Origin of the sequence: Aquiflexum sp. TKW24L, assembly GCF_023502205.1 — a bacterium.
Lineage (GTDB): Bacteria > Bacteroidota > Bacteroidia > Cytophagales > Cyclobacteriaceae > Cognataquiflexum.
In genome coordinates, this window is the sequence record NZ_JAMFLG010000031.1 from 1 (window position 1) to 53,441 (window position 53,441).

The window sequence follows — 53,441 nt, forward strand, 5'->3', positions numbered from 1 at the left end:
GTCTTCCAAAATCAGTGAGCTATTGATTAAATTCAATCATGCATTTTTAATTTTTAAAGACATTTTTTGGCATCACGAGGTTAAATCTTGAATGATTTCTCATTCTACAATTTTCAAAGTATATCTAAAAGCTACCCAAGCCAACCGCAAAAAGTATACTAACAACCTGAATTTGTATTACCTGTCGGAAAGCATATAGCGGCAACTTTGTCCTGTAATTTAAACTTTACGCAACATGACAAAAACAATTTTAATAACAGGGGCGAGCAGCGGAATCGGTAAAGAAACTGCCAGATTATTTCAGGCCAAAGGTTGGAACGTAATCGCTACCATGCGAAATCCGGACAGCGAAAGCGAATTAAGCACATTGGAAAATGTTTGGGTTACCAAGCTTGATGTATTGGATCTGGATTCTATCACAAAAGCCGTCAATGATGGCATTCAAAAATTTGGGGGAATTGATGTCTTACTCAACAATGCAGGCTACGGCGCTTACGGACCCTTGGAATCATTTTCCAGAGACAAAATTTTACGTCAGTTCAATACCAATGTGATCGGGCTTTTGGACGTAACCAAAGCTGTTCTTCCGCATTTCCGACAAAACAAAAAAGGATTGATCATCAACATTTCTTCCATAGGTGGCAAAATAACCTTCCCCTTAGGTGCATTGTATCACGGGACAAAATTTGCCGTGGAAGGCATCTCAGAATCGCTGCATTATGAAGTCGAACAGTTTGGCGGGCAGGTAAAAATTGTGGAACCGGGGATGATCGCGACAGAATTTTCGGGAAGGTCATTTGACTTCAGCAACGATGACTCGATGGTCGAATACCAAAAAATCGTGGGTGCATTGATGGGTGCAATGCCGGCAATGGCACAAAATGCTTCTCCCTCAAGCGTGGTGGCAGAGGTGATCTTTGAAGCCGCCACCGATGGCAAAAATCAATTGCGGTATACAGCGGGCGAAGACGCCAAAATGTTGATTGCCAACCGTCAACAATATGATGATGCTACATTTATCGGTGGAATCAAGGCACAGTTTGGGCTCTAAAATCACACCTCTATGAATCCGATTATCAAGTATTTCAATGGAGAAAAAGCTGAAAGCTATATCTTCAGCCTTGTCGGAGTCATTGCTTTGGCAATGGCACTCTATTTCGTTTTTGGTTTAAAAACATCCTTTTGGAAAGGGGTTGCCATTCCTTTTGTGGTGGTGGCGATCCTGGAAGTTATCGTGGGTTTTACGATTGTAACCCGCAGTGAAAATGACATGATCAGGGCAGAAAAGTTTGTCCAAAACGAGCCTGAAAAAATCAAAACAGATGAAATCCCGAGAATGGAAACGGTCCTGCGTAATTTTGTGATTTACAGGTATGTGGAGATTGCATTGATTATATTTGGCATCGTATTGATGTATACCACACCAATCGATACCTTCTGGCAAGGCATTGGTTTGGGCTTCTTTATCAAAGCGGGTATTGTATTGGGATTGGATTTTTTTGCAGAAAGAAGAGGTCAATTCTATCTGGAATATTTAAACAGTTTAATTGATAAAATATGAAGCCGATCATCCACCTGTCCACCATCTCAGACCTCTACAGATTATTTGGTTTGGGACCAAATCACCATCCTTTGGTGGCTGTGTTGGATTTTAGTAAAGTAAGTGAGCATGTAGAAAAGCATACCAGGATCAGCACTGATTTTTATTTGATCATGTTTAAGAATTACTGCAAAAACACGATCAAATATGGCCGGAAAAACATCGATTTTCACGACGGAAGTCTGATTTGCATTGCCCCCAACCAAATGATCGAAATGGACGACGAAGTGGAATCCACGGAGAATATGATGGGTTGGGGTTTATTTTTTCAGCCCGATTTGATCCGGGCCACGTCTTTGAATGAGAAAATGAAGGACTACAGTTTTTTCTCCTACGAAATCTCCGAATCTCTTCATCTCTCTGACAAGGAAAAAAATATCCTGTATGAATGCGTGCAGCAGATTCGGACAGAACTGCAAGAAAACATTGATGTCCACAGCCAAAATATCATCGTCTCTACGATCGAATTGCTGTTGAACTTTTGCTCTAGGTTTTATGGCAGACAAATGATCACAAGGAGTAACACCAACAAAACCATCGTGTCCCAAGTCGAAGGGATCCTCCACCAACTCTTTACATCCGACGAGATCAGCGAAAAGGGATTCCCAACAGTCAAATACCTGGCTGAAAAAGTCAATCTATCGGCAAGCTATTTAAGCGACCTGCTCAAAAAGGAAACAGGAAAAAATGCACAAGAGCATATTCATTATTTCTTGATCGAAGCTGCGAAGAACATTTTGATCAACTCTGACAAAACCGTCAATGAAATCGCCTATAATCTGGGTTTTGAATATCCCCAATATTTCAACAAACTCTTCAAGCAAAAAACCGGACAGACACCGTTGGAATTCAGGAATTTGAGTTGAAAAGAATCTGTTGATTTTGCTGATAGACGCCTTGCAGAGGAGTTATGAAATTTCACAAGAAATTGGCTCATTCGCAGTAGTAGTTGACCCGATTGACGAAGATGCAGAGAAGTTTTATGAGAAATATGATTTTATAAAATCGCCCGACAGCGGAAAAAAGTTTATTTCATTGAAGACTTTGAACCAGAAAAAACTTTTTCTCACAACCTCTCCACCATCAATCCCCCATCAATCGTCACCACCTGCCCAGTGGCATAAGGAATATCTCCCCGAACGAGGGCAACGACGACCTTTCCGACATCGGAAGGAAGACCAATCCGCGGTTCAAGCGTCAGTCCGGCTTTGATTTTTTCCTGATACACAGCCTTCACTTTCTCCGTCATATCCGTCTCAATCACTCCCGGACGAACTTCATATACGGGAATCCCAAACTCCGCCATCCTGACTGCCATGACTTTGGACAACATGGACAAACCTGCTTTGGACATGCAGTAAGCGACCCTGTTTACCGAGGCCAGCACCGCCGAGATGGACGTAATGTTCACTATCGAAATGGCAGCTTGTGAATCTGTTTTCTTGATCTCCACCATCCAATTGGCAATGGCCTGCGTCAAAAAGAAAGTGCCTTTCATATTGATCCCCATCAGCTCGTCAAAATCTGCTTCACTGACTTCTAATACATCTGCCCTTGTACGCGGTGCCACTCCGGCATTGTTCACAAGGACTTGGACTGTCCCGAAAACCATTTTCAATTCATTAACTATTTTTTCCCTGTCAGTCACTTTGCTGATGTCACCTTGAATATAATGGACTGTGGCACCCAATGCAGCCAAGCCCTCCAAAACAGCCTTCACTTCCTCTTCCTTTCTAACTCCATTGATGGCAAGGTCATAGCCATTCTCAGCCAATTTGATGGCGATGCCTAAGCCGATTCCCCGGCTTCCTCCTGTGATCAATGCGACGGGTTTCATATTTCTTTGAGGGATTTAAGTTGACTATGTTCGGGCATATTTTTGTAAAACGGATCCAAAGGAAAGCATCCTGACACGATGCCATTCCTCGGGGCAGTGGTACAATCCGAGAAAGTACGACAGATCTTCTGCCGCTTCAGGCCATTGCCTGCGAGGATATCTACGGGCATTTCCGGGTAACTCAATACCATCCTTCCCAATCCGATGGAGTCAGCTTTTCCTGTTTGAAGAACTTCCTGAGCGACATTGGGAAGCCATTCCTGCAGATAGGAATAAGCCGAGCCCACCACATAAAATTCCGGAAAAGCAGCTTTCACCTCCCCTGTCACCCTGATCTGTCGGGCCACACCATGGAGCGGATCTTCGGGCGGTAGGTAGCCATCCGAAGGAGGAAACAAGGCAGGGCGCTGAATATGCGGATTGTAATATGGACTGCCTGCAGTGGTGCACAGCAGTTCAATGCCGAGTTTTTTGAGTTCTTCAAGAAATTCAAAAGATTCGGAAAGGTTTTCATTGGTCCCTGATTCATCACCACCAAAAGCAAATGGATAATGTCCATTGGCTGAAGGCACACCCTTTTCTTCTGGTCCTTTCTGAAATGGCACCCAATCGAAGACGCTCAACCGAACGCCTATTTCCAATCCAGGTGCTTCGGTGTTAATTCCAGCTGTAATTTCCCTGAGGAAGCGGCTGCGGTTTTCCATGGACTTTCCATATTTCCCTTCCCGCTCATACGCACTCAAAAACTCATGTCCAAGGTAGCCATGGCAATGTTTGATATCTAAAAATTGGAATCCTGCTTTTTGTGCCAAAACTGCTGCTTTCACATAGTCTTCCACCAATTCATCGATCTCAGCATCGGTAAAAAGCGGATAGTCTTCCTTCAACCCAAACTTTTTGTCCAAAATAGGATGGTGGTAAAGAATCTTGGGTTCCATTTGGTTTTTGCTGTTGGGCTTACAAAACCGTCCCGAATGTGTCAACTGCAACCCAGTGAGTAAGTCGTCTGTTTTGCCAAATTCGGTTCGGTGTTCCTCTTGAATCAGCTGAAAAAGAGATGCGAAATCTGACAGGTTGGCTTCATTCATCAGCAACTGATTGGGATTTGCCCGGCCATCATGTCGGACAGCTACCGCCTCACAACCCCAAAGCAGTTTGGCTCCACTCCGTGCAAAATTTCCCCATCTTCTTTTCGTCAGCTCAGTAGGCTTTCCATCTGTTGTTCCATCCCAACCTTCCATCGGCAAAATGCAAAAAGCATTTCCAATCCGATTTCCTGAGCGGAGAAGATGGCCTTTGGCAAAGGGTGATTCCAAACCTGCGATCAGGTTTTCGGCAAATGGCAAATCAATTCCCTCTTCGGACAGGTGATGTTGAAACTGCTCAGCCGTCTTCAGTTGGGCGACTCGGGGAAAGGAAGGTTTGTATTTTCCGCTACTCATTTTTCGATACAATTGATAAAACTGTAATATTTCTCTCCGTTTTGGATTCTTTGTAGGAGCAAGGCAAGTTCCCGAGCATGGTAATCTCCCCACATGCTGGATTCACCATGTGGTACTTGTCCCGGATTTGGCCGATAATCCCAACCATTTGGATGGTGGTAAATCGAGTGCAAAACCAATCCCTGATGCTCCTCATCGGTGGAAAGATAAGGTTCGGAAAAAAGTGTCTTGGCGAGTTGGTAACCTACTTGGAAGTAGCGGTTGGACTTTTCGGGATCACTTGTTTTGAGCCAATTCCCAATCCTGATAAATCCCTGTGCCGCAATCGCAGCAGCGGAGGAATCCACAGGTTCATAAGCATTGTATGGATCAGCGGGTCGGTTGAAGTAATCCCCCATCATGAACAAACCCGGTGCTCCGGTGTCCCAATAGGGAATCCCATCAGTAGGAGTATTTGCCAAGTAAAATTCAGCAGTAGCTGTGGCAGCCTTGGATAGTGCAAACCTCAGGTTTTCTTGTGAGATGATTCCTGCATAATCTGCCTCAGGCAAATCCTCCAAAACTTCCAAAATCTCGCCCAAGCCACATATCGCCCAAGCCAATCCCCTTGTCCAGGTACTGAATCCGGTATAACCCTGTTGGGAATTTGGACAGCGGTAGTTACCGTCATTGGTATTGAAAATGATCTCATGGGCTGTCCGCCCAGAGATGTCATATTGGTCGCGACCTTCCCCAAAGAAAATGGAATAACGCACCGTACTGAGTAAATGCTGAATGGCCCGACCAAGGAGATTTATCATTTTGTCATTTTCTCCCTGCAAAACATGGCCGAGTTGATGGGAAAGGATCACCGCCCTGCAAGTCCGGATCGTATCCACAAAAAGAGAATGCGGTCCATTGAAGGAATACATGTACCCTCCCGACGGGATGCTTGTCCAGCGTAATGCCTGTACCGCACCGCTGACTTTGATGGCCAGGCGGTAATATTCTTTTTCCCAAAAAGTAGCTTCCAATTTCCCCTCCACGATCATCCGGAGGAGATTGCCATACGTGCTGACATTGTTGAATCCATGGTCATGAACACCCGTATGTGTCAGGTGAGGTGCCATTTTCTTCAGTGTATTTTCCTTTCCCAAATGGAGAAATATTTCCTCGCCCGTAGCATCATATTGGAAAAGGGCAGAACCAAATTGAAAACCTTGGGTCCATTCCGTCCATCCTCGGGTGACATATTTTCCCTTTTCGGTAAAAACAGGAGCACCCTTGGAGGTATCAAAAGTCTTTTCGATCGAAAGGATTTTCTTCCCCGAAAGGTCCCAAAACTTTGTTAAGGAACTTTCTATCTGCTTTTTTTCAAAATTTAAATCAAGCTTCATGGCTATTTTTTTGGATAAAATGGTGACGCACCATGATGGCAGGCACCACCACAATCAATATACAATACATCAGAAAATCCAGCGGGAAATTTTCAAATCCATTTGGTACGACACCAAGGATGGAAAGGATAAAATATCCCAAAAACGCACCTGAAATCCAAAGTAGTTCTCGGGGCGGATTTTTGAAAATCACTGCGCCTAATATCACCGGTGCCACCATCGAGGTGCCGGTAAAACTCACCCTTGCCAGCAAGACAAGTTCGTCGCTCATGTATGTCGAAAACACCAAAACGATCAAGGAAAACACCATGATGGAGATTTTGGTCCTCCTCATGATTGCTTTGTCCGAACCGGAAAGCAAAGATCTCAATTCGGATCCCAAAGCGAAAATTTGGGCATTAGTAGTAGAAAGACAAGCTGCGAATAATCCGACAACCGCCAAAGCCGCCACCGGCACCGCTTGGTCAAACAACAAAGCTTTCGCAAGAAAATCCGAAGTGCTTGCATCAGGGTATTTGACTGCGCCATACAATCCGATGAAGGCAGTAGGCAGGATTACCAAAATGGCGAATATCCCCACTGCGTACGCCATTTTGTGTACAGATTTCAAGTCCTTCATGACTATCAATCTGGTGGTAAATTGGGGTTGGGAAACAGGGATCATGACTATTGCAATGGTAGATGCAATCAGAAATTGGTGGCTGAAAAGGCCTTTTGGCCCGGGAAGGGACTGAAGTCCAGGATTTGTTTCATTGACCTGCGCCATGGCGGCTTGGAATCCCCCACTCATCTGAAGGCAAGTGACCCCTATAATCCAGATAACCACCAACAAGATCACACCCTGTATCGCATCTGAATACATGATGGCTTTGAGCCCTCCGATCTCTGCATAAGCTAGCATAATCAACACCAGGATGGCAGACCATGACCAATAGGGCAGCAAATCGGGAAATGCTGCATTGAGGAAAATGGAAATTCCACGGATTTGGATTGCCACATACGGGATCAGAAATAGGAAAGCGCTTGCAAAGACAAGGTAGCCTGCATACTTGTTTTTGTAGCAGGAAATCATCAATCCCGCAACGCCTTTATAACCTTGTAATGAAGCCCTTTTGCGAAGCTTATACCCAAACCAGATCAGAAAGAAAACCATAAAGGCGTCCGACAATCCCAGAAAAACCCAAGCCCCTACTCCATGAACGCGAAAGAAATCCGGCATACCCATAAAGGTGAAAGCACTGAATAAAGCTGCTGAGAAAGTCAGGAAACCAAGTATCGCGCCGATGTTGGATCCTGCAAGGATGAATTCATCCGAGGAGCGGTCTTTCCGGTAAGACTTGTAGGAGGCATAGCCCAACGAAGCTAGAAAGACGAAGAAGAAAAATCCCAGCCAACCGATCATTTGATTCCTTTTTCTTCATATGGAAAAAACCGGGAGGCGAGGAAAGTCAACACCACCACCAGAACCGTTACCAAAAATCCCGACCAAAATATAAATGGTATGCCCCAGAGTGTGGGATCGGGTTTGTTTTCCTGAAAAAGAAAGAAGAAAGAAATCACGGCCAAAAGCAGTACGCTGAGGACGATGAGGTTCCAAATTTTGGATTTCATAATTTTGGGTTTAGGGTTAGAGAGTTATCCGGATAGTTATGGGGCTATTTTGGTAGCTACAAGCTAATAAATATCTAGAAGAAATGCCTCGTGCGGTGGGATGAAATATGGAAAATGAATAGAATTTAAAAGGTTTTGTTTTGTTGAAATTCCAAACATTGAAGCTGAATTTTTGACGTTTATTTCTAATGTCACTTTTTGTCTTGACACAAAAAGTAACCAAAAAAGTCAAGAAATTTTAATCCTATCCGCACACATTGCCACCGCCGGCCCGGAAAAATTTCTTCCTCCCCACGGTTGTTTCAGTTCAAAATTTGTTTAAAGTTTACGATTCTGGCTAATTTCTCCTGCCATTTCAAAATTTAATGATTCAATAAGAACCTTTGCCCATGCTATTCGATATTCAGCCCACTTCGGGGCTAGTACCTATAGAAAAACCCAACTTTTTACAGATGGCTAGAAATCAATCTTTATCTTTTTTACATTTATAAAAAAGCATCCAACCAGCAACCATGAAACAAAACCCAGCATCCCTCCTATTGCTATTCGGAATATTTTATATTTTCAGCTGCAAGACAGCACCTGAAGAAACCGAAGTAAAGCGGCCAAACATCATCTTCATCATGTCGGATGACCACGCCTACCAGGCGATTTCGGCATATGATACTAGGTTGATCCAAACGCCAAACATCGACAGAATCGCAAAAATGGGCATGCTCTTCACCAATGCCTGCGTGACCAACTCAATCTGTGCCCCTTCCCGCGCTACGATCCTGACAGGAAAGCATTCCCACGTCAACGGCAAAATCGACAACCACTTTCCTTTCGACACGACCAACATCACTTTTCCCCAACTTCTCCAAAGCTCCGGTTACCAGACTGCGATGTTTGGCAAACTCCATTTTGGCAACAGCCCAAAAGGTTTTGACCAATTCAAAATCCTTCCCGGTCAGGGCTCCTATTATAACCCGGATTTTATCACCAAAAATGAGGGAAATATCAAAGTCGATGGCTACGTAACCGATATCGTGACGGATATGACTTTGGATTGGCTGCAAAATGAGCGCAAATCTGATCAGCCATTTATGTTGATGTACCTCCACAAAGCACCGCACCGCGAATGGTTGATGGCGGAGCGGCATATGGAGGAATTTACCAACAAAACATTCCCTGAACCGACAACCCTTTTTGACGATTATTCAGGCCGTGGATCCGCTGCTAGGGAGGCCGAAATGAACCTTTTGAAGCACATGAACTGGTCAGGCGACTCCAAATTGTACCCGGAAACTATGGGTGAAATGGGGATTCCGGATGAATCAGGATGGGATAAAGGTGCATTTGAAAGGGAAGTTGGCCGACTCAGCCCCGAACAAAGAGCAAACTGGGACAAGGCTTACATGAAAGTGAATGATGTTTTCAAAAAGGCATTTCCGACCATGACCGAAAAGGAAAAAATGCAATGGAGGTACCAACGCTACATGCAGGATTACCTTGGCACGATCGCTTCAGTGGATGAAAATGTCGGGCGCGTTCTTGATTACCTTGAGGCCAATGGACTGATGGAAAATACGATCATCGTCTATACTTCCGATCAGGGATTTTATTTGGGAGAGCACGGTTGGTTTGACAAGCGGTTTATCTACAATGAATCCTTCAAGACACCACTTTTGGTTTCTTGGCCTGGAAAAATCAAAGCCGGAACCAAATCAGATGAGATGGTCCAAAATCTTGATTTTGCTCAGACCTTTTTGGAAGCTGCCGGAATACCTGCACCCGCTGACATGCAGGGTGAAAGCCTCATTCCGATCCTGACAGGAAATGATGAAAAATGGACCCGAGATGCCGTCTATTACCATTATTACGAATATCCATCTGTACACATGGTCAAGCGGCATTATGCGATCGTCACCAAGGAATACAAGCTGGTCCACTACTACTTTGATGTGGATGAATGGGAACTCATCGACCGTCTCAATGATCCCAATGAAATGAAAAATGCTTATGACGATCCTGCTTATACTGATATCAAAAAAGAACTGCATGCCCAATTGGAAGAACTTAGGAAAAAATATGGTGACAGTTCAGAACTGAGTCAAAGCTATATAGACAGGTATTTGGAGGACATTTCCAAACGCCGGGCTTTCGGTGCCAACCAGCAAACCGTCAAAACCATTTTCGAAAAAAAGGGGATAAAGGCTGCGTATGAGTTTGATTGAATTTTCACTATTGATAGGATATAAATGGGAAAAGAAAAACGGCGAAGCATTTATTCCCTGATGGTCGTTCATTTTGGCCATACGGTTAGGCATCTGAGACAGATTCACCGGGTCAAAGCGTCAGAAGGGGTTCTTTATTTCATGCTCAAAATTTCGATCTGGTCTGATGTCAGCCCCTCAGCTTTTGCTTCCAGATTAATTTTCCCTGATTTTCCATTAGGCCGAATGATTACCAATCCCTTGCCATGAAAAACCTTCTTTTCAGGCAGTTGGAAGCTCGAAACATCGGCAGGATTCCCATTGCCCACACCGGCAATTTCTCCCTCACCTTCTACTTGAAAAGTAATCATTTGGTCGTCTACATAAGGCACTACGTTTCCATTGGCGTCAACCACCTCTACTTGGACAAAAGATAAATCCCGTCTGTCTGCTTTGATCGAACTTCTATCTGCAATCAGCCTGATAGCCACCGGTTCTCCGACCGTTTGTAAGGTATCAGCCCCTGTTTGCTGATCATTGAGATAGCTTTTGGCTACCAAAATTCCCGGAGAATATGGCACTTCAAAAATTGCAGTAATGTTGTTGGGTTTGAGTTTTTGCTCAGCAATTGCCTTCCCGTTCAGTTCAATCGTTACTTTTTCAGCTCTGGAATAAACAAATACCTGCATCGTTTTCCCCTCCTCGCCGGGAAAGCTCCAACTCTTCAATTGGTCAGGAAAGTTGTAATAGAAATTAGCTTCTTCATATCCTTCCGGAATGGGTTTATGCACCAAAACTTCCACTTCACTTTGTCTCCACACCACATCTAGATAGTATGAGTTTACCTTTTTATTTCCGATCAGGTCAAGTTCCCCTGTGTATGCATTGAAAATAGGCCAAGCAGGACTTAAAAACATTTCATATCCTGAACCTCCGAGAAGCCCTTCACTTTTTTCTTTGTCAGGATCTTGTTTGACCAACCTTGGTGCACCCAAACCTGCCTCACCAAGATAATCCATCGCTGTCCAGCTAAATGCTCCGATCACATAAGGTAGTTTCTCAACTTTCAGCCAATTTTCAATTCCTTGGGTTGGGAAATATTCGGATGCATACATGATCCTATCCGGATGCTTTTTGTGATCACTTTCATACTTCAGGTAGGAATAATTGTAACCCGCTACCTCCACATTTTCAAAAGCAGGCGCAGTATCGTCCCAGGTTTTTGTCTTGTCCAAAAGAATCAAATGAAGTGGGATTGCCTGAGTCACAGGCCGTGTTGAGTCTAATTGTCGGACTGTGTCTGCAAGTCGCTTTCCAATCTCATAACCCGTAGAATCAGCACCTTCAGGGATTTCGTTCCCGATGCTCCACATGATAATGCTTGGATGGTTACGGTCACGGAGTACCATGGATTGGAGGTCTCTCTCCCCCCAATCGTTGAAATAGAGATGGTAATCAGCCGGAGATTTCATCCGTTCCCACATATCAAATGCCTCATTGATCACCAGCATCCCAAGGCGGTCACAGGCATCGAGCAATTCCGAAGAAGGAGGATTATGGCTGATGCGGACTGCGTTGTATCCTTCCTTTTTCAGCAATTCTATCTTTCGCTCCTCCGCCCGGTCAATGGCGACTGCACCGAGAGGTCCGTTGTCATGGTGGATACATCCACCTTTGAGTTTCATGGATATCCCATTCAGGCTAAACCCTGTTTGTGCATCAAAATGTATCGAGCGAATACCAAAGGGTGTATCCGTCTCATCGAGGACCTTTCCATTCTGGGAAATTGTAACCTTGACTTTGTATAACTGTGGCTCATCCACCGACCATAATTTTGGATTGGTAACAGTAATATTTTGAGTTGCAGTTTGTTTTTCTTCCGAAACAGGAGATAGCATTTGTTGCGTTTTTCCAACCATTTCACCGGAGGGTTCATAGACTTCAGTAAGTAGAGTAAGAGGTGAGGTGCTTGATTTGCCATGCAACTTGGTCTCAACAGTAACAGTCGCTGACGCTTCAGAAACTGTTGGAGTTGTAATATAGGTGCCCCAAATATCAATGTGTAATGGATTGACAATCGTCAACCAAACATGCCTATAAATGCCAGAGCCCGAATACCAACGGCTATTGTGACCTTCGTTCTTCACCTGAACAGCGATCACATTGTCCTGACCTGTGGGCATAAGGTAGGGAGTCAAATCATAATAAAAGGAAGTATATCCATTGGGATAGTTTCCCAGATGATGGCCATTGATCCACACATCGGAATTCATATACACCCCATCAAACTGGATTATTACTTTTTTGCCATTTGAGGCTTTGTCAAGCTTAAAATGCTTTCTGTACCAAGCCGTACCTCCCACCAAAAATCCTCCGTCGCGGTGTGAGATGGCTCCTTTTGAGAATGGACCGACAATGCTGTCCTCAATCTGATTGGGTAAATCCTCAATGCTCCAGTCGTGCGGAAGGTCTAATTTCCGCCACTTCTTGTCATCATATTTTTCGCTAGAAGCGCCGGGATTATTGTCCTTGCTAAAAAGCCAGTTATCATTAAATAATACAGTTCTGTCGGACACAGATTGATTCTTAGGATTTGATTGGGCAAGTGCGGGGATATAAACCAACAGAAAGAGAATAAGCAAGTTTCTTTTCATTGTATTGCTAAACTTGGTGATGGAAATGATGCTTAAGCAAATTTTCTTAAAAATTTATGTGTCTTGCCTCAAGCGAAAATAGGCGGATTGCAATCATGCAATCCGCATTATTGATTATTGTTTAGGTGCAATAATACGTTCTCCTTCTGCTTCAAACATCCCTAATAAGTTTCCAGTCACATGGTCTTCGTCAGCTTTGGTCAATTCTAAAGTGACATCGTAACCTTCTGCATTGAAATAAAAAGTAGCAGTGTCTTCGCCTAACTCTGCCTTATCGATTTTGGTGATTTCATTTCCTGACTCATCCTGCACAACTCCGGTCAATGAATCTTCCTTCTTTTCAAGCACTAAAATCATGTTAGCATCTCCGTTAGGAGTTCCTTTAATAACCACCTTCCACTTACCAACAAAATAATCAGCAGGAGACTGCGCATATACATTTGCATTGAGTGAAAGAAGTGAGATTAATAATCCGCCGATAATAAGGCTTAGATTTTTCATAATTTTAATGGTTTTGGTTAGAAATTGTCTTAATGTAAGTTTTAGGAAATAAAGATATGACATTGTTATTTCTATTCTGTAATATTTACGCAATTATTTTTTAGCTTTGTATATGAACTCACAAGAAGAAGTAATAGACTTTGTAATCAATGGTCATAAAGATTACCTTCCTCATGTATCAATTGACAGTGTCATATTTGGATATCACCACCAACAACTCAAAATTTTACTGTTAAAATGGATAGGACATATTGGATGGGGATTGCCGGGTGGATTTATCAAACGCCGGGAGCCACTGACGGATGCTGCCTACAGGATTTTGAAAGAAAGAACCCGGCTAAGCGACTTGTTCTTGCAGCAGTTTCATGTATTTGGAGATTCGCCATATAGGGCGCAGGAAAGAAGCCCGGCCGAATTCCGTGAAAAATATGGTGCGGTAACTTCGGAAGACAATTGGTTATTTCAACGAACCTTATCAATAGGGTATTTCGCTTTAGTCGATTATTCAAAAGTGGATATTACCACAGATTTTTTTACAAATGATTTTTATTGGTGTGATGTGAATGAAGTCCCATTCCTTTTGTTTGATCAAAATGAAGTAGTAGAAATGGCTTTGAAAATGCTAAGGCTTGCGATTTATCACCAACCGATTGGTTATAACCTATTGCCTGAAAAATTTACCATTCCCGAAATCCATTCACTTTACCAAACCATTTTAGGAAAAGAATTGGATCAAAGAAACTTTTCCAAAAAGCTTTTGACACTCGGACTTATCAAAAAACTGGATGAAAGAAGAAGCATTGGACCACACCGTTCGCCTTACCTATACCAGTTTGATAAAGCAAATTATGAAGAAGCCTTAAAGGAAGGTATTGTACATACCTATTGAAAAAAGGTAAGTCCTCCGCAATGTAGATTGTATGTCGAATTGGAGTTCAGGTTGGGAATCGTAATCAAATTAATCCAATTCTAATTCCATTCCTTCCCTTGCAGGACCGAAGTCAGGCTTTGGTAAGTAACATTCAATTCCCTGTATCATTTCTCCCCTTTTCCAAATAAATCGAAGTAATCGGATATACGATACGGATATCATTTTCTGCCCGGAACCTGTCGATGATTGCTTCGGTGATCTGATGTTCAAAAACCCTTCTCTTCCTTGGTTTGCACAGGTACCGGAGAGAAAGTTGGATGCCCCGTTCCTGGATTTTGGTATAAACGGTCGGCGTATATTGGCTGAATGAAATGAAATGTTCTTTTTGGGCTCTTCTCAATTCGTATTCAATGCTTTTAAAATCGGGAGAAAGAAGTTCTGTCATGATTTCTCGCAGCAAAAGGGTGGCTTTTTTATAATCAGATTCAAGCCCGATAAAAATATTTTGCTCGTTCCAGATATAGTCGAAGCCCTGACTGTAATTGGCTTGCGGATCTGTAAATACCTTCCCATTGGGCACATGGACTATCCTTCCGGTGCTTTGCTCACCATCTACCCAGTTACCGACTTCCAGCAAGCTGAACTGGAACAGTCTTAAATCCACGACATCTCCTTTGAATTCCCCAATCTGAATCCTGTCGCCAACATCAAAAGGCTTCCGCCAATAGATAAACATCCATCCTGCGATATTGACAAAGATATCCTTGAGGGCGATGGCAATACCCGCTGACAACAAACCCAAAAAGGTGGTGATGGATTGGAAATTGGTGATCCAGATATTGCCTACAAGCAGCAAGCCAATAAAAACAAGAATGTATTCGATGGTTTTGCGGGTATGGAATTGTTTTTTGATTTCAATATCCTTTCCCCGAGAAATAATTTTGAACGATCCTTTTTTGATCAGCCACAATATCAAAATGATTAGGATGGTCTTGTAGATGCTCCACCTGATATCATAAGCAATGATGTCGTCTAAGTATTCTATGTAATTCTCCATAAGAAACAGATATTCCAAACTAAGATTGAAATAATGAATATAAACATTTATTTAACCTATTGATAGCAAGCACTTCATATCACTCTATTTAAATAATCCGCAACAATACATGGATAATGGTGGTTCTACAATATTATATCCTACTAATTAAAGCAGGCTGACGGAAAGGATTTGCAAGGTCTTTCTGTTTTGTGCTGCCCCTGTTCATGTCCAAACTTTCCAAAGAGGAGAAATTCCTCGATTTCTCAGATTACGGCAGGCCTTTGGCCAAAGTATTTGCCAATCAACTCAAAAACACCAGCATTACTCCTGTTCAGGTCACTTTCCTTTTTGGAATCAGTGGATTATTGGCAATTTACTGCATTCTGAATGGCTTTTTCATCGTGGCGGGATTTTTCCTTCTCCTAAAATCCGTCATCGATGCCGCAGACGGTGAATTGTCAAGAATCAAAAACACCCCCTCTTACACAGGTCGGTACCTTGATTCTATCTTTGACAATATCCTGAACCTGCTATTCCTGCTCAGTATCTGCTCGGTTTCAGATTCAAGTATTTGGACTACTATGGTTGCATTTCTTTGTTTACAGTTTCAGGGTACTTTGTATAATTATTACTATGTGATCCTGCGCCACAATTCTGACGGCGGGGATGTTACCAGCAGTATCTTCGAAAATGAAATCCCTATTGCTTTCCCGGGGGAAAACCAAAAAACAGTAAACCTATTATTTAGGATCTTCAATGTTTTGTATCTGCCATTTGATAAAGCAATACATGAATTGGACAAAGAGGCAGTCGAAATCATCACGTATCCCAAATGGTTTATGAGTATGGTCTCATTGTATGGCCTTGGGTTCCAGCTTTTGGTCATGGCAATGATGCTTTCCATTGGTCTAGTCAATTATATCGTTCCTTTCTTTATCGCCTATTCCCTTTTGATTTTTGTTTTTATAGCGATTCGACGAACATTCCTTACCGAAAAAATAAGCAACCAATCCTGTTGAAATAATGCCTCTGGATTGACTCAATGGCATTTTGGTTAAAATCAAAAAACCCGACAAAATGCCGGGATTCAGTTTTTATGTATCGGTGGAATTACAATTTGAACCCCAACCTGTAGTTGACCATGAGATAGTATGGCCAATATCCGTCAAAAGAGGACATACTCACCCCGATCGTATTTCTCCTGTTTGGATTTGCAGGTTTCCAATCAAATGTCACCTGGGATACATACCCCAATCTTCTGTGGCTTTCAACCATAAATCCTGAACTTTCCTGTACCCTTGGTTCCTCAGGGCTCAACTGATAACCGCGGTGTATGGCTTCGCCCCCAAATTGAAATGATGGTCCAAAAGCCAAACCTACCCTGAAATCCTTTTTGGTTCGTATGATGTCATATTGAAATCTTACATCTGTAAAAATACCTGAGACGAACTGTTCCCGATCTTCAGGGAAAGTATAGTTAAAATCTGCATTAATGATGGAATGATAAAAGGTCAAACTGGGGTTAATCGAAAATCTATCAAGGACTTTAAAGCTCAGTTCATTGATGACATTAAAACCATACATACCTACATTCCCTTCTACCAGCACCCCTGTGCCTATCCTGTATGTCATGTTGCTGCTCTTTTCTTCTAATTGCTGCGCAAATGAAGTGGCCGAAATCAAAAGCAAAATGAAAATTGTTGAGGTGATGTTTTTCATGATGATGTTCTTTGTGAGAGACAAAAATATAACTAAATAGCTGTTTGACAACTTAAGTTTTCCTTTTTATTCCTCCAAAAACTCTTTTCAGAAATAATCCCTTTTTAGCATGATTTCCCGCTTTCTGTTTTTTCATTGACAATTTCCCACACAAGCTTGACAGCCCTTGATTATTTTGTTTACATTATAAACACATAAATGTTTATTAAATAAACATTTTAAAAAATTCCTAGCCTTGACGCACTGAGGCAAAGACGCTAAAAAAATAGAAAAATGGGTGGTTGCTAAAGCCTATATCGCCAAAGGCATATATCCATTTTATATCGCTTTAGCATATATCCATTTATTTCGCCAAAGGCACATTTCTATCTATTTCATAAAGTATATTTCAATGTTTATCAACTGCCATTCCTTTTACAGCTTCAAATACGGGACGATGTCCGTGGAAGCACTGATCGCTGAAGCGAAGGGCAAAAAACTCGACTCTCTCGCCCTCACCGACATCAATTCCACCGCCGGCGTGTTTCCCTTTATCCGTGAAGCACAGAAAAAAGGCATCCATCCCGTCATCGGCATCGACTTCCGAAACGGTGTGAAGCAACAATACATCGGCCTTGCCAAAAACCAAGAGGGCTTCTTCGAACTCAACAAACACCTCTCCCACCACCGCATCAAGGGCATTCCCTTTGAAGCAAAGGCTCCGGCTTTTGCGCATAGCTTTATAGTATATCCCCTACCCGCAAAGTTTTTTGCCCTGCGGGAAAATGAGTTTGTCGGAATCCATCCCTACCAACTCAACAAGATCGTGAAGTCGCCATGGTTTAGGTACAAGGACAAACTCATCCTGCTACAGCCGGCGACATTCAGCTCCAAGCTGGAATTCAACGCCCACCGCCTCCTCCGGGCGATCGATGGCAATACCTTGCTCAGCAAACTGGAAACCGAAGAACAGGGCGAAATCTGCGACATGCTCTACAGCTATGCCGACATGGTCGCCCGCTGTGAAGGGCACAGCTACCTGCTGTATAATGCCCAGAAACTGCTGGAAGCCTGTCAGTTTTCCTTTTACTTCCAAGCTGTCAAAAACAGAAGGGATATCCTCGGTTCAGACTGGGAAGATTACGACTACCTCAGGCAGGAAACCTTCAAAGGTGCCCTCATGCGCTATGCAGACCTCACTGCCGAGATCAGCAAGCGGATCGAAAAAGAACTCGAACTCATCCAGCAAAAGGGATTTGTCTCCTACTTTCTGATCAATTATGACATCGTCAACTTTGCCCACAGCAAAGGCTATTACCATGTCGGACGGGGCAGCGGCGCCAACAGCATCGTCGCTTACTGTCTCTACATCACCGATGTGGACCCGATCGAGTTGGACCTGTACTTCGAGAGGTTCATCAACCTGTACCGTGAAAACCCGCCGGATTTTGACATCGACTTCAGTTGGACAGACCGGGACGAGGTGACCGCGTATATTTTTGAGAAATACAACCAAGGAAATCAAGAGCATGTCGCCTTGCTGGGTTCGTACAGTACATTCCAGTCCAACTCCATGCTGCGCGAACTCGGAAAAGTCTTTGGCCTGCCCAAAACAGAAATCGAATCGCTGATCTATTATGCCGGTAAGCCCGACTATGTCCCTGACCAATATGGGAAGCTGATTATCAAATACAGTCAGGTCCTCCACGGCATGCCTTCTCACCTGACGATCCATGCCTGCGGAATCTTGATTTCCCACAAACCGATACATTATTACACCGCGACAGAAATGCCGCCAAAGGGATTTCCCTTAGCACATATTGACATGCATGTGGCTGAAGACATCGGACTGTATAAATTTGACATCCTGAGTCAGCGGGGTCTCGGCCATATCAAAAGCGCCATCCAGATCATCGAACAAAATCAGGGCGTCAAGGTCGATATCCGTCAGGTAGAAAAATTCAAGAAAGATCCCAAGATCAAGGAACACCTCCGGGATGGGCATACCATCGGGGCATTTTATGTCGAGTCACCCGCCATGCGCATGCTACTCGCCAAGATGAAAGCCGACGAATATCTTGAGCTCGTGGCAGCCAGTTCCATCATCCGTCCGGGGGTGGCACGGTCGGGTATGATGCGGGAATATATCCTGCGGCATGTGGACCCCGAGCGCCGCAAAACCGCTCATCCGGTAATGATGGAGATCATGCCCGAAACTTACGGCATCATGGTCTATCAGGAAGATGTGATCAAGGTGGCACACTACTTTGCGGAGCTTTCTCTCTCAGAGGCAGATGTGCTGCGTCGCGGCATGAGTGGCAAATCCCGTTCGAAGGAAGAATTCAAGCGGGTACAAGACCAGTTCTTTATCAACTGCGAAAAGCTTGGCCGTGACCCCAAAATCACCGCAGAGGTTTGGTATCAGATCGAGAGTTTTGCCGGATATTCTTTTGCCAAAGGACACTCGGCATCCTTTGCAGTGGAAAGCTATCAGAGCCTGTACCTCAAGGCCTACTTTCCGCTGGAGTTTATGGTCGGGGTGATCAACAACTTCGGGGGATTTTACCATACGGAGTTTTATGTCCACGAGCTCCGCATGAGCGGCGCCGACATACAGGCACCGCACATCAACGAGAGCGACTACCTGACCAATATCAAAGGCAAGACTGTCTACTTGGGATTTATCCACCTGAAGTTTCTCGAAAAGACATCTGTCGAAAAAATCCTACGGGAAAGAGCCGTCAACGGACCCTATCTGGGATTATCTGATTTTATTGCGAGGGTAGAAATCAGCCTGGAGCAGGCGCTGATCCTGATCCGTATTGCCTGCTTCAGGTTTACAGGCAAGAGCAAACAGGAACTGCTCTGGGAGGCGCATTTTATCCTGAACAAAAGAAAAACCGTAGCCGTCGGCAACGAACTGTTCAAAAAATCAGGTTTCCGTGAACTGCAGGTTCCCGAGCTTGAGGCTGCCGACATCCGGCAAGAGATCGTCGATCAGATAGAAATCCTGGAATTTCCGCTGGATTCTCCCTTCCTGCTAGTCAAAGACCAGTCTGTGGCGAGCGTCAGGGCAAAGGATATGAAACTGCATCTGGGCAAAACGGTGCAAGTCATCAGCTACCTCGTCACGATCAAATACACAAGGACGGTCAAGGGAGAGGTGATGAACTTTGGCACCTTTGTCGATCGGGAAGGAGATTGGATTGACACGGTTCATTTTCCTCCTGTGGTCAAAAAATATCCCTTCAAAGGCCGCGGCATCTACCTAGTCAAAGGCAAAGTCACGCAGGAATTTGACTTCTACAGCATCGAAGTCAGCAGCTGTGAGCGGATGGAATATTGGAATGCGGGGGATTGAGGGACTGGTTCAAGTCTCCAGACTTGGACCATCAAAACACAGTCTTCAGACTGACTACATCCTTACCATCCTTGGTTCAAGTCTCCAGACTTGGATCATCAAATTGCAGTCTTCAGACTACCTCAACTTTACTCAATCAATATCATCTCAATCAAAGTCTCATTCGATCCCGCCTAATTGGCTGCGCTGCTATACAAATAATCTTCTTGGGAAAGGACAATTCCCGCTTCTACAGGATTTTGGTGGATATAGAGAAGGCTTCGGCTGACTTTTTCATTTGTGTTCATCTCGATTGGATGACTGTGCTGTCGCCAGACTTGAAAGTGTGTATTATTTGGGTTTGCCCTTCCTGCCTTTCCAAAATATCAAAGCAAAAACTCTTTTCTGCTTTCTAACGAACTTGCTTTTATAGCCTCAAGGATCTTTACAGAAGTAAACTTTTTAATGTCCCTCATTAATCCTTCAAGTGGTTGCTCTCCATTTCTGCCGAGAATCATGTGGACCTGACTTAACATTATTCAATAGGCACATAGATCAAGGCCCTTGAATTCCTGACAATACCTAAGTGAATCCAAAAAGATATCTCGGTACTCCCTGCGGGTAAATAAATCAATCCACTCAATCACCGTGAAGGTTACAAAATAAAGTTTGTCTTGGTCTCTGATTTTAAATTTTCTACTCATAGAAAAAAGATTACTAACTGCAGTAATTTAGTTGATTTTTTTTGAATAATCAGTCTGAAGACTGTTATGTTTCGGTCCAAGTCTGAAGACTTGAACCATTGGTTCAGCCAAATAGAAGGAGGCCTGAATTGATTCAGGCCTTCTCGGTATTGGAGCTTCTGCTAGAATAATATCAATTTTTGAAGTTAATGTAATAGGTACACATACCCATACTTATCAAGACGCTCAATAAAACCAATTCCTTTTTTGTCTTATACCGGTAAATGATAAAAAGTACAGCAAAAAACACAAGGAATCCAATATTTACAATTTCGTACCTGAATGTTTTGAGAAACAGTACTGCTCCTTGAATAGAAAGCTGCAGCATGATGCCCCAATAGATAAGAAGATCAACCTTACGTGTTTCTTGTTCAGAAAAGAATCCGGAAATAGCTTTCCAAGCAAAAATCATGATGAAAACTGTAATCCCCATTGAAATTGGCATCCTCGAAATTTTACCAATATCAAGTAAAAAAGCTCCTACTAGTAAAAATACTAAATAGTTCAATGTCAGCCACTTTGAATATTTTAAGCTCATAATGATGTTTGACTGGAATATTGTCAGGCTAAATCTATCCAATAATTACCTCTAATTCCAAACCTAGTAACATCACTTTTAGATTGGTCCCAATATATTGGGTTTCTTTTATCCCGACCCCTGTTTTGATTTCTCGGAAAAAAGGAAATCTAAACCAAGCAATTAGACAATCGGTACATTATGATGCGAAAATCCAAGCCTGCCCATGATGGATACTGAGACTTTAACCGGTCAAATCCTGAAATCGTATTTACAACTTTCCCTAAATCGGGTATTTATTGTAATCATACTAACAACAAAATCATAAAAAGTAAATTGTTGTAACCATACTTACAACTTTTACACTATCAATTCTCCTCCATAAAATCTTCGATCCATTTGTAAACCTTGCTTGGGGTGTAGATAAACTGCACGATCATGGGTTTGTGTTTTTTGCCTTTCTGTAGATGAAAATTGGGTTCAGGGTTTATCTTTTTGTATTCTTCCAAAAATCTTTCTGTAGTCTTTTCTATTCCCGGCAAGGTCTTTCCTCCCATCATGATCAGCATAGGGGGATCTTTTTCGTCCAAATAATAAATCGGTGAGGTATCTTTCCAAACCCGTGGGTTGTCAGTAAATGCCCGAAGATATTGAGTCCCCGGAGCATAATTCATTTCTTTCAAAAACCAATACATATCCAATCCCGCCGCATCTATCAGAATTGTTCCCTTGATCGGATTCTCCACTCCCAAGGTGTCAAAATACTCATCGCGGACAGAAATCAGACTCGCCAAGTGTCCCCCCGCAGAATGTCCTGAGACGTAAATCTTGTCCGGACTTCCTCCATAGGTTTTGATATTCTGCGCTGTCCATTTGACTGCCTGTGCAGCGGCTTTGGCCATGTCATGCACCTGATAATCCGGGCTGAGTGGGTAATCAATGATGACTGCCACTATTCCTTTCCTTGCCAATCTTGCGCCAAGAAAGTTATAAAGCTCTTTATTACCCGAGTCCCAACTTCCTCCATAGATGAAAAGCATTACGGCATTGCTCCCTTCGGCATTTTTCGGGGCAAATACATTCAATTGTTTTTCGGGAAGATTTCCTAGAAATCCTTTTTCCATATAAGTGATTTCCTTACTCCTCTGCACGGCCTTGAAAGAACAAGAAAAAGATATAGTTACAAAAAAGGTAAAAAGAAGGTAGCGGTTATAAAATTGCATAAAGTACGTTTAAGATTTATCCCCAACGATAACTCGCTAAGGATTGCGCGGGTTTAAAATTATAAAATCTAAACTTCCAAAAGGCTTAATTATAGGGAAAAAACCGAATCTTTTCCTAAGCTTAAACCCATGTAAATGACATTTTTGGAGCAAATTTTTCTCATTAAAATGAGCCTTTCACCAAAAACTGAAAAATTTTTTTGCCCTCAAAAAGCCCTTCTCATTTTGTTAATTGGCAGTCGTGATTACTAATTTGCATTTCATTTTTTTACTGAAATTTATTCAAAAAAATAATTTTGAGTTAGAAACCTAATTATCTATATTTCAATCCCTTCCGATCCCATCAAAGCATTTAACCAGAAGGAAATCACTTTCAAATCATCCAACAATTGGCTTTTTCACCCAAAAGTCAAGCAACTTTAAAAGATATGAAAATAGGAATTTTAGGAGGAACTAAACTTGCTTCCACCCTTGGCAACAAAATGCTCGCCATGAACCAAACGGTGGTTTTTGGAGTGCGCGAAGATTTCGTGACAAAGGAGATCGAATGGAAAATTCTCAACATGTATCTCGACAAAATATTCAGCTACGAGACAGCTATTGAGATGTCTGACGTGCTATTGATCTGCTGTGAAAACGAGCACCTACCGAAAGTCTGCAACAGCCTTGCCGTTTCTGACTTAAAAAACAAAATTATCATCGACTGTACAAACGGCGCTTATACCGCGGAATTTTCCTGCAATACAACGCTGATCAACAAAAGCATCGGTCAAAACAAACTCTTCAAAGCTTTTAACAATTTGGGAATTGATTACCCCAAATCCGATCCTATGGGTCTTGTCAAAGAAACCTACTATTGTGGGCCTGATTCCGCTGAAAAGCTAAGTGTCAAAAAAATCATCGAATGGGTAGGATTCAAACCTGTAGATGCAGGAGAAATCGAGAATGCAATGCTACTCGAAGCCTTCTACCATCTGAGAAAGACCATTTCCTTTCAAAGACATGAGAAGATGGATTGCCACTTTAAACTGATAGCGGTATAGGACACACTTCTACGCTCAATCCATTTTATTCGCATTCACTAACCATTGTGATTATCACAAGAGGTTGATATTGCCTTTTTTTAACTATTTTTAGGTTTGCCAAATTTTTCAAAACCAATCTGTTTGTTCAGTGGAAATCAATGAAACAACAAATTCCGAGGATACTTCGGAGGAATTATCATGGCTTAAAAATCTTCAGAGAAATAGCTGGGAACCGGATGTAATCATTCCTGGGCAAGTCTATGATTTCGCTGTAAGGCTGACACAGGATTAGGTTTTCATTGGTCACACCAATTGGAAAGACATTAACTTAACCCAACAGTCTGCCCAAGTAAAATGCTTTGGGTTTTCAGACCCCCAAATTAAGCATCGGGAGAATTGGGCAAAATTTACTTTTATCAAAGTCACATCTTGATGCCTCTTGCCTCCATGATCCGAAAAAACAGGATATGCGCCATGTTTCTCGCATGTTCTTTGGCATAATCGGCGTGCTTTCCTTCAAAGTAAGTATCCAAGGTCGTAAACCAAAGTTCTAGCCAATTGCCAAAATGTGCCTGTGTGATGGTATTTCCGGTTTTTACATCTACTTCTTTGTGAACAGGAACCGGGCTGAACTTACCTGCACCGGGCCCGGACTGCAGCAAAATCATCTCCCAAAAATCCGTCAATCTCTCGAGATGCGGTTCCCAATCCTGTACAACTTCGTTGAAAATTGGGCCAAGGGTATCGTGCTTTCTGATCCGCGCATAAAAACTCCTGACCAAAAGCGACACGTCTTCTCTGTTCTCAATTTCCTTCATTTTTTCCTTTCAAAACAGGTTCTAACACCTCCAATTTTCCATCAATTCCTGCAGGAATGGGCAATCCCAAAATCGTCGCCAAAATAGGGTAAACGTGGATATTTTCGAATGAAGGGATCAAAAGTCCATCCTTTACCATGGGTCCATTGGCATAAAATATCCCATGCATGTCCTTATACTCTGGACTGAATCCATGCTCTCCATATACTTCTGTTTTGAACATTGCTGCCCTATTTTGGTACGAAATCATTCCTTTTGAAGTAGTCAGGTAATGCCCCAAGTCGGGGATAATGATCAGGTCACCAAAGCGGTTTCTATACTTGTCAATATTCTTATAATACTCTTTGTCAGCCACGCGGACTACTTTGTAATGACTTGCCTTATCCGTCAATTCTGTGTAAACTTTTTCAAGTTCTTCTGTATTCTCTAAATGAAGATGTGCCAAAGCGCCGTTATTGACAACCCTTCCATCAATACCCTCAGTGATTTGATCCAGATTGAGCAGATTCCCTTTGGGAATATTGGTCATCCCATGATCAGACACGATAAATAGGTTGATGTCAAGGTCAAAACTCTTCAATCCTTCAAATAAGGCTCCAAGTTCCCGGTCTAATTTTTCCAGTCTTCCGCTGATTTCCTTGTCATTATCAGGACCATATCGATGCCCGATATCATCCATATCCGAAAAATAAAGCGTTATCATCCGCGGTCTTTCATCCTCAGGAAGCTGCAACCACTCAAAAACCTTGGAAATCCTGGTAAGATTAGAGACTCCTCCATCATAGCTATAGTAATAGCTTGGTCGTATTCCCTGTACCGGTGCTTCCGAACCAACGAAAAAGTAGCTTGCGGCCTTCATGCCGTTTTGCTCGGCCAATACCCATATCGGTGTTCCGCCATACCAATAGCCATCTTCTATCACATCCCTATTCCCCATGGTATACACAATATCCTTTTCTGGTTCATAGAAGGAGTTGTCCACCAATCCGTGATTTTCGGGTTTCAGTCCGGTAGCAATTGTATAGTGGTTTGGAAAAGTTTTGCTGGGAAATGATGGAATCAGTGCCTCAGCAGCTGTTCCATTTTCTATAAATTTTGAAAGATTTTCAGGTTTGAACCTTTGGACATAATCGTGTCTGAAACCGTCAAGGGAAATCATAATCACATATTGATCCTTTTCTTGCGAAAAAACGGGACTGTTAAGTAGAATTAGAAAAACAAATAGTACCAAAATGGATTTCATCGGTTTCATTTATTCAAGGTTTGATTTGACAGTAAAAGTAGCAGAAGAAAGTTTGGTAGCCAATTTGTTTCCAAACTTATGGAAATAAAAACCCACCTCGGTTAGATTCCTACACCCCGTTAAAATACAAGCTCGGCCACTTCCTCAACTAGTAGTTTTTTCATACTTTTAGGTTAATGAAAATCACTGAACCAAAATCCGAAGCTTTAAACAAGGTAGAAGAACCTCATACGGAATATGGGGTATATTCCTATGCAGACTATCTGACCTGGGAGTTGGATGAAATGGTGGAGCTTATCAAAGGGAAAATCTTCAAATCTGCTGCTGCCGCTCCCCGCAGAATCCATCAAAAAATTTCAGGAAATATTTTTTTCAGATTATATAAACATTTAGAAAATCATCCTTGTGATGTTTTTTCCGCTCCATTTGATGTCCGGCTACCTGTCAAGTCAAAAAGAAATGAAGATATATTCACTGTTGTACAGCCTGATATTTCAGTGATTTGTGACAAATCCAAATTGGATGACCTGGGATGTATCGGTGCCCCTGACCTGATTGTGGAGATTCTATCTTTGGGAAACAATTCAAAAGAACTCAGAGACAAATATGAAGTCTATGAAGAAAGTGGCGTAAAAGAATATTGGGTTGTTTTACCCTACGAATGGACGCTTTTGATTTATACTTTGATCGATGGAAAATATGTCCCATCTAAACTTTTTACTGTTGGCGATATTGTGGAATCAAAATGTATATCCGGCTTCAAACTTGACTTGAATGAAGTTTTCAACGATTTGGAATAGAGTTATCAATCAAAAAAAATCCCAAGTTGCTGACTCTTGGGATTTTTTGTTGGTTTGTATTTGACTTTATATCAAAGGTTCTTGCTGACTGAGGCAATGGAATGAGCCCAAACCCCAGATCAGATCCAAGGAATTGACTCCAATGACTTTCCTTTCCGGAAAACAGGAAGTCAGAATCTCCAAGGCTTTCTCATCATTCTTGTCCTGAAAAGTTGGGACAATCACTGCGTGGTTGGCAATATAGAAATTGGCATAAGAAGCCGGTAGCCTTTGATCTTCATAGTATTTTGCAGAAGGCATGGGAAGCTCAATGATATTCAGCTGCTTGCCATCTTCCAATCTTAGTTCATGAAGCAATTCCAGATTTTCTTTCAAAGGCGCGTAATTCTCATCTGATTTATTTTGCTCGACGACTGTCACGACAGTGTCTTCATTGACAAAACGGGTCAGGTCATCGATGTGTCCATCGGTATCATCTCCGATTATGCCATCTTTCAACCATAAGATATTTTCTACGCCATAATATCCTCTGAGATATTCTTCAATCTGCTTTTTGGATAAGCTCGGATTTCTGTTTGGGTTCAGCAAACAAGCTTCTGAAGTCAGCAAAGTGCCTTTTCCGTTAAACTCGACAGATCCGCCTTCCATGACAATGCCTGGTTGGAAGCAGGGAACATTCCTAAATTCAGCGATTTTGATCGGAATCTGATTGTCTAAGTCATAGGGAGGGTATTTATCTCCCCAAGCATTGTAATTCCATTTGACCAAGATCTTCTTTTGATCTGCCTCAGGGTTGATCAAAAAAGCAGGACCATGATCTCTGCACCAAGCATCGTTGGTAGGGAAAAAGTGGAAGAAAACCTTGCCAAGATCCACACCTGCAACCTGCAAATGTCCCAAAGCAAATGCCCTCATCGCCTCATCTTTGACATTGATATGGACTTCTTCCCCCAAAGCCAAATATTTGATAAACTCCGCATAGGCTGGGAAAATGGTATGAATTTTTCCTGGCCACGATTCTTCTTTATGCGGCCAACTCAGCCAAGTCGCCTGATGCGGCGCAAATTCAGCAGGGAAATAATACCCCAGTTCAGCTGGAGTCATTTTCCCGGATTGTGCCATTTCCAAAATATTTTTAGAACTGTAATTAGTCTTCATCAATAAATCTCTTAAGGATCGGGGAATAAGAATCTATGCGTCTGTCTCTCAAAAAAGGCCAATGGGTTCGGTAGCGATCGGAATTTTCCATGTCGAGTTCCTGAACATGGATTTCTTCAGCTACATGATCAGCTTGGTACAAAACCCTTCCAAAAGCATTGGTCGCAAAAGATCCTCCCCAAAATTGCTGATTCCCTTCTGTTCCTACCCTATTGACAGAGACTACCGGAACCCCATTTGCTACGGCATGGGAGCGCTGTATGGTCTGCCAAGCTTGGTATTGTTCGTCGTTGGTTTCTTTTGTCGCCTCCCTGTGCCAACCGATCGCAGTTGGATAAAACAGGATTTCTGCTCCCATCAGGGAAGTGATTCTTGCTGCCTCAGGATACCATTGGTCCCAACAGATCAATACACCTATCGTTCCGACTTTGGTTTTGAAGACTTTGTATCCCATATCTCCTGGAGTGAAATAGAACTTCTCATAATATCCCGGATCGTCAGGAATGTGCATTTTGCGGTATTTTCCCAAATAAGACCCATCGGAATCCAATACCGCGGTTGTATTGTGGTACAATCCCTCTGCTCGTTTTTCAAAAAGGGAAGCCACGATGACTACTCCGAGTTCTTTGGCCAATGCAGAAAAAGTTGTTGTAGCGGGGCCGGGAATCGACTCAGCCAATTTGAAATTGTCATGGTCCTCCACATCGCAGAAATACAGGGAACCGAAAAGCTCCTGCAAGCAAACGATCTGCGCACCTTTGGCGGCAGCTTCACGGATTCCCGCAATGGCTTTGGCCATATTGTCTGAGAGGTCACTGGAACAAGATGTTTGCACCATGCCTACTTTGATGGTTCTTTTTGACACTTTATATAATTTACGATTGACTATTCCTTTTGAATTTTCAAAATTAGACTATTATTCAAAAATAGTAAACCCATTTAAAAGAGATATTGGTTCCAAGACAAATTGTTATTCCACCTTTTCAAAAGGTTAGACTGAAAAAATCTACCTAAGGAGACGCTTGCGCCACTAACCTTTTAAATGATATTTCAGCCAATTGCAAAAAAAATTCCATTTATAAAATGAGGTAAACTTTAAGTAAATCAATGAAGTAATAAAACTAGTTAGTCGATTGACTGATCACTTTTGCGCAAAGGTTTATGTTAAACAAAATCATTGAAATCTTTAAAAAATTAATTTTAGGAACAGGAGCAATCGTTCTAAGCCTTGGGTTCCTAGCACCCTTGAAATCAAGTGCCCAAGCATCGGTAGACCCGGATAAACCAAAGTATTACAAAATGTCACAAATAGGTCCTAATACCTTTTGTTGTGTAGAAAGTACGAACTACTTGGACTCATGTACAGGAATACCTTGTTAGAAATCTAGAACTTATCAAAATTAACAAAGAGGGGGAAACCCCTCTTTAGATTACTCTCTCTATGAAAAAATGTCTCTATATTTTACTGGTTATTATAGTCTCTTTTTTATTTGTTAATTGTTCTTCGCCCGACAAAAAAGATACAATCGAACCAAAATCTATATTATTGAATCTTGAAGATGCAAATCCCGAAAGATTTGAATCGATCTTTACAATAGAGGAAATGATCTCTATTGTAGAATCGGAAAATATTTCAATAAAACAAATCAAAAGAATCCTATCTAGAGAAAACAATTATTGGTTGCTTTCTTCAAATAAAATTTTTCTTCTTGATGCGAGTGGTAAAATGTTAGATTCGATTTCTAGATTGGGAGATGGTCCCGGAGAATTTCAGTCTGTTGATGACATTCGATGGAATGACGAATCCAATTTTATAGAGGTGTTAGATAAAAACAGTGGCAAATTATTGAGATTCAATTCTAAAGGAGAATTTCAAAATGAATGGAAAAATCCTTATCTGTACTTAGCCACTTCGTTTATACCCAAAGGAGATGATTATTTTATTTATGGTGGAGTTTTTTTTAATGGAGATGGAGATCGCACGGTTTTGGTCTCTGGAAAAACTGGTGAAAAAAAGAGAGGGTTCAGCAAAATTGGAAATGAAAGAAGTTTTTTAAGTGTACTAAACAATGACACTTTTTATGCTAATGATGGAGAAATTGAGTTTTTTTATTCCGATAATGATACACTTTACACACTTAGCGAACAGGGATTAAATGTAAAATACATTATTGATTTCGGAAAGTTTCAAACTCCTAGTGAGTTCTTTGATCGTTCATTTGAAAACATAATGGATTTTAGAAATCAAGCAGCTGCCAATGATTATGCTTCAGTTTTTTCAATACAACCAACTGATAACCATTTTTTCCTTTTCGTTATTCAGGGTTCTAAGTTCTATACTGCAATTGTAGACAGAAATACAAATGAGGTGAGGATAGCAAAAGGTTGGTCGACCGAATTTGGAAGCGATTTTTCAGGTTTGAGTTCCTATCTAGCCTATACTCCGATTGGAAGTGATAGCCAATTCTTATATTTCTCCATAGACCCTTATTCAATTAAATCGGAAATTGATAAACTGAATGGAAATCCATCACTCTCCGAATTCTTAAAAATCAATCAATATATTAATCGCATATATCAAGATTTTGATAAGTATGAAAACCCTTACATATTAAAAATCCGAATCAATGATTTTTAATGAAATAGTCATTATCATCGATAACCTCTGACTAAACCACCATTTTAACTCCATTGAAAATATTTTGGTTGAAAAATGAAAGTTTAAATCTAAAATCACTAACCGCAAAAGCTGAATAAGGCTACTTTGGACAGACGAAAGTCAACAGTAGTCTATCCCCATTCGCCCCTCCTCATTTTTTCCATATATTTGCAGGCAAACCCAAATGTATGTTCCTATGAAAAAAACAATTATTGCAATTGCAGCCTCCGGAGCTTTGCTCTATGCCTGCGGTGCCAAAGAAGAAAAATCAGAAAATATGAATCCATTCTTTGAAGCGTATGACACGCCTTTTGAAGTTCCTCCTTTTGACAAAATCGAAAACGAGCATTTTTCACCGGCTATTTTGGAAGGAATCAAGCAGCAGCAGGCAGAAATAGATGCCATCGTCAATAATCCTGAGGACCCGACTTTTGCCAATACAATCGAAGCAATGGAAAAGTCCGGAGAATTGCTAGCCAAAGTCTCTACGGTATTCTCCAATTTCAATTCGGCACACACCAACGATACGCTTCAGGCAACAGCCAAAGAATTGGCTCCTGAAACTTCAAAACATTCTGACAACATCAGCCTTAATGAAAAACTCTTCGCAAGGGTTAACAGCATTTGGGAAAAGAAAGACAATCTGGATTTGACTGCAGAGCAACAAAAACTGCTGGAAAAAACCTACAAATCCTTTGTCCGAAACGGTGCCAATCTCAATGAAGCCGACAAGGAGAAACTGAGAAATATCAATTCCAAACTCTCTGTATGGAGTTTGACTTTCGGCCAAAACCTTTTGGCAGAAACAAATGCCTTCAAAATGTATATCGATACTGAAGCCGACCTTGCAGGACTCCCTCAGGGATTGAAAGATGCAGCATTCCAAGATGCTGAAGCTGCGGGCGAAGAAGATAAATACCTCTTTACCCTTCAGAATCCAAGCATCATGCCTTTCCTTCAATATGCCGATAATAGGGAATTGAGGAAGCAGATCTGGGAAGCTTACCAAAGCCGCGCCAACCATGACAATGACAAAGACAACAAAGCTATCGTAGTGGAAATGGCTAACCTGAGAAGAGAAAAAGCTCAGTTGCTCGGTTATAAAAGCCATGCTGATTATGTCTTGGAAGAATCGATGGCCAAAACTTCAGAACAGGTTTACAACCTATTGAACCAACTTTGGACTCCCGCTTTGGCAAAAGCCAATCAAGAAAAAGATGAAATGCAGACGATCGTTGTAGCAGATGGAAAAGATTTCAACATTGAGCCTTGGGACTGGAGATATTACGAAGAGAAACTCCGTCAGCAGAAATTCAACCTTGACGAACAGGAAGTAAAACCATATTTCGCTTTGGACAAGGTGCAGGCAGGTGTCTTTATGGTTGTCAAAAACCTGTTTGGATTGACATTTGAAGAAATCAAAGACATCCCAACCTACCATTCTGATGCCAAAGCCTATGAAGTAAAAGAAGCAGACGGCACCCACGTGGGTGTTTTATACATGGATTTCCATCCAAGAGCTTCCAAAAGAGGCGGTGCTTGGATGACATCATACCGTCCTCAGCAAACCATCGATGGCGTCAGAAAAGCGCCGGTCATTTCGATTGTCTGCAATTTCTCCAAGCCAACCGGAGACGCTCCGGCATTGTTGACCTTCAATGAGGTGACAACATTCTTCCATGAGTTTGGCCATGCACTCCATGGTTTGCTATCCAATGTGCAGTACAGAAGCCTTGCAGGAACTTCCGTCCCTAGAGATTTCGTCGAGCTGCCTTCACAGATTATGGAAAACTGGGCAACCGAACCAACAGTCCTGAAGCAATATGCCATCCACTACAAAACAGGCGAACCCATCCCTGATGAACTGATCGAAAAACTCAAAAACTCAGGTACTTTCGGACAAGGATTTGCCACAACGGAATATTTGGCTGCCTCGCTTTTGGATTTGGACTACCATACACAAGAAAAGGAAATTGTAGGAAGTGCCAATGATTTTGAAAAAGCATCTTTGGAAAAAATCGGCCTGATGGGTGAAATCATCCCAAGATATCGAAGCACCTACTTCCAGCATATTTTTGCAGGAGGTTATTCTTCAGGCTATTACAGCTATATCTGGTCGGGCGTACTGGATACAGATGCTTTCCAGGCATTCAAGGAAACAGAACTCTTCAACCCCGAAAAAGCATTAGCCTTCAGAAAAGAAATCCTTGAAAGAGGCGGAACAGACGAACCGATGAAAATGTATGTCAACTTCCGTGGTGCTGAACCAAAGATCGATGCACTTTTGAAGAAAAGAGGTTTGGATCAGGTGAGTGTTGAAAGGAATAAATAAAATAATGACCGATGACCGATGTAGGATGTTATAGATCACATTAAGTTGTACTAAGCTTATTCGGATTTTCTACTTTTTCATTATTTCGGAATAACACAATAAAAACCATCCCTGCCTGGAGCGGGATGGTTTTTTTGTTTTGTTAATTCCATTTGAACCAAGAAAAAAACATTTGAAAGAGCGACACATCGGTCATCGGTCATCTGACAAATTCTTTGACAAAACTAAAGCACGAATCAGCAACCCATCTACTTCACTCCTTCTTATACCTCAGCTTAAAATTCAAATTCTCCAGGTAATCCCCATCTGCCAGGGCCTTGATCTCAAACTCCAAGATTCCAGGTTCGGAGGTGACTTTTCATGCATTTATGTCTGATACTCTAATGTAATCCACCCACGGGTTGGCCCATAAGGTCATAAATAAGAATTTCTGTTTAGTAAGGCTCAGGTAAGAAAAATCCGATTTTGGCCGAGTCTCTGAATGGATTTGGACATGATGGAAATAGCTTCGGAAAATCCGGTAGGTATTCAATTTTGTCGTCCTCAAATGCACCACCGATATCTTAAAAGTTCTGCTAGGGGATTTAGAGTTGATTTTCGCATTTGTTTATCCAGTTTTAAAGGGTGATTGAAATATTATTGCTTTTGGCAATTCAAATTCACTGGAGTACAACCTGGCTTTTTTTGCAGGGAGTTCGGGGGCTTGAAAATCGAACGAATAGGCTGTTTGCTCCCTAATGTTGATGGCTTTTTAATTCAGATGATCCATCAGAACATCTATGGATGCTGCCAAATGCAGGGGTATGACCATCTCTTGCTCCCCGATCAATGGAAGGTTGTTGATAACCAAAGGAATTCCGGTACGGATAGACCCATAGGTATAGAGGAAAAGCCAATCGTTACCCAAGGATTCCAATTGGAAAGCATCTTTTGGGTCAATGGATTCTTTTCCATCTCTGCCAAAGCTGATAAATGATTCGGCCTGCATTTCTTCACCCGTTACCCCGAGTTGGATAGCAAATGGCTTTTCTTCTAATTTTCTACCGAAGAAACCCTTGGTGATGTCGGTTTTTACGCCATTGTCCGTCAACTGAAGGCTGGGGTTTTCGTTGTTGGTTTTTACCCAAAATGCCTGATAAGCAGCCAAACGGCCATTTTCCAAAGTACCTAGCATCCCATTGTGCGTCAGAAATGAATTGGTCGCCGGATCCCATACATAGATCGTATTGTCGATATTCGTTTTAACCCAACCTGTCGGGGAAAAGAAATCGATCATACTCGCAGTCGGATTAGCAATCAAATTAAAACCCGCGTCTGCTATATTGACTTCAGTGAGTTCGCCTGCATCTGCCACCAGATTGGTATCCCTCGCTGTGAAAGTGACACCAAAATCAAATATTCCGTTGGCAAGGTTCGGTTCAGTTCCGGTGGCAGCCATCGTAAGTGGCAATACATCGGAGTAGTTTCCACCGCCGGATGGTTTTTCGGCGCCATTGAATACATACAGGTAATGTCCTCTTCCCGAAGGCACTGCGTCAGAAATCTGAGCAGGCTTTCTCCAGGATTGGAGACTTGTACCTTTGTCCGTCTCATCAGACCACAATATGTTGGGTTGAAAAGCGGGGTTATTGGATCCGGGGAATCCCTGACTTTCCACATTGGTAAGGATATCCTCATAGGTGGTACCGACCGGAGAACCCATCATTCTCCAACCTTTGTTGCCAGTCAATTCCTGCTGAACTTCTAAAGTTGGGTTTGCCGAACTGAAGTTCAGGTAAACCGCAGCAGGATTTAGTGCAATTCTTGACCCATTTAAAGCATGGTGATATTCCGAATTGGGCCCAAAGACAATTTTGGGCTGCCGCGGGACTAGTAAAACTTCCTCCTGTATTGGTAATTTTGACGTTGATAGTGACCAAAGTTCCTGCATTGGCCGTTCTAATCATTCCGTTGGTTCCAAAAAGCAATTCTCCATCAATCGAATCGGCGAAATCAGCTTTTTGATAGAGGGTAAATGGGGTTCTAGAGAATTTGCCTCGCTCAAATCAAGGCAAAAATCCCCTTTTATAAAGTCATTTTATTTACAAAAAATATCAACAAGGTACCAATTGACAGACAAGGCAGTAGCTTGAGATAAAATTATTTATAATGAATATACTTCTTGTTGATTCCGACTCATCCATAAGAAATGAGTTATCCAAATTTTTTACAGAAAGTGGCCATACTGTCATAGAGGCAGAAAATGGACGGGATGGGATTTTGAAGTATTACACAATTGGCTCAACCTATTTTGATATTATAGTTACAGAAACCGACCTGCCGGGAATATCAGGCAGAGACATGGCAAAAAGAATCAAAGATAGCTATCTGGGAAGTAAAGTTCCTATTTTAGCCATTTCCTCTGATTTTGAGAAGGACTACAGTGCTAAAGCTGATTCCATTTTCAGCCTCGTACTTCCCAAGGACATCAGCAATGCCAAAGTGCTTGACTTTTGCTTGTTAGTGGCAAGGTGGTCGAAAACACCTACGCTTTGTAGGGTAGCTTGACGGTAAATTCTGATCCTTCACTGAGCTCACTTTTGAAGTTCATTTTACCACCCAACTTTTTGACAAATTCATTGACTATACTCAGGCCAAGGCCCGTCCCTTTGATGTTGGCAACGTTTTTGGATCTGAAAAAGGAATCGAAAATATACTTTTGATCCTCTTTGGGAATTCCAACACCATAATCTCTGACGGTAATCTCAAAGCTTTTGGGCCTATATATCAGGGTAAGTTCAGGCGCTTGATTCTCCGGAAAGGAATATTTTAGGGCATTTTCGATAATGTTCTTGAAAACATGGGTAAGCCAAACAGGATCGGAATAAATCAATTTTTCCTTTTCCGGAAAGTGTAGCTTTATCTTGTTTGCTTGGGTTTTTTGGTCGTTGAATTCCGAAATCAAAGAAGAAATAAATCCAATGATGTACAGCGGCTGGGAAACAGATTTTACTTTCCCCTGTTCGTTTTTTTCCAAGATCAAAACATCATTGATCACATTGTTCAATCTCTTGATTTGATTCAGGATGCGGTTTAGATGGGTTTCAAGCTGTTCTTTTGAAATCTGCACATCTTCTTTTTCAGACATCATCAGTAGAAGGTCCGTACTGCTCAGTATGGTGGATAAGGGTGTGCGAAACTCGTGCGAAGTCATAGATATAAACCTTGACTTCAATTGGTTCAATTCCTTTTCTTTCAAAATGGCTTTTTTCAATTCCTTGATGCCTAACTCCCTTTCGGTCACATCTCGGGAAGTAGCAAGAATGGAAAAAGTATTTCCCTCTTCGTCCCTTAAAGGCTTGAGCAAAACCTCAAGAAACACCGTGGACCCGTTGGTCTTATGCTTGTGCGGTAGGACCACTTTGGATTGGTTTTCGATTTGGTTTTTGACATCAGGAACATTAAATGCCACTGCAGGTGATTTCCCAACCAACTCTGCAGGGGTATAACCCAACACTTTTTCTATAGAAGGAGAGATATACTGAAAAACCATTTCTGTGTCATGGAGGGCGATGATATCACCCGTATTTTCAGAGAGCAGCCGGTACATTTCATCTGCCTGCTTTCTCATCCTGTCTGATTCTTTCTTTCGCCTGTTGATCCTGATGGCCTGGATCAAGTTTGCATAACTGGAAACCAAAGGTTCCAGAAATTCCACATCTGACATCGAATAGTCTTGGGATTTGTTGGCAAGGCCCATCAATCCAACAAATTCCTCTCCTTTGTACACCGGAATCCCAAGATATTTATCCATCCTTGGATGTCCGTTTGGTGTCCCTCCTGCTCTTGCGTCAGCATAGGCCTCGTTGGCAATCACGATGTTGCCCGTCCTCAGTGATTCTCCAAAGAGGGTGTCAAGGTTTCTGAACTCCAACCCGGTTCTGTAATTTTGGTTATAGTACTGATGTGTCTCTTCAGACCACGCAATATTTGTCAATGTGTGGGATTTGAGATAGGGCTGGTTCTGCTCATCAAAGAGCACTTCCCCGATAAAACCAAATTTACTTTCTGTGAGATTGAGCATTTTTTCCAGCAAAGTTTCCAAAGGAGAAATAAAATCCTCCTGAAGGAAAAAGCTGATCTGGGTTTCGTTGACTGCCTTTAACAATTCATTCAACTTGTATGCCTTTTCTTCAGCTTTTTTTCTGTCGCTGATATCAAAAAGCACCACTACCAAAGCCTCCTCCCCCATAAAGGGAATCCGGTGAGAAGAAAGGCTGTACCATAACTCCTGCTGATTTCCCTTGACCTGAAGCTTCACTTCAAGGTTTTTGACGTCGTCTTGCTGAATAAAATATTCCGACAATGGCACATCTTGATTTTGCAAAGCAAAAATTTGATCAAGGGTCAGGTTAAAAATCCCCTCGCTTACACTGACACCTAAAATTTCCCTGAAATCCTTATTCAGGTAATAAATATCTCCATTTTGGATAGAACAGATAATGAGTGGGAAGGGGATATTCTCTGTAATTGTCCTGAATCTTTCTTCACTTTTCTGAAGGTTGATTTCTTTTGTCTTGAGCTCAGTCACGTCGGTGAATCTTCCGTGAATTCTCAGGTTATTGCCGTTGGTGTCTTTTTCCATCCAGGATTTTTCCTGCACCCATTTGAGTTCGCCCTGATTATTGACGACACGATAGGTCATATCCAACGATCCCAATTCAAAAAGTTTGGCATCTGCTTTTTCGAGCAATGGCCTGTCGTTGGGATGGGTAGCTTTTCTCCTAAAATCCTTGTCCTCGCAAAATTGGGATTTTTGAAACCCGAGAAGAGATATGTTGTCTGAAAGAAAAATACATTCTCCGGTAGCTGCATCAAAAGTATACAAGGCGTCTTTTACAGTATTGATGATGGCCTGATTTCTTTGGTCACTTACTTTTAATGCCTCAAGTCCCCTTTTTTCTTTGTCAATATCGATCAGGGTACCGAATATCCCTGAGGCATTTCCTTTCTTGTCCAACATCAATATGCCATCCATTTTGACCCAAATGGAATGCCTTTTTGCTGTTTTTAATTCAAGTTCTTTCTCAAACCTTGTTATTTTTTTTGAAATGATGTGTTCCATTTTGCTTTCCAAAGCTCCCAAGCAAGGTGCTTCCACAAAATCAAAAAATGATTTGCCTATCGAGTCGGTTATAGAAAATCCGGTGATTCTTTCCCAAGTGCTGTTGAGAAAATGAAGATTTCCATTCAAATCATACTTAAACACCACGTCATTGATGTTGTTTACTAAAAATCGATAGTGCTTTTGGCTTTTTAGCAATCTTTTTTGTTGTCTTCGGACCAAGATGGTATTGCCCAAAGTGGAGGCAAAGGCATGTAAGGCTGACGCTTGTTCGGTGGTAAACAATTCTTCAGATTTACAATTGTCGAATCCGATAAATCCCCAAAAAAAATCGCCTGAAAAAATCGGGACAAACAAATAGGATAAAATCCCTTGCTCGCTCATCGTTTCATAAAAATCCTTGTTGACAGTTTCCTTTACCAGTTCATTGATTACCTCGTTTTGGCTGAGTCGGGCCACGATTTCGGGATAGATGGACCATGGGGCATTTTGGAGAAATTCTGAATCTATCTGGGGAGAAACTCCCTCTGCACACCATTCAAACTTGTAGGAAAACAACAATTCCCCATCTTCTGCAAAATGGTTTTTGAAAATGTAAATTCTATCCACCTCCGACGAACTGCCCAAAAAATAAAGAATATACGGGATAGCGTCTCTCAAATTTGAATTGGACTGCAATATATGGTAAGATTCTCCTATGGCTCCAAGGATGTTTGCACTTCGATTCATATTCCAGATGATTGTGAGGATGTAAATAAAATTCAATATATTTTAATTTCGATTCACTTAATTAACATAAAAATGCTTTTCGTTTAGATTTCCTAAAACAGAGGTTTTGGAATAATATATTGGTGGCCATGGAAAAGATATTGATTGTAGAAGACGAACCAGAATTGGCCTTAAATATCAAAGATATCCTGGAGTTTATCGGATATGAAGTGGCGGGGATATTGGACAATGGGATAGAGGTGGTTGAGTTTTTGACCCACCATCATGTAGACTTGATTTTTATGGATATTCAGATCAAAGGAGCTGTCGATGGGGTGGAGTTGTGCCGAAAAATCAAGGAAATAAAGAATGTTCCTGTGGTCTATCTGACGGCATTTTCGGATAAATCGATCCTGGACAAAATCGCGACTACGGATTATGAAGGATATATCCTCAAACCTTTTACACTTCAGGAACTTCAGTCTGCAGCCTACCTTGCACTAAAAAACCAGCCAGAAAAGTCAAATCCCAATAGCAAAAAGAGTGTCTTCATCGTCAGAGATAAAGGCAACACCATTCCTCTTCAGTTTGATGAAATTCTATTTTTCAAAGCAGATGGACTTTATACCAAAATCCAGACCAAGACAAAATCCTATGTGGCACGAAACATCCTCAAAGACATGATCCAAGATCTTCCCACAGATGTTTTCGTCCGCGTTCACAAGTCTTTTACCATCAATTTCAAAGAAGTTTCCTCTTTCAATGCCAAGGAAATCCACATTGGGGAATATACCATTCCGCTGCGAAGAGGCTCTTTGAAACAAATCAAAAACCTGATTCAGTTTTAATAATCTATTACAATCGACCGCAAATTCCACCGGCAGGAATGTTTGATTGGGCTTGCTCCAACAAAACAAGCTCATAGATTGAGTTAATGTCAATCATTCTATTACACAGACCTGTTTAACGGAGATTCCAAACTTTCAAAAATTGTGTTTGGTAGCCCCATCTCAATTCTACCAAAATTAGTCCTGTAGAAATATTATGGAAACTATTTGCCAAAAAATCATTCAGCTTATTCACATCAGTACAGTTTATAGACAATAAAACATTACCTGATTGAATCACCCGAACCGATATTTCCTCACCATGATATTTTGAATTGTCTATAAGGTTTACTTGAAAATTACCGTTTTTGACAGGATTAGGGAAAGTACGCCAGACTTCCTCATTCTTCCCCACCGTGGGCAGTACTTCCGCCGATAATGTTCTGCCGTATTGGAAATCACCATTTGAACCTATTTGTTTGATCCGGTAATATATCCGTCTTCCTGCCATCGGCAACAAGTAATCTTCAAACCGGTAGTTGGCCATTTCATCATCCCAATTTTGTAGGGGTAAATTTCCGATGGTTTTGAAGGCTAGATTTTTATCATCTGCACGTTCTACTTCAAAATGGCTGATGAGCGGATTTCCACTAATTGACCAAGTGATCTCAACTTTTCCTTGTGAAGGTATATATCCTATTTTTTCCTCCACAAACTTGAAAAAGAGAACAGACCTTGGCTGATAAACTTCGAATTCAAAAATTTCATTTGAGGAAGCGTCTTTGAATTCAATTGCCTCGGTGGAAGGCAAAAATATTGCGAGAAAAAAGAGGATGATAGCCATGACAACTTATGCTGGGACCGAAACCAAAAAGTAATCGATCCCTGTTTTAAAAGGTAACTTTAAAGAGAAAGAAAGATGGGTAACCAAACAACTATAGCTGTTTCATACATTTAAATATGCAAAAAAATCACCTGAGATAAAACCCTAAATCCCGCAATTCCAACCAAGTGATAAAAAAAGTAAACCAAGTCACACGCCAAGGCTAATTTATCCAGATGTAGAAGAAAGTCTGGGATATTTTAAAACTTTTTATCCTGAGCATCGGCATCTACTCAACCAAACATCAGATCGTAATACCTCGAAATTTTTGTTTTTAACTCCCCAATGGCAACCAATCCATTTGCTCTAAAAAATTCTTTCCCATCAAAATAAACCAAGATTCCCGGGACAGCCATCATCCGCAACTGCGCTGCTAATTCCCTGTGTTGCTGCGCTTCTAGGACGATTAATTCCATTTCAGGAAATTCCCCCTTGACCATTTCTTTCACTTTGGGAAAGAGACTGGTACAAACCTCACACTTTTCCTGATAGAAATATACGATCAATGCAGGCTTGGTATTCAACAAAGCTTCAAACTGTGCTAAATCGACTTTTTCACTTACTTCCATTGGATCGTGTAGTTTACTATAAAATTGACGTGCACCATATTTACCTTATTGTATATCCATTGCGGCTTCATTTCTCCGGATAGCATGTTGATTTTACTCATCAGTATCAGGTGAAAATCCAGTCCCTTCCCCCAATCGGAAGGTGCATATTTTCCCCCGAAATTAAGTTGGGCATAAGAAGGAAAGGCATATTTATTGATTTCAACTCTTGATGGTTCAGGAAGAAAATGAAGCCCTGCATAGCCATACACCTGGAATCCGGATTTAAGAAAATTGCGCTGATAATATGTCGTCAGTGCATCCACCTGATTGAATCCTTCATTCCTTTCTCTTGGGATAAAGGTGAAAAACGGATCCCTACCCCATTCTCTCGGACTGAGAAACCTTCCTTTCCCATCTATGCGGGTATAATTTGCCCACCAGATCATCTTCGGATTCTTCAACCCTATCCTTCCACTGAATACAAAATTCAGGTCATCGGGATTTTTGTATTGCTTCAAGGGATCGGGATTCCCACCTTCTCCAAGCCCGTGCTGGAGAATTAACTGCAGGCCGGTTATCAGCTTGTTGGAAGTGCCTTCCAATTCCCAATCATTGTTGGCTTGCGTAAGAATCGTGGAGGAAATATTGTCGACATAGGTATGGTTGACTTGGACCAGCATGTCCTTGGTCACTTTATGCTTCCAGTCCAATATGGTCACAAAGTCACTGTTCGTATTTCCTGTGTAGCCCGAGGGCTTTCCCAAGACACTCTGGCCTTCAGGATAAACCCCGATAGATTCTCCCACATTATACCATCCTGAAGTTGACCTCGGACTTATCCTTCCGATAAAATCCGCTGAAAACTGGTTTTTCGAATCAGGTCTATAATTCACACTAAATCCCTCCACAAATGTCGGGGATAATCTACCGTCTTGGGGATTGATAAATGGCATATTGATACTCATTCTTCCAACGGTCGCAGAAAACTTTTTGGAATTATAGCGGAGCTGAAGTTCTTCCAACTTTCCAAAAAACTTATCTGAAGGGTCATTGACATCAAACAGACCTACTTCATACCTGTTGAAATTACCGGTTACAGGATCTCGCCCCGTCAGGTTTGAACTCGTGATATTGCCAAAAACGGTATATCTCCCGAGCAAGGAAAAACCTTTGTAATCTTTTGTCTTCAGTTGGATAAACGCACTTTGACCCAACGCATGGTCATCCTTGAATTCCTGCCAGTAGCTCGTCGACATCCAAAAAGAACGCAAACCTATTGTCCCTTGAATAAGAGATGCGGATTTGGTTTTGATGGAATCCTGATCTTGGGCTAAGCTGTAAAAACTAAATGTGGATAGAAAAACGAAAAGTATGAATGCTCTCATTTCGTCAAACTTGCTCTAGCTTCCTTGATGGGTTTGAATGGACCGAACTTGTGTTGCTCTTCTGTAAAATCATCAGAGAATGGACCAAAGGGATGGTCAATCGGCTTTTTGGAAATGTCAGGCCAGTCTTTTGTGATGTCTTTTTTGGGTCTTGGAAGTGAATTGATATAAGCCGCCACATCCCAAGCTTGCTCATCGGTCAGTAAAGGTCTCTCGAAAGTTGCTCCGAGAGGCATGTTGGTCTTTACATAGCCTGCAAACCGTGACATCCTAAATAAGCCCGCACCATCGTTGTAGCTATCATCTCCCCAAAGTGGCGGATAAATGTGGCCTGATTTATCAGGTTTGGACATGCCTTGTCCATCTTCCATGTGACAGCTTTGACATTGCTGGGCATAGACAGATTTGCCTTTTATCGGATCTGCCGCTCTATCCAAAAAGGGTACTTCATATATTCCTGAACCTTTTGGAGATTCATCTTTTGGAACATCTTTTCCAAGCCAAGTCATGTAAGCCACCATGGCCACCATTTCCTTGCTGTTGTCAGCTAGGGATTTACCATTTAGACTCCTTTCAAAACAGTCATTGATTCTTTTCTCCACATTTTCCATCTGACCGGATCGTGCTCGGATTTTTGGATAGGTAGAAGCTACAGCGCTATAGTTATTTCCCAAGGGAGCAGTTCCGGCATTGAGGTGGCAATTTTGACAATTCATCCCATTGGAAATTTTCTTGACTTTGCCGTTTGGCCCAAGGTAAGCCGAGGTATTGGCGATAAGTTCTTTGCCATATTTGATATCCCCTGCATTGGGTTCCTGATCGACCGAACTCCAATCCGGAGCCATCCAAATTCCTTCTTTTGGAATTACCCCTCTGTAAGTATCCACCACAGCAGCGGCTACTGACTGTATTTCAGTTGGATTGGGTTGATTTAAAGGGGGTAAGTTTCCGCCACTGAATACCAACACTATTACCCCTATCAATACAGTTGTAAGTAGGGCTACGCTCACCAATAGCCCAACCATCATGGTCAACATCTTTAGTATGGGCTGGAAAGAATCTTTCATAAGATGATAAATATATCAATTACAAAATAGCTAAGATTTTGCACCATAAAGCTGTGATATACATCACAATCGATGATTTACCGGCGATTTATTTTACTAATACCAAAAAAACAGGCTTTTGATGACTTGTGCCAGAAATTAAAAACTCTTGGTTTTGCTTGGCAGAGGATAGGTTGATGAGGTCGTGAAGCTTTGCCTCAGAAAGATAATTGATCAATAATTCCGAAATGGCAATTCCTTTAGAAATACAAAAATCCTCCACCCATCGGATATAACTGACATTGTTGACATGATTATTCATATCCAGGTCAAATGGCATCACGGTAAGTTGGGCTCTCAATTCCAAATCAGGTGGCATTTCAATTTTTTCCGGTAAAAGATCCTGACCTGCATTTTCAGAAAACAATTCCGAAGGCAAGACATGATTTGGTCTTTGGGGCCTTTTGGAATGGACATCAAGCAATAGCCAAGCGGACATGGATTCCGCAATCACATCTCCTTTAGAATCTTCCACCAAAAACTCCCTCAAGGCAAAAATCTTGTTAATCCCCCTGCCTGCAGTTTTGACAACAATTTGATCACCCCAAGAAGGCATCTTATAAATTTTGATTTGCATCCTCGACAACACCCACATATATCCCCTGTCAAATAAAGTTTTGCCAAAATCCCTGCTGTCGGCGTGCTTCCAAGCTACCTCTTGCATCAGGTCACCAAGAGCCGACAACCTCAATTTTCCAAACGGATCAATCTGAAAAGACAGGACCTCAAATGATTTTTGAAATTGAAATGGTTTGTTTGTTGGCATATACTATTTATTGGCTAATGACCACATCCACAGATTCAAATACTTGCAGCCTGATAGAACTCAAAACCGCAATTCCGAGACCCGCAACCGCTACCAAGGCAAAAGAAGCTTTCAAACTCAACAGGTCTGCGATAAACCCAATCATAGGAGGTCCAATCAAAAACCCGAAAAAAGAAATGGTGGATACCAAGGCCAAGGCCACACCGGGTGTATATAATTTTGACCTACCTGCAATGCTGTAAGATATAGGAATGATCGCAGCAACTCCAAAACCCACTAATAAAAATCCAATAGTCGCAAAAACCGGCACAGGAAATAACACTGAAAGCATCAAACCACTGAAAATTAAAATACCACTCATTCTCAGAATCAGCACGCGCCCAAACTTGTTGTTCATCCTATCGGAAATGAATCTTCCGGATGCCATTGCCCCCATAAAAGAAACATAGCCTAAGGCCACCAATCCAGGTTCGATTTCTACCACTTTTTTGAAATAAACTCCGCTCCAATCAAACATGCAACCTTCGCACAGCATCCCAAGAAAAGCAATTCCCCCAATCCTTAAAAGCAAGTCATCTGGTTTTTTGAGGACCAATCCTCCACCTTCTGAGGAGCGGTTCTTTTCTCCCACCAAATATCCTTGGGACAAAAAAATCACCACCAATACAATCGAGGAGATGATCAAATAATGGACATTTGGTAAAACCTCCAAATAAATCATAGCAGCCCCGATACCTGCTCCAGTAAATCCCGCCAAGCTCCACAATCCATGAAATGAAGCCAGTATGCTCCGTCCATACGTATCTTCCAAAGCCAATGCTTGTGTATTTAGGGAGATATTCATCATGTTTCCAATCATTCCAAAAACTACCACCACAGGTACCAACATCCACAATGATTGACTAAATCCGATCAAAGGCAGAAACGTCATGTACCCTGTTACACTAAACAAGATGACTATCCTGCTACCAAAATGATGAACTGCCCAGCCTGCTAGAGGCAAAGCAATCAATGAACCTACCGGTAAGCCCAAAAGTAAGCTTCCCAATTGGGATTCAGACAATTGAAACTTTACCTGAATATCCGGAATCCTCGCGGCCCAAGATGAAAAACAAAGTCCAGCCATAAAAAATAAACTTCCGAGGGCAATCCTCTTTTTTTGAAGCAAAGTCATGAATCTCAATAGGGTTAGGTTCTTGGATGCAAAGTAACGGACTTTGGGAAGATTAATTTGGGTTTTAGGGAAATAATCTACTCAATATCCAAACCATCAGAGTTCTCTTTAAGTTATCAAAAAAAGAAACAACATGGAATTCATTATTGTAGGATCAATCATCATTGCGATAATTTTGATGATCCGGTTTATCATCAAGAGGGTTTTTGAAGGGCAATAAAAAGAGCCACTCCCTATCGGAAGCGGCTCAGTGTTTAAGTTCAATTTATACCTTTTTGGTCTTCAAATACTATACCAGTAAAGTTTTAGGATATTTTTAATTTGGTAATTTATCTGAAAACCTTCCATAAACCCATGTTCCGGCTACTGCACTGATCAAAGTCACCAAGATTACTGTAAATCCACTGCCAATCTGCGCAAACAAAGGACCCGGACATGCACCTGTCAGTGCCCAACCCAATCCGAAGATAAAGCCTCCGATCATCTGTCCTTTGCGGAATTCTTTATCTAGGATGATGATTTTATCCCCTTTGATGGTTTTGATATTGAACCATTTGATGATCTGAATTGAAAGTGCACCCACCACAACGGCCGAACCGATTACCCCATACATAAAGAAGGACTGTAACCTGAACATCTCCTGAATTCTAAACCAGGAAACAATTTCGGCTTTAATAAAAATAATACCAAAACCCACCCCGATGATCAGGTACATCAATAATTCTAATGGACTTTCACCTTTTTGCTCTTTGTTTGGAGTTATTCCGGCATTCGGCTTTTCTCCTTTTTTTACTGCTGTTCCCATTTTTTCTAAAGATTAAAAGCCTACTAATTTCATCAAAGGACCAAGAAATACCTGTGTCATCAAGAATCCTCCTGCCATGAAGAAGATCGTGGCGACGACCGACGGCCACTGCAAGGAACTGATGCCCATAATAGCGTGTCCTGAAGTACATCCGCCTGCATATCTGGTACCAAATCCAACCAAGAATCCGCCGATGACGAAGAACAACAAACCTTTTGCGGTAAATAAATTCTCCCAATTGAAAATCTCGTGAGGCATGATGCTCCTATAATCTGTGATCCCAAGGGCAGCCAAATCGCGCTGTGTGGACTCGGCAACTTCTATCATTTCCGGATTGGCCAGTAAATAATGGCCAATAAAGCCCCCGATGGTGACACCTATTACAAAAGCGATGTTCCACAATTCCTTTTTCCAATCATAAGTAAAGAAAGGAATATTGGCCGGCACACACATGGCGCAGACGTGCCTTAGAGAAGAAGATATCCCGAAGGCTTTTCCACCGACGATCAACAAGGTAGGGACGATAAGCCCGATCATCGGACCTGCTATCCACCATGGCCAAGGCTGCTTGATCCATTCAATAAATTGTTCCATTTTATTTGTTTATTTGTTTAGTTTTAAAATCTATAATCAATAATAAAATTCAAATTCCACATATCCACTCTGTTGATCCGGAATCTATCCGGCACTTCAGCTTGGTTTTGGGCAGTTTTTTGGGCTACCATAAACTGGATGTCCAATCCTTCGAGGTAATCGCTGAATCTGTAGTCCAATAGACCTGTAAAGTGATAATAGGAGGGGATTCCGTATTTGTTTGTTTTGAATGAATCCAATCCACCATGATTGACTTTACCAGCCCCAAGCTGGGCATTCAAACCTTTGACTGGAGTGTCATAGGAATATTTGAAGACCAAGGCATCCATATCACCGCTTCCTTCATACCGCTCCCGGGACATACTTGCGTAGAAGTTTTCCCTGCCCCATTCTCGTGGAAAGAGAAACCTGCCTCTATCGTTGATCCCGAGAAAATTTGCAGAAATATGATGTCTCCCGGAGTTCAGTCCGATTTTAGCACCAAATCCAAATGACTTTTCATCCGGTAGCATATAGGTTTTTTCTATTTCTGAATTTCCTCCGTCATTGACTGCCGTCTGAAAGAAACCCTGACCTCCCAAGTCAACCGAAGCATGTCCAAGATCAAGAACATAATCTCCTTGCAAAAAACTCATATTAAAGACGTTTTCTGCAAAATAATTCCATCCTTGAGCAGAAAAACCTTCGTTTCGATACTTCAGTCCAAGCATTCCCATTCCTTTTGAAGAAATGTTATGGGAATAATTGGAGGGCTCTCCAAATGGGTTTCTCCCAAAAGGATACACCCCAAAAGATTCTTCCATGCTAAACCAGTCCACAGTCCCCCTTATGGTCACTGAACTTATCCATGAGACGGTGGTTTCCCATTTTGACTTTTGATAGTTGACCGTAAGTCCACCAAATATATTAGGCCTCATTCTATTGTCCTGCTCATTGAGAAAAGGTGAGTTGATTCTTTGTCTCCCCAAGGCAGTCTTAAAATTCCCTCTCCTATATGAAAGGAATAATTCTTCCAGCCTATCAAGATCGGTTGTATTTTCCGGGTCATGCATGTCAAACAGCAGGATTTCATACCGATTGCCTGCACCAGTGGTCGGATCTGCAACGGCAAGATTGTTTTCAAACAACTGAAAAACAAAAAAGCCGCTGAACCCAACCTGGAATCCTTTAAATTCAGGACTGAGGTAACCCAATCCCGCACCAACACCCAGCGCTGAATAATCAAGCAAGTCCCCCCTGTTATGGGTCGACATCAGAAATGACCTTACGTGGAAATCAAATTTTCCTTTTTCAAGATCATGTCCCAATTTCCTGCCGGATATTTCATGGCTCGAAAGTGAATCTCCGTGATTTTGCTGCGCTACAGCAGAGGTAAATAACCCCAAAAACAGCATCAAACTCACTACTCGCATAATATCCAAAATTGTTCAGATTTATATCCGAATCAAGTGACTATTATCACTTTGTTTGTTTCGAAATGAAAATGGCAAGACCGAAATCTTGCCATTTGGGGTAAAACACAACTTTTCTATAATTATTTTTAGAGCAAAGTAGTAGGACATACATAGTCACTGACTTTGAACAAAGCAGAATCTTTGATCGCATCAAATCCGCCTTTGATATCCACTAGGTTATCAAATCCTCTAGCTTTCAATATCGAAATAAACACCATTGACCTATATCCTCCTGCACAATGCACATAGTAGGTTTTGTCTACATTGATCTGGGCCATGCTGTCATTAATATAATCCAAAGGCGCATTTTCGGCATCAACCACATGTTCGCTAAGGTATTCACTGTTTTTTCTTACATCAAGGATATTTGCTCCTTCTTTTTCAATAATGTGGGATAGCTCGTCAGTGGTCACAGTTTTGATGGTATCTATTTCTCTACCATCAGCTTTCCAAGCTTCATAACTACCCTTGAGGTATCCAATACAGAAGTCATATCCGACTCTAGCCAATCTTGTAATCACTTCCTCTTCTCTTCCTTCGTCAGCTACAATCAGGATTTCTTGCTTGAGGTCAGGAACCAATGCTCCTACCCAAACCGCAAAACTTCCATCGATACCGATGTTGATAGAGTTGGGGATAAAACCCTTTGCAAAAACCTGTGCGTCTCTTGTATCAATAACTACCGCGCCTGTTTCGTTGGCAGCAGCCTCAAAAGCTGCAGGACTTAGTGGATTGAATCCTCTGTTCAATACTGTATCTATTGATTCATATCCTTGGATATTCATCATGACATTTTGAGGGAAATAGGCCGGAGGTGGCGTAAGACCGGTTAGCACCTCTTTCATAAATGCCTCTTTGGTCATTTCTTGAAGCGCATAATTGGTCTTCTTCTGATTTCCCAAGGTATCGGTTGTCTCTTTGCTCATGTTTTTGCCACAGGCACTTCCCGCACCGTGAGCAGGATAGACAATGATATCATCAGCCAAAGGCATAATTTTTTCTCTCAATGAATCATAGAGATGTGCCGCAAGTTTGTCTTGGGTCAATTCTGCAATGACTTTCTGGGCAAGGTCAGGTCTTCCGACATCTCCGATAAACAAAGTGTCACCTGTAAACAATGCCTCTTCTTTTCCTTCTTCATTGATCAAAAGAAAGCAGGTACTTTCCATGGTATGTCCAGGAGTATGGATTACCCTGATTTTTGCCTTGCCAAGTGGGAATTCCTGACCATCCGTGGCAACGATGGCTTCAAAACCCATCTTCATTCCCGTAGGTCCAAATACAATCGGAGCACCTGTTTTGATCGATAAATCTTTGTGACCTGAAACAAAGTCAGCGTGAAAATGGGTTTCGAACACATACTTGATGGTATCGCCCCTTCTCTCTGCTTTTTCTATGTATGGCTGAACTTCTCTCAATGGATCAATGACAGCAGCTTCGCCGTCTGACTCAATATAGTAGGCTCCCTGAGCCAAACATCCGGTATAGATTTGTTCAATTGTCATATGCTTTTCTGATTTTATTCTGTTGAATGTTATGTAAAATTATCATTCTGTCGTTTTCTTTAAAATGACTTTTGTCACATTTTGAAATTAGACTTTCTGACGCAGATTGTCCTCTATCACTTTGACCAATTGATTGGCTGGAACAACTCCTGATTGCCTCCAAAGTGGTTTGCCATTTTGGAACAAAATCAAAGTAGGAACTCCCCTCACTTGGTACGCATTGGCCGCGTATGGATTTTTGTCCACATCCACTTTGATGATTTTGACTTTATCGCCCACCTGTCGGGCAGTATCTTCTAGGATAGGTTGCATCATTTTGCAGGGACCGCACCATGTTGCGAAAAAATCCACCAAAACTGGTTTGCTTCCTGATATCAACTCGCTGAATGTTTTATGTTGTGCGTTCACGATTGTTATTTTTTATTTCCTTACAAAACTACAGCGAACTCATACTTAACACAGTAATTTTTATCACAAATCCTTAAATGCTGTTAAAAACCCGATGGATTAGGATTTATTGATTATTTTCGCCCGAAACTATTATTTCAAAAACAATGCTTGACTATCAAAAGGCCAATAACCTCACAGGTTGGCTGGTTTTTCTTATTTCTACTACCGTCTTTATATTGACAGTAGAGCAAACCGCCAGTTTTTGGGATCCGGGTGAATTCATCGCTGTTTCTTATAAACTACAGGTACCGCATCCTCCGGGAGCGCCGTTTTTCCTGTTGATTTATAGGATGTTTGGTTTCCTTGCATTCGGGGACGGATTGGCTGTAGCCTATTGGATGAATGTCGGAAGTGCTGTTTTCTCAGGTTTTACGGTTCTTTTCCTGTTTTGGACCATAACTTTGTTTGGCCGCAAACTTTTTCAGATCCAAAAAGGAACAGAAACCAAAGGCCAAATCATCACCTTGATGGGGGCCGGATTGGTCGGTTCACTCATTTATACATTTACGGATAGTTTTTGGTTCTCTGCCGTGGAAGCGGAAGTATATGCCATGTCCTCCTTCTTTACTGCAATAGTCATCTGGGCATTTCTGAAGTGGGATGTCATCGAGGACCAAAGGGAAGAAAACCGTTGGATGATCTTTATAGCCTACCTGGTAGGATTGTCGATTGGAGTCCACTTGTTGAATTTGGTGACTTTGCCAGCTTTGGCTTTGGTGGTGTATTTCAAAAAATATCCTAATCCAAACCTCAAAGGTGGCATCATTGCCCTGATTTTGGGTGGCGTCGCATTGATTATCATCAACAATCTGATCATCCCCGGACTTCCAAGTCTGGCTGGCTCCATGGAGATTTTCTTTGTCAACAGCATTGGATTGCCATTTGGATCGGGAATAGTTGTCTTCTCTGCTCTGTTTTTGGGTTCACTGATATACGGTATTCTCTATGCCATCAATAAAGGGAAAGTCATCCTCAATACCGTTTTGGTTTCGCTTGTATTTATTTTGATCGGTTATGGCTCCTATGCACTTATCGTCATCCGTGCCAACCAAGATCCTGTCATCAATGAAAATGCGCCAAAGGACATCATCAGTTATGTTTCCTATCTGAAAAGAGAGCAATATGGTTATCGCCCATTGATCCACGGACAGTATTTTGATGCCGAATTGGAAAACCAAAAAGAGGGTGCCCCGATATATATGAAGGGAAAAGACAGGTATGAAATTGTAGATTATTCTACTGTCAATGAATATGATCCCGCAAGAACGACCATTTTACCAAGAATTTATTCTACCCAAGATCGGCACAAGCAGATTTACCGATCCAAATTGGGATTGAGAGAAGGCCAAAAACCCACCTTCAGCGACAACCTTTATTTCATGTTTACCCATCAGTTGGGTCATATGTATTGGAGGTACTTTATGTGGAATTTCTCCGGTCGGGAAAGTGATTTTTCTGATGCCCCTTGGATGGGGATCACAGATTTCTTCTCGGACATCTATCCTGATTACATCAAAGAAAATAAAGCCCATAACAACTACCTGATGTTGCCCTTGATTTTGGGTTTGATCGGTTTGGTTTTTCAGGCAAAGAAAGACACCAAATCTTTCTTTATCTCGGCAATGCTCTTCCTGATGATGGGGGTTGTTTTGGTCTTGTACCTCAATTCGCCGCCTGTTGAGCCCCGTGAAAGGGACTATATCTATGTCGGTTCTTTCTATGCTTTTGCCATATGGATCGGAATTGGAGTAATGGCTTTGGCCTACTACATTGAAAGACTGAATAAAAATCTTGTCTTAGCAGGTATCATCGCCACGCTTGCGACTGTTCCCGTGGCCGCATTGATGGCGGGCCAAAACTGGGACGACCACAACAGGCAGGGGAGGTTTTTCTCTGTTGACTCAGCAAGAAACTTCCTGGCGTCATGCGCTCCAAATGCGATTTTGTTTACCGGCGGGGACAATGACACTTTCCCACTTTGGTATGTGCAGGAGGTTGAAGGCTTCAGGACTGACGTGCGGGTGGTGGTGTTGAGCTACTTCGATACAGATTGGTATGTGGAGCAAATGGCCCGTCCTGTCAACGAATCTGCCGCATTGCCTTTTTCCCTCGATCCAAAAAATTATAAAAAAGGAACCAACGATGTCCTTTATGTGATGGAAAGAGAGGGTCTTCAAGCCATCTCTGCTTCAGAATACCTCAAACTCCTCAACAACAACAGTGAGCTTTTGAAATTGGCAGCTTCGGGCAGCAAAAACACTTACAACATGGTGCCTTCGAGGAACCTGATCCTAGATGTCGATTTGGAAAATGTCTATAACCAAGGTCTGATTCCGGAGTCAATGGAGAATCTGATGACCGAGCAAATTAACCTCAGGATCAAAGGAAATTACCTTACAAAAGGAAATTTGATGTTGATCGACTTGATTACCACCAACAATTGGGAAAGACCTATTTATTTCAACAATACCTCCCTAGCTACCATCACACTTGATATCGAAGACTATGTGGTGATGGAGGGTATGACATATAGACTTCTTCCTGTGAGAAAACCGGAGGGTATGAGAACAGAATTGGTGAATACCGACTTGGCATTTACCAATATGATGGAGAAATTTGCCTTTAGGGGAATGGACAATCCTGACAACTATTTCGATGATGAATTCCGAAGATTTACCTCAAATCACCGCTCTGCAGTAAACAGTATTGCTATTGCGTTGTTAGATGAAGATGACGTAGACAGGGCAGCCCAATTGTTAAAATATAGCATAAAGGTCATGCCACATGAAGCTGTTGCTTATGATTTAGCAAGCGGACAATCTGTACCTTTGTTGTTTGAAGTTGGCGAGGATGATTTGGCTTTGGATGTGGTCGAAAAAATATCCCATAAGTCAATCCAGATGCTGGAATTCTACCAAAAGACAGGTCGAGATTATGACAGAGAAGCCTTGATTTCGATAGAAATGCTGAAGTTTTTCATTCCGCTATTGGATGAAAGAGGGTATTCTGAAGTCTCCGGCAATCTCAAAGCAGAATTGGAAAAAATCCTAGGGGCCGGTGCTGCCGGAGAAAGCCTGTTGGATAGAAGATAATTTGTTTGGTTTTTTGAATCCAAAATCCGGGTCCTGCTAAGGTCTCGGATTTTTTTTAATCTTTCCCGATTTTACAACATAAACCCACTTCGACAAACAGCCCCGAAGTGGGCTGAACAATAATAGCCCCGTGCAAGGTGCTTCTCTGATTCTCATACTTCCACCAATCTCCCTGCACCGCCGCTAGGAGTTATGGAAATGCGATGTTGCCAGTTTTTGGAAGCAAAAAGGTAAAGTAAGGAATAGGGTTTTCACCAAAAACAGGGAAGTTGACGAGATAACATAATCCCAGATCCGTCATTAGGTTTTTACAACCAAAGGCCAATTCATGAGTTCGGTAGAACTCCAAAGTCCT

At 41.8% G+C, this 53,441-nt stretch carries 44 protein-coding genes; 15 read left to right on the forward strand and 29 right to left on the reverse strand.

The window, feature by feature from the left end:
* The first annotated feature begins 235 nt into the window (after positions 1-235).
* Genes M3O96_RS16945 through M3O96_RS16955 form a run of 3 tightly spaced genes read left to right on the forward strand, consistent with a single transcriptional unit; the run spans position 236 to position 2,466 of the window.
* Entirely contained in the window at positions 236-1,051 is an 816-nt protein-coding gene (locus M3O96_RS16945) for an SDR family oxidoreductase (protein ID WP_249722511.1), read from the forward strand.
* 12 nt (positions 1,052-1,063) lie between these two features.
* Complete coding sequence (locus M3O96_RS16950; RefSeq protein WP_249722512.1) at positions 1,064-1,561, forward strand: hypothetical protein; 498 nt, start codon at positions 1,064-1,066, stop codon at positions 1,559-1,561.
* Positions 1,558-2,466, forward strand: coding sequence for a helix-turn-helix domain-containing protein (locus M3O96_RS16955; RefSeq protein ID WP_249722514.1), 909 nt, complete (start codon positions 1,558-1,560; stop codon positions 2,464-2,466). Before M3O96_RS16950 ends, M3O96_RS16955 begins: the two co-directional genes overlap by 4 nt.
* A gap of 200 nt (positions 2,467-2,666) precedes the next feature.
* On the opposite strand, the gene M3O96_RS16960 is transcribed toward M3O96_RS16955, so the two are convergent.
* The 5 genes from M3O96_RS16960 to M3O96_RS16980 are packed head-to-tail and all read right to left on the reverse strand — an operon-like array spanning position 2,667 to position 7,866.
* The gene (locus M3O96_RS16960) at positions 2,667-3,437 is read right to left on the reverse strand and encodes a 3-ketoacyl-ACP reductase (RefSeq protein ID WP_249722516.1); all 771 of its coding nucleotides are present in this window, start codon (positions 3,435-3,437) and stop codon (positions 2,667-2,669) included.
* The gene (locus tag M3O96_RS16965) at positions 3,434-4,879 is read right to left on the reverse strand and encodes an oxidoreductase (protein WP_249722518.1); all 1,446 of its coding nucleotides are present in this window, start codon (positions 4,877-4,879) and stop codon (positions 3,434-3,436) included. Before M3O96_RS16965 ends, M3O96_RS16960 begins: the two co-directional genes overlap by 4 nt.
* Entirely contained in the window at positions 4,876-6,255 is a 1,380-nt protein-coding gene (locus M3O96_RS16970; RefSeq protein ID WP_249722521.1) for a glycosyl hydrolase, read from the reverse strand. Before M3O96_RS16970 ends, M3O96_RS16965 begins: the two co-directional genes overlap by 4 nt.
* Complete coding sequence (locus tag M3O96_RS16975; RefSeq protein WP_249722522.1) at positions 6,245-7,657, reverse strand: sodium:solute symporter family protein; 1,413 nt, start codon at positions 7,655-7,657, stop codon at positions 6,245-6,247. Before M3O96_RS16975 ends, M3O96_RS16970 begins: the two co-directional genes overlap by 11 nt.
* Positions 7,654-7,866, reverse strand: a complete 213-nt coding sequence (locus tag M3O96_RS16980; protein WP_249722524.1) for a hypothetical protein — start codon at positions 7,864-7,866, stop codon at positions 7,654-7,656. Before M3O96_RS16980 ends, M3O96_RS16975 begins: the two co-directional genes overlap by 4 nt.
* Positions 7,867-8,378: 512 nt before the next feature.
* Here M3O96_RS16980 and M3O96_RS16985 point away from each other — a divergent pair.
* Positions 8,379-10,082, forward strand: a complete 1,704-nt coding sequence (locus M3O96_RS16985; RefSeq protein ID WP_249722526.1) for a sulfatase family protein — start codon at positions 8,379-8,381, stop codon at positions 10,080-10,082.
* Positions 10,083-10,216: 134 nt separating this feature from the next.
* Here M3O96_RS16985 and M3O96_RS16990 read toward each other — a convergent pair whose 3' ends face one another.
* Together M3O96_RS16990 and M3O96_RS16995 are read right to left on the reverse strand one after the other, a co-directional pair.
* The gene (locus M3O96_RS16990) at positions 10,217-12,715 is read right to left on the reverse strand and encodes a glycoside hydrolase family 2 TIM barrel-domain containing protein (RefSeq protein ID WP_249722527.1); all 2,499 of its coding nucleotides are present in this window, start codon (positions 12,713-12,715) and stop codon (positions 10,217-10,219) included.
* Positions 12,716-12,829: 114 nt separating this feature from the next.
* The gene (locus M3O96_RS16995) at positions 12,830-13,216 is read right to left on the reverse strand and encodes a hypothetical protein (protein WP_249722528.1); all 387 of its coding nucleotides are present in this window, start codon (positions 13,214-13,216) and stop codon (positions 12,830-12,832) included.
* Positions 13,217-13,328: 112 nt separating this feature from the next.
* On the opposite strand from M3O96_RS16995, the gene M3O96_RS17000 reads away from it, so the two are divergent.
* A complete protein-coding gene (locus M3O96_RS17000) occupies positions 13,329-14,105 on the forward strand; it encodes an NUDIX hydrolase (RefSeq protein WP_249722529.1) in 777 nt (258 codons plus the stop codon).
* Between the two features lie 133 nt (positions 14,106-14,238).
* On the opposite strand, the gene M3O96_RS17005 is transcribed toward M3O96_RS17000, so the two are convergent.
* The gene (locus M3O96_RS17005; RefSeq protein ID WP_249722530.1) at positions 14,239-15,144 is read right to left on the reverse strand and encodes a mechanosensitive ion channel family protein; all 906 of its coding nucleotides are present in this window, start codon (positions 15,142-15,144) and stop codon (positions 14,239-14,241) included.
* A 206-nt stretch (positions 15,145-15,350) separates the two neighbouring features.
* Between M3O96_RS17005 and M3O96_RS17010 the strand changes: the two genes are divergently transcribed.
* Positions 15,351-16,145 carry a CDP-alcohol phosphatidyltransferase family protein gene (locus M3O96_RS17010; RefSeq protein ID WP_249722531.1) on the forward strand — a complete coding sequence of 265 codons (795 nt, stop codon included), beginning with the start codon at positions 15,351-15,353 and terminating at the stop codon, positions 16,143-16,145.
* Between the two features lie 91 nt (positions 16,146-16,236).
* Here M3O96_RS17010 and M3O96_RS17015 read toward each other — a convergent pair whose 3' ends face one another.
* Positions 16,237-16,845: a hypothetical protein gene (locus M3O96_RS17015; RefSeq protein WP_249722532.1), complete on the reverse strand. Its 609-nt coding sequence runs from the start codon at positions 16,843-16,845 to the stop codon at positions 16,237-16,239.
* Positions 16,846-17,236: 391 nt separating this feature from the next.
* On the opposite strand from M3O96_RS17015, the gene M3O96_RS17020 reads away from it, so the two are divergent.
* Entirely contained in the window at positions 17,237-20,185 is a 2,949-nt protein-coding gene (locus tag M3O96_RS17020) for a DNA polymerase III subunit alpha (protein WP_249722567.1), read from the forward strand.
* Between the two features lie 518 nt (positions 20,186-20,703).
* Here the strand turns inward: M3O96_RS17020 and M3O96_RS17025 are convergent.
* From M3O96_RS17025 to M3O96_RS17035, 3 genes are all read right to left on the reverse strand, one after another.
* Positions 20,704-20,868, reverse strand: a complete 165-nt coding sequence (locus M3O96_RS17025; RefSeq protein WP_249722533.1) for a hypothetical protein — start codon at positions 20,866-20,868, stop codon at positions 20,704-20,706.
* 172 nt (positions 20,869-21,040) lie between these two features.
* A complete protein-coding gene (locus tag M3O96_RS17030) occupies positions 21,041-21,445 on the reverse strand; it encodes a hypothetical protein (protein WP_249722534.1) in 405 nt (134 codons plus the stop codon).
* A 347-nt stretch (positions 21,446-21,792) separates the two neighbouring features.
* Positions 21,793-22,548: an alpha/beta hydrolase gene (locus M3O96_RS17035; protein WP_249722536.1), complete on the reverse strand. Its 756-nt coding sequence runs from the start codon at positions 22,546-22,548 to the stop codon at positions 21,793-21,795.
* 527 nt (positions 22,549-23,075) lie between these two features.
* On the opposite strand from M3O96_RS17035, the gene M3O96_RS17040 reads away from it, so the two are divergent.
* On the forward strand, positions 23,076-23,690 hold the full coding sequence (locus tag M3O96_RS17040; RefSeq protein WP_249722538.1) for an NADPH-dependent F420 reductase: 615 nt from the start codon (positions 23,076-23,078) through the stop codon (positions 23,688-23,690).
* 130 nt (positions 23,691-23,820) lie between these two features.
* Positions 23,821-23,964: a hypothetical protein gene (locus M3O96_RS17045; RefSeq protein ID WP_249722540.1), complete on the forward strand. Its 144-nt coding sequence runs from the start codon at positions 23,821-23,823 to the stop codon at positions 23,962-23,964.
* A 130-nt stretch (positions 23,965-24,094) separates the two neighbouring features.
* On the opposite strand, the gene M3O96_RS17050 is transcribed toward M3O96_RS17045, so the two are convergent.
* A complete protein-coding gene (locus M3O96_RS17050; protein WP_249722542.1) occupies positions 24,095-24,490 on the reverse strand; it encodes a group III truncated hemoglobin in 396 nt (131 codons plus the stop codon).
* Positions 24,477-25,742 carry an alkaline phosphatase family protein gene (locus M3O96_RS17055; RefSeq protein WP_249722544.1) on the reverse strand — a complete coding sequence of 422 codons (1,266 nt, stop codon included), beginning with the start codon at positions 25,740-25,742 and terminating at the stop codon, positions 24,477-24,479. Before M3O96_RS17055 ends, M3O96_RS17050 begins: the two co-directional genes overlap by 14 nt.
* 167 nt (positions 25,743-25,909) lie before the next feature.
* On the opposite strand from M3O96_RS17055, the gene M3O96_RS17060 reads away from it, so the two are divergent.
* Positions 25,910-26,533, forward strand: coding sequence for a Uma2 family endonuclease (locus tag M3O96_RS17060; RefSeq protein WP_249722546.1), 624 nt, complete (start codon positions 25,910-25,912; stop codon positions 26,531-26,533).
* Positions 26,534-26,599: 66 nt separating this feature from the next.
* Here M3O96_RS17060 and M3O96_RS17065 read toward each other — a convergent pair whose 3' ends face one another.
* Both M3O96_RS17065 and M3O96_RS17070 read right to left on the reverse strand, forming a co-directional pair.
* Positions 26,600-27,691, reverse strand: a complete 1,092-nt coding sequence (locus M3O96_RS17065; RefSeq protein WP_249722547.1) for an agmatine deiminase family protein — start codon at positions 27,689-27,691, stop codon at positions 26,600-26,602.
* Entirely contained in the window at positions 27,681-28,529 is an 849-nt protein-coding gene (locus M3O96_RS17070; protein ID WP_249722568.1) for a carbon-nitrogen hydrolase, read from the reverse strand. The genes M3O96_RS17065 and M3O96_RS17070 overlap by 11 nt, the downstream gene beginning before the upstream one ends.
* A gap of 603 nt (positions 28,530-29,132) precedes the next feature.
* On the opposite strand from M3O96_RS17070, the gene M3O96_RS17075 reads away from it, so the two are divergent.
* A complete protein-coding gene (locus M3O96_RS17075; protein ID WP_283774025.1) occupies positions 29,133-30,329 on the forward strand; it encodes a DUF4934 domain-containing protein in 1,197 nt (398 codons plus the stop codon).
* 217 nt (positions 30,330-30,546) lie between these two features.
* Positions 30,547-32,682: a M3 family metallopeptidase gene (locus M3O96_RS17080; protein WP_249722549.1), complete on the forward strand. Its 2,136-nt coding sequence runs from the start codon at positions 30,547-30,549 to the stop codon at positions 32,680-32,682.
* A gap of 751 nt (positions 32,683-33,433) precedes the next feature.
* Here the strand turns inward: M3O96_RS17080 and M3O96_RS17085 are convergent.
* A complete protein-coding gene (locus tag M3O96_RS17085; protein ID WP_249722550.1) occupies positions 33,434-34,612 on the reverse strand; it encodes a hypothetical protein in 1,179 nt (392 codons plus the stop codon).
* Positions 34,613-34,830: 218 nt separating this feature from the next.
* Between M3O96_RS17085 and M3O96_RS17090 the strand changes: the two genes are divergently transcribed.
* Entirely contained in the window at positions 34,831-35,229 is a 399-nt protein-coding gene (locus tag M3O96_RS17090; protein WP_249722551.1) for a response regulator, read from the forward strand.
* Here the strand turns inward: M3O96_RS17090 and M3O96_RS17095 are convergent.
* Positions 35,207-38,515 carry a PAS domain S-box protein gene (locus tag M3O96_RS17095; protein WP_249722552.1) on the reverse strand — a complete coding sequence of 1,103 codons (3,309 nt, stop codon included), beginning with the start codon at positions 38,513-38,515 and terminating at the stop codon, positions 35,207-35,209. The two genes, M3O96_RS17090 and M3O96_RS17095, sit on opposite strands and share 23 nt — an antisense overlap.
* A gap of 128 nt (positions 38,516-38,643) precedes the next feature.
* On the opposite strand from M3O96_RS17095, the gene M3O96_RS17100 reads away from it, so the two are divergent.
* Positions 38,644-39,342 carry a LytR/AlgR family response regulator transcription factor gene (locus tag M3O96_RS17100; protein WP_249722554.1) on the forward strand — a complete coding sequence of 233 codons (699 nt, stop codon included), beginning with the start codon at positions 38,644-38,646 and terminating at the stop codon, positions 39,340-39,342.
* A 115-nt stretch (positions 39,343-39,457) separates the two neighbouring features.
* Here the strand turns inward: M3O96_RS17100 and M3O96_RS17105 are convergent, their stop codons facing one another.
* The 11 genes from M3O96_RS17105 to trxA form a co-directional block, all read right to left on the reverse strand.
* Complete coding sequence (locus M3O96_RS17105; RefSeq protein WP_249722555.1) at positions 39,458-40,165, reverse strand: hypothetical protein; 708 nt, start codon at positions 40,163-40,165, stop codon at positions 39,458-39,460.
* A gap of 272 nt (positions 40,166-40,437) precedes the next feature.
* Entirely contained in the window at positions 40,438-40,773 is a 336-nt protein-coding gene (locus M3O96_RS17110; protein WP_249722556.1) for a thioredoxin family protein, read from the reverse strand.
* Positions 40,764-42,140, reverse strand: coding sequence for a hypothetical protein (locus M3O96_RS17115; protein WP_249722557.1), 1,377 nt, complete (start codon positions 42,138-42,140; stop codon positions 40,764-40,766). Before M3O96_RS17115 ends, M3O96_RS17110 begins: the two co-directional genes overlap by 10 nt.
* A complete protein-coding gene (locus M3O96_RS17120; RefSeq protein ID WP_249722558.1) occupies positions 42,137-43,207 on the reverse strand; it encodes a c-type cytochrome in 1,071 nt (356 codons plus the stop codon). The genes M3O96_RS17115 and M3O96_RS17120 overlap by 4 nt, the downstream gene beginning before the upstream one ends.
* Positions 43,208-43,295: 88 nt before the next feature.
* Entirely contained in the window at positions 43,296-44,012 is a 717-nt protein-coding gene (locus M3O96_RS17125) for an acyl-[acyl-carrier-protein] thioesterase (RefSeq protein ID WP_249722559.1), read from the reverse strand.
* 7 nt (positions 44,013-44,019) lie between these two features.
* Positions 44,020-45,186, reverse strand: coding sequence for an MFS transporter (locus M3O96_RS17130; protein ID WP_249722560.1), 1,167 nt, complete (start codon positions 45,184-45,186; stop codon positions 44,020-44,022).
* Between the two features lie 316 nt (positions 45,187-45,502).
* Positions 45,503-45,901 carry a DUF6691 family protein gene (locus tag M3O96_RS17135; RefSeq protein ID WP_249722569.1) on the reverse strand — a complete coding sequence of 133 codons (399 nt, stop codon included), beginning with the start codon at positions 45,899-45,901 and terminating at the stop codon, positions 45,503-45,505.
* Between the two features lie 102 nt (positions 45,902-46,003).
* Complete coding sequence (locus M3O96_RS17140) at positions 46,004-46,585, reverse strand: YeeE/YedE family protein (protein WP_249722561.1); 582 nt, start codon at positions 46,583-46,585, stop codon at positions 46,004-46,006.
* A 23-nt stretch (positions 46,586-46,608) separates the two neighbouring features.
* Complete coding sequence (locus M3O96_RS17145; protein ID WP_249722562.1) at positions 46,609-47,997, reverse strand: hypothetical protein; 1,389 nt, start codon at positions 47,995-47,997, stop codon at positions 46,609-46,611.
* A 128-nt stretch (positions 47,998-48,125) separates the two neighbouring features.
* Positions 48,126-49,544, reverse strand: coding sequence for an MBL fold metallo-hydrolase (locus tag M3O96_RS17150; protein WP_249722563.1), 1,419 nt, complete (start codon positions 49,542-49,544; stop codon positions 48,126-48,128).
* Between the two features lie 87 nt (positions 49,545-49,631).
* Positions 49,632-49,952, reverse strand: a complete 321-nt coding sequence (gene trxA / locus M3O96_RS17155) for a thioredoxin (RefSeq protein WP_249722564.1) — start codon at positions 49,950-49,952, stop codon at positions 49,632-49,634.
* A gap of 146 nt (positions 49,953-50,098) precedes the next feature.
* On the opposite strand from trxA, the gene M3O96_RS17160 reads away from it, so the two are divergent.
* On the forward strand, positions 50,099-53,086 hold the full coding sequence (locus tag M3O96_RS17160; RefSeq protein WP_249722566.1) for a glycosyltransferase family 117 protein: 2,988 nt from the start codon (positions 50,099-50,101) through the stop codon (positions 53,084-53,086).
* Positions 53,087-53,441 lie beyond the last annotated feature (355 nt).

Coding starts and splice junctions, on each gene's coding strand:
- M3O96_RS16945 (WP_249722511.1), top strand. CDS start 236: ATGACAAAAACAATTTTAATAACAGGGGCGAGCAGCGGAATCGGTAAA.
- M3O96_RS16950 (WP_249722512.1), top strand. CDS start 1,064: ATGAATCCGATTATCAAGTATTTCAATGGAGAAAAAGCTGAAAGCTAT.
- M3O96_RS16955 (WP_249722514.1), top strand. CDS start 1,558: ATGAAGCCGATCATCCACCTGTCCACCATCTCAGACCTCTACAGATTA.
- M3O96_RS16960 (WP_249722516.1), bottom strand. CDS start 3,437: ATGAAACCCGTCGCATTGATCACAGGAGGAAGCCGGGGAATCGGCTTA.
- M3O96_RS16965 (WP_249722518.1), bottom strand. CDS start 4,879: ATGAGTAGCGGAAAATACAAACCTTCCTTTCCCCGAGTCGCCCAACTG.
- M3O96_RS16970 (WP_249722521.1), bottom strand. CDS start 6,255: ATGAAGCTTGATTTAAATTTTGAAAAAAAGCAGATAGAAAGTTCCTTA.
- M3O96_RS16975 (WP_249722522.1), bottom strand. CDS start 7,657: ATGATCGGTTGGCTGGGATTTTTCTTCTTCGTCTTTCTAGCTTCGTTG.
- M3O96_RS16980 (WP_249722524.1), bottom strand. CDS start 7,866: ATGAAATCCAAAATTTGGAACCTCATCGTCCTCAGCGTACTGCTTTTG.
- M3O96_RS16985 (WP_249722526.1), top strand. CDS start 8,379: ATGAAACAAAACCCAGCATCCCTCCTATTGCTATTCGGAATATTTTAT.
- M3O96_RS16990 (WP_249722527.1), bottom strand. CDS start 12,715: ATGAAAAGAAACTTGCTTATTCTCTTTCTGTTGGTTTATATCCCCGCA.
- M3O96_RS16995 (WP_249722528.1), bottom strand. CDS start 13,216: ATGAAAAATCTAAGCCTTATTATCGGCGGATTATTAATCTCACTTCTT.
- M3O96_RS17000 (WP_249722529.1), top strand. CDS start 13,329: ATGAACTCACAAGAAGAAGTAATAGACTTTGTAATCAATGGTCATAAA.
- M3O96_RS17005 (WP_249722530.1), bottom strand. CDS start 15,144: ATGGAGAATTACATAGAATACTTAGACGACATCATTGCTTATGATATC.
- M3O96_RS17010 (WP_249722531.1), top strand. CDS start 15,351: ATGTCCAAACTTTCCAAAGAGGAGAAATTCCTCGATTTCTCAGATTAC.
- M3O96_RS17015 (WP_249722532.1), bottom strand. CDS start 16,845: ATGAAAAACATCACCTCAACAATTTTCATTTTGCTTTTGATTTCGGCC.
- M3O96_RS17020 (WP_249722567.1), top strand. CDS start 17,237: ATGTTTATCAACTGCCATTCCTTTTACAGCTTCAAATACGGGACGATG.
- M3O96_RS17025 (WP_249722533.1), bottom strand. CDS start 20,868: ATGAGTAGAAAATTTAAAATCAGAGACCAAGACAAACTTTATTTTGTA.
- M3O96_RS17030 (WP_249722534.1), bottom strand. CDS start 21,445: ATGAGCTTAAAATATTCAAAGTGGCTGACATTGAACTATTTAGTATTT.
- M3O96_RS17035 (WP_249722536.1), bottom strand. CDS start 22,548: ATGGAAAAAGGATTTCTAGGAAATCTTCCCGAAAAACAATTGAATGTA.
- M3O96_RS17040 (WP_249722538.1), top strand. CDS start 23,076: ATGAAAATAGGAATTTTAGGAGGAACTAAACTTGCTTCCACCCTTGGC.
- M3O96_RS17050 (WP_249722542.1), bottom strand. CDS start 24,490: ATGAAGGAAATTGAGAACAGAGAAGACGTGTCGCTTTTGGTCAGGAGT.
- M3O96_RS17055 (WP_249722544.1), bottom strand. CDS start 25,742: ATGAAACCGATGAAATCCATTTTGGTACTATTTGTTTTTCTAATTCTA.
- M3O96_RS17060 (WP_249722546.1), top strand. CDS start 25,910: ATGAAAATCACTGAACCAAAATCCGAAGCTTTAAACAAGGTAGAAGAA.
- M3O96_RS17065 (WP_249722547.1), bottom strand. CDS start 27,691: ATGAAGACTAATTACAGTTCTAAAAATATTTTGGAAATGGCACAATCC.
- M3O96_RS17070 (WP_249722568.1), bottom strand. CDS start 28,529: ATGGTGCAAACATCTTGTTCCAGTGACCTCTCAGACAATATGGCCAAA.
- M3O96_RS17075 (WP_283774025.1), top strand. CDS start 29,133: ATGAAAAAATGTCTCTATATTTTACTGGTTATTATAGTCTCTTTTTTA.
- M3O96_RS17080 (WP_249722549.1), top strand. CDS start 30,547: ATGAAAAAAACAATTATTGCAATTGCAGCCTCCGGAGCTTTGCTCTAT.
- M3O96_RS17085 (WP_249722550.1), bottom strand. CDS start 34,612: ATGCAGGAACTTTGGTCACTATCAACGTCAAAATTACCAATACAGGAG.
- M3O96_RS17090 (WP_249722551.1), top strand. CDS start 34,831: ATGAATATACTTCTTGTTGATTCCGACTCATCCATAAGAAATGAGTTA.
- M3O96_RS17095 (WP_249722552.1), bottom strand. CDS start 38,515: ATGAATCGAAGTGCAAACATCCTTGGAGCCATAGGAGAATCTTACCAT.
- M3O96_RS17100 (WP_249722554.1), top strand. CDS start 38,644: ATGGAAAAGATATTGATTGTAGAAGACGAACCAGAATTGGCCTTAAAT.
- M3O96_RS17105 (WP_249722555.1), bottom strand. CDS start 40,165: ATGGCTATCATCCTCTTTTTTCTCGCAATATTTTTGCCTTCCACCGAG.
- M3O96_RS17110 (WP_249722556.1), bottom strand. CDS start 40,773: ATGGAAGTAAGTGAAAAAGTCGATTTAGCACAGTTTGAAGCTTTGTTG.
- M3O96_RS17115 (WP_249722557.1), bottom strand. CDS start 42,140: ATGAGAGCATTCATACTTTTCGTTTTTCTATCCACATTTAGTTTTTAC.
- M3O96_RS17120 (WP_249722558.1), bottom strand. CDS start 43,207: ATGAAAGATTCTTTCCAGCCCATACTAAAGATGTTGACCATGATGGTT.
- M3O96_RS17125 (WP_249722559.1), bottom strand. CDS start 44,012: ATGCCAACAAACAAACCATTTCAATTTCAAAAATCATTTGAGGTCCTG.
- M3O96_RS17130 (WP_249722560.1), bottom strand. CDS start 45,186: ATGACTTTGCTTCAAAAAAAGAGGATTGCCCTCGGAAGTTTATTTTTT.
- M3O96_RS17135 (WP_249722569.1), bottom strand. CDS start 45,901: ATGTACCTGATCATCGGGGTGGGTTTTGGTATTATTTTTATTAAAGCC.
- M3O96_RS17140 (WP_249722561.1), bottom strand. CDS start 46,585: ATGGAACAATTTATTGAATGGATCAAGCAGCCTTGGCCATGGTGGATA.
- M3O96_RS17145 (WP_249722562.1), bottom strand. CDS start 47,997: ATGCGAGTAGTGAGTTTGATGCTGTTTTTGGGGTTATTTACCTCTGCT.
- M3O96_RS17150 (WP_249722563.1), bottom strand. CDS start 49,544: ATGACAATTGAACAAATCTATACCGGATGTTTGGCTCAGGGAGCCTAC.
- M3O96_RS17160 (WP_249722566.1), top strand. CDS start 50,099: ATGCTTGACTATCAAAAGGCCAATAACCTCACAGGTTGGCTGGTTTTT.